Here is a 57,671-nt window from a genome sequence, read left to right on the forward strand (position 1 = left end):
CGGTGACGCGCCCGCCCAGCATCTCGGCCAGGGCTTCGCCGCCGCCGGAGAAGGGGACGTAGTTGAGCTTGCGGACATCGCCGCCGGCGGTCCTGGCCACCAGGCCGGCCAGGATGTGGTCGGCGCCGCCGGCCGATCCGCCCGCCCACACCACCTTCGCGGTGTCGGCCTTCAGGGCGGCGGCCAGGTCCTTGACCGTCTTGTGGGGCGAGCTGGCCGGGACCACGATCACCAGCGGATCGGCGGTCAGGCGCGCGATCGGGGTGACGGACTCCAGGTTGACCGGGGACCGGTTGGTGAGCACGGCGCCCAGCATGGTGATACCCATCGTCATCATCTGCTTGCCGTCGCCCCTGGCGCCGTTGACGAACTGGGCCAGGCCGACGGTGCCGCCGGCGCCGGGCACATTGAGGACCTGGACGCTCCTGGCGGCGCCGGTGGCGACCATGACCTGCTGCAGGGAGCGCGAGGCGCTGTCCCAGCCGCCGCCCGGCGCGGCCGGCGCCAGGATTTTCAGTTCCAGCGGCGCCTGCGCCATCGCGGGGGCGGCGGCGGCCAGGGCGGCGCCCAGAGCAATCGCACGGGCAAGGCTTCCATTGATCTTGTACATAGCAGCGTCTCCTTTGTGGGTTGCACCTGACATCGGTGCAATGTTGTATTGCCATCACTGCCACAGACAGCAGATTCATGGCGGCAAATCGGCGTAGTGGATCGTCAGTTTGCATTTAATTGCAAAATTATGCAATGCATTTTGTCGTTGCCGGTGTTGTTGAAATGTCCCATCCGCGTTTTTCCGCTGGTTGACTTGCTCGATTTCTAACTGCATTATGACGCGACGATATGCAATTTATTGCCGGATACAGAGGCTCTCATGAGCCTTGTGGCAGGCGCAATCGCTGTCGTACGCGCAGGGAGAGCAATGCGCCTTATTAAACTTATAACGGAGGAAGACGATGAATAAACGTGCTCTTGTGGCAGCGATTGCCGCTGCAGCCAGCGGCGCCGCCTGCGCCCAGTCGAATGCACAGGTCTATGGACTGCTGGATGCGGGCATCGAACACGTGACGAATGCCGATGCGTCGGGAGAAGGCACGACACGGGTCTACTCGGGCGGCTCGAACAACTCGCGTCTCGGTTTCCGCGGCACCGAGGACCTGGGAGGGGGACTCAAGGCGGTATTCAATCTCGAAGCAGGACTCCTGATCGATGCCGGCGCCAGCGACGGCCCGCTGTTCCGCCGCCAGGCCAACGTCGGGCTGGAAGGCCGGCTCGGCCGGATCGTGCTCGGCCGCTCGTTCACGACGGTCTACGACTTCGTCAATCCCTTCGACCCGATGGGTTACGCGCCGCGCTATTCGTGGATCCCGGGAGGCGGCGGCACCCTGTCCAGCAAATACGGCATGACGACCGCCTTCGACAATATGGTGAAGTACCAGGGCCAGTTCGGCGGCCTGAAGATCGGCGCATCGTACGGCGCGGGCGAGGTCGCGGGCAGCGAAGCCGATGGCAGGAAGTTCGCCGCCGCCAGCGCCTATGAAATGGGGCCCCTGCGTGTCGTCGTGACGGGCGAACGCGTGAACGGCACGACGAGCGCGGCGGGCATCCGTCCGGTGTCCAGGGTGTATCACGCGGCCACCGCCTACCAGGTCACCGAAGCCGTCAGCCTGAAGCTCGGCCTCAGGAACTACAAGCTGGAGCGGGGTACCGGGAGCGATGTGCGGGCGAATACCTGGTGGACAGGTACGAATGTCCAGGTCACGCCAGCCGTCGACCTGAGCGCGGTGGTCTACTACCAGGATATCAAGGCCGGGGTGACGCCGGGCGATACCGCCGCGGATCCGAAGATGTTCGTCGTCCGCGCCAAGTATGCGCTGTCGAAGCGGACCAGCGTGTACGCCACGGCTGCGCATGCCAGGGCAAGCGGCGGCGTCCCGGTCGGCGTGTCGCGCGATTCGTCCGAGGATGGCGGCGTGACCGGCTTTGCCGACCACCAGACCGCCGTGTTGGTGGGCATCCAGCACCGGTTCTGACGGACGGCGCCGGGCCATCGCGCGCCTGGTGCGCGCCGCGATGGCTGCACATGAGGTAGAACCAGGGTTACGCCGGGTGCTCGAGAAGGCGATCACCAGCGGCGAACCACTGATTCGGAGTTGCCATGAAACAGTACATGGGTTGCCTGGTATGGTGGGCGGCAGCGATGAGCCCTGCCCATGCCCAGGCGGACGCGCCGTCCGCCCCGGCGCTACGGACCGAATTCGTGTTCGGGGCGCGGATCAAGGTCGACAAGCCGCTGGTCATCGGCCAGAGCGCGCACGGCTTGCGGCGCGTGGTGCCGATCGTCGGCGGGACGGTCAGCGGTCCCGCCCTGACGGGCACGGTGGTGCCGGGCGGCGCCGACTGGCAGTTCGTCCGTCCGGACGGGGTGGTCGACGTGCAGGCGAAATACACGCTGAAGGCCGACGACGGCACCCTGGTCATGGTGGATAACCGCGGGGTGCGCCACGCGCCGCCAGCGGTGCTGGAGCGGATGGCGAAAGGGGAGCATGTGCCGGCGAACGCGTATTACTTCCGGACGACAGCGCGGTTCGAGGCGCCGCTCGGCAGCAAGTACGAGTGGCTCAACCGGGCCGTCTTCATCGGCGTGGCGGAGCGCCACCCGGATGCGGCGCTCATACGCTTCTACAGGGTCGACTGAAAGCGCACCAGGCAGCCCTGAACGGAAACGATCGCCATGTCCACTTCAGCCACCACCCTCGACAAGGACGCGCCAGTGATAACAGTGGAACAGGGCATCCAGGCGGCCGGCGTCGGCAGGTTCCAGTACCGCCTGTTTGTGATCTTCGGCCTGGTCTGGGCGGCCGACGCCATGCAGGTGCTGTCGATCGGCTTCAGCGCGCCCTCGATCGCCAGGACCTTCGGGGTGCCGATTCCGCAGGCCCTGCAGACGGGCACCTTCTTCTTCAGCGGGATGCTGGTCGGCGCCTTCGTGTTCGGCCGCCTCGCGGACCGGATCGGGCGGCGCCCGGTGCTGATGATGGCGGTGATCATCGATGCCTGCTGCGGCGTGGCGTCGGCATTCTCCCCCGATCTCGCCTGGCTCCTTGCGCTCCGGTTCTTGACCGGCATCGGCGTGGGCGGCACGCTGCCGGTGGACTACACGATGATGGCGGAATTCCTTCCCAGCGAACGCCGGGGCCGCTGGCTGGTCATGCTCGAATCCTTCTGGGCGATCGGCACCATTTTCCTGGCGGTCCTGGCCCTGGTCGCCGTGCGCTGGGGGGATGACGCCTGGCGGGTGATCTTCTTCGTCACCGGCATCCCCGCCTTGGTCGGTGTCGTACTGCGCTTCTACGTTCCCGAATCGCCGCTGTACCTGGCCCGCAGCGGACAAGCGGAACAGGCGCGCGCGGTCCTGGAGCGCGTGGCCAGGGCCAATGGCCGCACCGTCGAGATCCCGCCCCTGCAGGCGGAGACGCCCATGCACCGCTCGGTGTTTTCCCTGTTTTCCAGCGGCCTGCGCCGCCGCAGCATCTCCCTGTTCATTGCGTGGGGACTGATCTCGATCGCCTACTACGGCGTGTTCGTCTACCTGCCGGTGAAGCTGGGCGCCGAAGGATTCGGCTTCATGCGGGGCCAGGTCTTCCTGATCATCCTGGCGCTGGTCCAGTTGCCCGGCTTCGCCTTGTCGGCCTACGGCGTGGAGCGCTGGGGACGCAAGCCGACCCTGGTGGGCTTCCTGCTGCTGAGCGCCGTGGGCTGCATGGGCTATAGCCTCGGCAGTGCTCCCGCCATGGTCATCGGTTCGACCCTGCTGATGAGCTTTGCGCTGCTGGGCACATGGGGCGCCTTGTACGCCTTCACGCCCGAGGTGTATCCGACCGGCCTGCGCGCCAGCGGGATGGGCGTGGCCGGTGCGGTTGCGCGCTTCGGCGGCCTGTTCGCGCCGGCGATCATTGCGCCGGTGATGGCGACGCACTTCACGCTGTCGCTGGCGATGCTCTCGGGCTTCCTGGTGGCGGGGGCGATCGCGATCCTGTGCGTCGACATGGAGTCGCGCAACCGCGCACTGGATTGAGTGCCGAATCAAGGTTCGGCCGCGCCGGACACGCTTCGCTCGACGGCGAAGTAGGACAGGAACATCGATACCGCCGCGTCGACGACGGGCTCCTGTTCGGCCGGGTCCAGGGGCGGGGCGCCCATGGCCACCTGCGGCCAGAACGCAAACGCCTTGATCTGCCCCTGCAGCAGGGTCGCGGCGAACGTCGGATCGCCGGGCTTGAGCCTGCCGTCGGCCTGCGCCGCGCGGATCCATGCGGTCACGCCTTCCTCGCGTTCGCCCAGGCGGGCGAAGACCGGCAAGGCGCGTTCCGGCGCATGGATCGCCTCGGCCACCGCCACCCGCGCCAGGTCGAGAAAATCCCGCTCGGCCAGGGTACGCATCTTCAGGGTCATCAGTTCGACCAGCTGCTCGCGCAGGCCGCGGTCGCGTCGGTAGGCCAGCTCCACCATGCCGGCGCAGCTCTGGAACAGCTGCACCAGCGTCTCCTCGAACAGTTCTTCCTTGCTGGGAAAGTGGTTGTAGACGGTGCGCTTCGACACCCCGGCAAGCGCGGCGATCCGGTCCATGCTGGTGGCCTCGAAGCCATGCGAGCGGAACTGTTCGGCAGCCGCCGCGACGATGGCGCTGCGTTTGCGGTCGGTAAGGCGGGAGGGTGCGTTCATCCATGAATTTTACACTCACCAGTTTACTTTCACAAAAAGAGAAACTACACTGTGTAGTGTACTTTTAATCCGGAACCGCTTACCGATGCGCCTCCTGTCTATCACTCTCGTCCTGGGGATCCTGTCCATCATGGCTTACTGCAACACCTGGGCTTCAGTCCCCCTGTTTTTCCAGGACTCGCCCCAGTTCCGGGACGGCAAGTTCCACAATCCCGTCCCGATGCACCGGCAGAGCGCCGGCGAGACGGCGCGCCTGTTCTGGACCTTTATGTTCGACAAGCCGGCCGGCACGGCCCCCACGCAAGCGGTTCCCGTCCGCCCCCTCAGCCAGGGCGACCTGCTCGCCGCGCCGGACAATACCCTGTTCCGCCTGGGCCATTCGACCATGCTGATCAAGCTGGCGGGCGAGTTCTACCTGACCGATCCGGTGTTCTCGGAGCGGGCCTCGCCGGTGCAGTGGGCCGGTCCCGCGCGCTTCCATGCGCCGCCGATCGGCATCGACGAGCTGCCGCCGATCAAGGCCGCGATCCTCTCGCATGACCATTACGACCATCTCGACCACGCGGCCATCATGGCGCTCGCCGCCAGGACCACGCATTTCCTGGCGCCGCTGGGCGTGGGCAAGCGCCTGGTCGACTGGGGCGTCGATCCCGCCAAGGTCCGCCAGCTGGACTGGTGGCAGGAAGCCGACCTGGACGGGGTGCGCTTCGTGGCGACGCCGGCGCAGCATTTCTCGGGACGCGGCCTGAACGACGGCAACTCGACCCTGTGGGCGTCCTGGGTGATCCTGCATGACGAGCTGCGCCTGTTCTTCAGCGGCGACACGGGCTACTTCGCCGGCTTCAGGGAAATCGGCGACAGGTACGGTCCCTTCGACGTGGCCATGCTCGAGACGGGGGCGTACGACAAGCAGTGGCCGGACGTCCACATGCAGCCGGAAGAGACCTTGCAGGCCTTCCTCGATTTGAAGGGACGCTGGCTGCTGCCGGTCCACAACGGTACCTTCGACCTGGGCCTGCACCGCTGGCAGGAACCGTTCGACCGTATCGCCGGGCTCGCGGCCCAGCGCGGCGTCGCCTTGACGACGCCGGAAATGGGCGAGCCGCTCGATCTCGGGCAGCCGCATGCCGGCAACCCGTGGTGGCGGGCGCTGAAGTAGCGGGCCGGTCGCCCGCGTCGATCCGCTTCCAATTCGTGCGCTGGTTGACGTATCGTGTGCAGGTCGCCCGCGGCCATGCGCTCGCCCTGTTGCGGCGTGATGATCGCCAGGGGCGACCTGGCCGTCGAATCAACCTCGGGATGTTGAGTCTGGCCCATGCGTTCGCCGCGGCGCCGGGATGAGCCGCCTGTCGTGGTTCAAAGGTGCGCTGCGCGGGGCCCGGGCGCAGTAGGCTACGCGGATAACCCAACCCGATGGAGGGCATCATGCTATCTAACAAGGAAGCAATTGCAACGATCGGTGTGCGCGATGTGGAAGCGGCGAGGAAGTTCTACGGCAATGTGCTTGGATTACAGGAAGACAGCAGCGCGGGGGACAAGTGCGAAGGGGTCGTGTGCTACCTGAGCGGCAAGTCCCGGATCTTCGTCTACGAGTCGAAGTATGCCGGCACCAACCAGGCGACCGTGGTCACCTGGGACGTGGGCGCGGAAATCGGCGAGATCGTCGCCGCCCTGAAAGCGAAAGGCGCCAGCTTCGAGCACTACGAGATGGAAGGAATGCGGCTCGAAGGGGACATCCACGTCGGCGACCAGATGAAAGTGGTGTGGCTCAAAGACCCTGATGGCAACATTCTGAGCATCAACGGCAAATGAAGGGTTCTTCTTCCAGCCGTGCCGCCCAGGGAGGACAACGCGGTCCATCCCCGGGCGGATAGTGATTACTCTACAAATGCCTCCTCCCGTTTCTTGCGCAAGGCCGGCAGCATCACCATCACGAGGGCGATCACCGACATCGACAGCATCGTCGCGCTGATCGGGCTGCTCAGGAACACCATCGGATCGCTGCGCGACAGCAGCAAGGCGCGGCGCAGGTATTCTTCCATCATCGGCCCGATGATAAAGCCGAGCATGAGCGGCGCGGGCTCGCATTCGAGCTTGGCGCAGACATAGCCGAACAGTCCGAACACCGCCATCAGGTAGATATCGACATCGCTGTTGTTCAGGCTGAAGACGCCGATCGCGCAGAACAGCAGGATGGCCGGATACAGCAGGTGGTAGGGCACCATGATCATGCGCACCCACAGGCCGATCATCGGCAGGTTCAGCACCACCAGGAACAAGTTCCCGATCCACATCGAAGCGATGATCCCCCAGAACAGCGCCGGCTGCTCCGTCATCACGGCGGGGCCGGGCTGGATGCCCTGGATGATCATGGCGCCGATCATCAGCGCCATCACGGGGTTCGACGGGATGCCGAGCGTCAGCATCGGAATGAAGGAGGTCTGGGCGCCGGCATTGTTGGCCGCCTCGGGCGCGGCGACGCCCTCGATCGCGCCATGCCCGAACTGCGCCTTGTTCGGCGAGAGCTTCTTCTCGATCGAGTAGGAAGCAAACGACGACAGCATCGCGCCGCCGCCGGGCAGGATGCCGAGTATCGCGCCGAGGCCGGTACCGCGCAGGACCGGCGCCACGATGCGCCGCAGGTCGGCCCTGGTCGGCAGCAGTCCTTCCACCTTCCTGATCGTCATGGTGCGGGTCGACTCATGCTCCAGGTTCTTGATGATCTCTCCAATGCCGAACATCCCCATCGCCACGATGACGAAGTTGATGCCGTCCGCCAGCGGCGGCAGGTCGAAGGTGTAGCGCGTGGCGCCCGAATTGACGTCGGTGCCGACGAGGCCGAGGGCCAGGCCGAGCACCACCATGCCGAGCGCCTTGATCAGGGAGCCGTGGGCCAGCACCACGGATGCCACCAGGCCCAGGGTCATCAGCGAAAAATACTCGGCGGGACCGAACTTCAGCGCGAGCAGCGTGAGCGGCGGCGCGAACCACGCCAGCAGGAAGGTGGCCACGGTGCCGGCGAAGAAGGAGGCAAGGGCGGCGGTTGCCAGCGCGCGTCCGGCCTGGCCATTGCGCGCCATCTTGTAGCCGTCCAGCGCGGTGACCACCGAGGAGGCCTCGCCCGGCAGGTTGACGAGGATGGCGGTGGTGGAACCGCCGTACTGCGCGCCATAGTAGATCCCGGACAGCATGATCAGCGACGATACGGGCGGCAGTCCGAAAGTGATCGGTAACAGCATCGCGATCGTGGCCGTGGGACCGAGACCGGGCAAGACGCCGACGGCGGTCCCGACGAACACGCCGAGCAGGCAGTAAAACAGGTTAGCGAGGGTAAAGGCCGTTTCAAAGCCCAGTCCCAGGTTGGCGAGAATGTCCATGCCGATCTCCTGTCAGGCGCCGAGCCACGGGCCCAGGACGGGCAGGGGCAGGCCGAGCGCTTTCACGAACAGCAGCACGCAGAAGACGGTGGCGCCGATCGCCAGCGCCACGGTGGGGCGCCAGCGGAACTTGGCGCTGCCGAAGGCGCTGATGAGGATGAGGAGCGGGATCGCCACCACCAGTCCGGCGCCGCGCACCAGGAAGCCGAACAGCAGGACGGCGCCCAGGATCAGGGCCATGTCCTTGTAGGCAAAGCGCTCGAGCGGCTCGCCATCCGTCGTGAGCGAACCGAGCAGGGTGACGACAGCGATGGCGGCGAGCACCCATCCCAGCATGGTCGGGAAAAACCCGGGTCCCATTTGCCCCGCGGTGCCCATCGGGTATTCGCGGGCAATGAGCACGATGGCGAGGCTGAAAGCGAGGAACATGATCCCCGACCAGAAATCCTTCGGACTGCGTAGCGTCGATCGCATGACGATGTCTCCTTCTTGTTGGATGTGTGTGAGGCGTGCGACGGCCTGCCCGGCCGCTGCTGGCGGCCGGACGGCGTCTCGTGGTGATGCAGTGGGGGGTGTGGCGTGCGCTTAGTGCGCGCCCTTGAGGTTCGAGGCCTTCGCCACCTCGCGCCACAGCGCGAGTTCGGTGCCCAGCATCGAGCCGAACGCGGCCGGCGTGCCCGAGTAGGATGTGGCGCCTTCGCTGGCCAGGCGCGCCTTCATCGATTCCGAGGCGCTGAGTTCATTGATCACCTTGTTCAGCTTTGCGACGATCGGCGCAGGCGTGTTGGCCGGGGCAAGGACGCCCCACCAGGTGGTGATGTCGTACTTGGGAACGCCCGATTCCGCGATGGTCGGTACGTCAGGAAACAGCGGCGAGCGCTCGCTGCCGGTCACGGCGAGCAGGTCCACGGCGCCTGTCTTGACCTGCTGCGCCATCGCAGGAATGGTCGTGAAGAAGATCTGGGTGCGACCCGCCAGCAAATCCGCCGTCGCCGGACCGCTCCCCTTGTACGCGACGTGCGTCATGTTGGACCCGGTTCGCTGCTTGAACAGTTCTCCGGCCAGATGCAGGACGGTGCCAGGACCCGATGAGGCGAAGTTGATCCCTTCGGCCTTTTTCTTGGACGCCGTAATCAGCTGCGGGACCGTTTTTGCACCTACGCTCTTGTGGGTCACCAGGATCAGCGGGGCACGTCCTATCATGGCGATCGGTGCGTAATCCTTGACCACATCGTAGGAAGGCTTGGTTTCGATGGCGGCGTGGGTGACGAACGACGAGCTGACGAAGAGCAGCGTATAGCCGTCCGGATCCGACTTGGCCACCAGCTTGGAGCCGATGGCCCCGCCGCCGCCGCCGCGATTGTCGACCACGACCGCCTGGCCCAGCTTCTCGGACATGCCTTTGGCGAGGCCGCGGGCGACGTTGTCGGTGCCGCCGCCGGCGGCATAGGGAACGACCAGGGTGATGGCCCGTTTCGGATAGTCCTGCGCCATCGCGGCGGGCGCTACCGAGAGCAGCGTGGCTGCAGCCGTGGCGAGCAGGTAAGGGAAGGTGGTCGGTTTCATGTGTCGTCTCCTGGTTATATTAATGGCTGTCATGGCTGGATCGCAGGGAAAGCTGTAGCGCTGGGCACGAATACAGTCTCTCGCGGCGGGATTGATTTGTATATTGCAAACTTTCTTGGTATTGATGCGCCTGGCGCATTGCTCCAGGCGTCGAATACCTGGGGAAACTAGCCCGTCTTTTTCGCCGCCTGGACCACGGCTTTCCATTTCCCGAGTTCGGACTGCACCAGGCTGCGCAGTTCCCCGGGAGTGCTGGCATGGACCTCGGCGCCATCCTGCTCGATGCGCTGGATGAGTTCGGGGTCGGACAGGACTTTCCTGAGGCTCCGGTTCAACTTGTCGATGACCGCTTGCGGGGTTCCCGCGGGAGCGAACAGCGCATACCACTGGGTCACGTCCACGCCATCGATGCCGGCTTCCGCCAGTGTCGGGACGTCGGGCAGGATCGGCGTCCGCTTCGGACCGGCCACCGCCAGCGCGCGCAGCCTGCCGCTCTTGATCAGGCGCGCGCCCGTGAACAGGCTGGGGAACATGAAGTGCGCCTGTCCCGCCATGGTGGCGTCGACGGCATTCGCCGCGCCGTTGTAGGGCCGGTGCTGCATGTCGGTACCCGAATTCAGGGCGAACAGCGCGCCGGCGAAGTGCGGCGCCGTGCCGATGCCGGCCGACGCATAGCGGTACCGGTTCGGCGCGCTCCTCAGGCGCGCCACCAGGTCGCCGACGCTGTCGACCGCGACGTCCGGGCATGCCACCAGCAGGGTCGGCGAATAGGCCACCAGGCTGACCGGCTCGAAGTCGGCTACCGGGTCGTAGCGCAGTTGCTGCAGCGCCGGGTTCATGGCGTGGGTCGCGATATAGCCGAACATCAGCGTGTGGCCGTCCGGCGCGCTGCCAGCGACATACTCGGCGGCGATGGTCCCGTCGGCGCCGGCCCGGTTGTCGACGATGACGGGCTGCTCCAGGAGCACCGCCAGCGTCTTTGCGATGGCGCGCGCCATCGTGTCGTTGCCGCCGCCGGCCACGGTGGGCACGACGATCCTGATTGGCTTGCTCGGGAAGGCGGGGGCGTCGGGTACGGCGTCCGGTGCATTCCCGGCCAACCGCGGGGCATCCGCTTCGGCCGGTCGCGACAGCACATAGTCCGGGATATGCAGCTCGCCCTGCAGGATCTTGCGGGCGGTCCGCAACAGGGAAGCACGCTTGACCTGTGCCGACGCTCCGTTTCCTTCGACGTCGACTTCGATGTCGATGCGGCCGGAAGGGTGAAGCACCGTGACGTTGCCGACGCCGGCGCATGGTGCGCTGCGGCTGGCCACGGTGCCGGGCAGCGCAAAGGCGCTGGCGACCCCGATGGCGCCGGTGACGGCATGCGATGCGTGGCAGCGGCGCGGCGTGAAATAGCGCGAGGTGATGCTGTCGGCGCCGTCGCCGGCGCTGACAAGAACCGGCTTCGGCACCACGCTGTTCGACACGTCTCCCAGGCCCATCATGTCGCCTGCGACGAGGCGCAAGGCTTCGATCCGGTCGAGCAAGGCCTGGTTCGAATCGAGCTCGACCGGACTTTCGCCGCCATGCAGGCCCAGGTCGGCGGCGCGCACGATCATCAGGGGCATCGCCGCGTCGATGCAGGTCACCTCGATGCCGTCGATCGTGTCGATCCGGCGGCCGGTCGGGAACACGCTGCCGGTGACGGCGCCCCAGGCATCGAGGAAGTTCAGGTGGATCGGGGCCGCGGTCCCGGCGACGCCGTCGATGCGCGCGTCGCCTTCATAGGTGATGCGGCGTCCCGGCGTCTGCACCGTGACGTCGATGCGCGAACCGGTGTTCACGTTGAAGATGCGTGCGGTGGTCGTGCCTTCGGTCGCCTCGATCAACCCCTGTTCGAGCGCGAACGGGACCACGCCCGACAGCATGTTGCCGCAATTCGGCCGGGTGTCGACCGAACGCTGGCCGACGCCGACCTGGGCGAACAGGTAGTCGAGGTCGCAGCCGGGCCGGGTCGAGCGCGACACGATCGCCACCTTGCTGTTGAGGGTGCTGCCGCCGCCCACGCCATCGAGCTGCAGCGGATCCGAGGCCCCGATGGCGCCGATCAGGACCTGGTCGCGGGTCTCGTCGTCGTCGGGCAGCCACTCGCGCAGGAAGAAGGGGCCGCGCGAGGTGCCGGCGCGCATCAGTACACAGGGAAGGATTTTGCTCATGATGGTCGAGTCGCTTAGAAGTTGTGGCGGACGCCGAGGTTGAAGGCCTTGTCGCCGGTGCCGGTGTCGGTGGCGTTGCCGACCTTGAAGGCGGCGCCGTTGCGGTTGTCGATCACGGCGTAGGCGGCGTAGATGTCGGTCCGCTTGGACAGCTGCACGTGGTAGGCGATACCCCACTGGGACGCATCGTTGTTGGCCGCCGTTTCATCGTCATGGCGCACGTGCGAGAGCAGCAGCTTGTTGGCGCCGAACGGGACGGCCACGCCGGCCAGCATGTCCTTGCTGTCCGCCAGCCCTGGGCCCTTGTTGAGTGCATAGGACGCGTAGACCGTGACCGGCTTGAACTTGTAGTGTGCGGATACCAGCGTATTCCTGGTGGTGTCGGTCGCGGTGGCGTTCTCGATCCGGTGATGGGCCAGCTGGATGGTCAAGGGCCCGCCGGCATAGCCGACCGATCCGCCCAGCTGCCGGCTCCTGGTACTGTCGCCGGCGACTTCGCCGGGGGCGTAGGCGAGATCGACACGCACGCCGGCGAGAGCCGGGCTCACGTACTCGACCATGTTGTTGGCGCGGGTATTCGTGGCGAACAGGTTGCCGGAGCGGCCGGCCAGGCTGACCGCGCCGAACGGATCGCCGATGTCGCGCAGGGTCTTGTAGTAGGGCGTGTACTGGCGTCCGAGGGTGACGGCGCCGAACTTGCCGCTCAAGCCCACGAAGGCCTGGCGCCCGAACAGCACGCCGCCCTGGCCGGAGGCGCCGGTATCGGCATTGAAGCCGCTCTCGATCTGGAACACGGCGGCCAGGCCGCCGCCGAGATCCTCCTTGCCCTTGAAGCCCAGGCGCGATCCGGACGCGATGCCGCTGCTGATATTGGTCACGGGGCCGGCCGGGCCGCCGCTTTCCCGCACGACGCCGGCGTCGACGATGCCGTAGACGGACACGTTGGCCTGCGCCAGGGCGCCTGTCGAGAACAGGGCCAGCACTGCCAGCCCGAATGGGGATTTGTTCATGGGATGTCTCCGTTTATCGTTATGAATACCGGGGTGATGCTCGAGGTACGGATGCAAGGGGTCCTTGCACGTGGCGCGCAATGAAATACCTGGGAGAGGTCCGGGCTACTGATGCATCATCGAGCCCGGACCGGCGTGGCTTGTCAGCTCAGGTCGGCGCGCCTGGCGCGGCTGCGCAGGACCCGGTCGACCATCTCGCCCGACAGGCCGAGGTAGTTGGCGGGATCGCACAGGGAGGCCAGCGCCGCCCGGTCCAGGTGCCGGGAGATTTCCGCGTTCTCGACCAGCAGGTCGAGCAGCGGGCGCTCGTCCCTGATCGCGACCCGGCAGATGTCGTACACCAGGTCGTGCGCATATTCGCGCCCGAGGTAGGGGCCGAGCCCCATCATCACGGCCTCGGACACCACCAGGCCATTGGTGAGGTCGAGGTTGGCGCGCATGCGGCCCTGGTCCACTTCCAGGCCTTCCAGGACGAAGCGCGACTGGGCCAGCGCGCCCGCGGCCAGGCAGAACATCTCCGGCAGGACGATCCACTCGATCTCCCATGGCCCGGTCGAGCGTTCGTGGTCGGCGACATTGGCGTCGAGCAGGGCGGCGACGTGCTGGCGCACGACGCTGATGCAGGCGTGGATGTAGCAGGACGAAATCGGGTTGCGCTTCTGCGGCATGGTGCTGCTCGAGCCGCGGCCGTGCGCGAAGGGCTCGTACACTTCGCCGACTTCGGTCTGCATCATCAGCTTGACGTCGGTCGAGAACTTGCCCAGGGTGCCGGTCACCAGGCCGAGGAAGCAGCCGACTTCGGCGATATTGTCGCGAATGGTGTGCCAGGCGATGTCGGGCTGGCCGAGTCCCAGTTCCTGCATCAGGCCGGCCTGGGTCTCGAGTCCACCCTCGGAGAGGGAAGCGAGCGTGCCCGAGGCGCCGGCGAATTCGCCGACCAGCACGCGCGGACGCAGCTGCGCCAGGCGCTCGCGGTGGCGCTCGATGGCGCTCAGCAGGCCGGCGACCTTGTAGCCGAAGGTGATCGGGACCGCCTGCTGCAGGTTGCTGCGCCCGATCATCGGGGTGTCGCGGTGGCGCGCCGCCAGGTCGGCCATCGCGGCCGAGATGGCGGCCAGTTCGCCGTCGACCAGGTCGAGCGCTTCGCGGATCTGCAGCACGGTGGCGGTATCGGTGATGTCCTGGGTCGTGGCGCCCCAGTGGCAGTATTCGCCCAGCTTGTCGCGGCACAGCGCATTGATCTGCGAGACCACGCCCAGGATCGGGTAGCCGATGCGCTGGGTCTGCTCGGCCAGTTTCGCCATATCGATCTTGTCGAGCACGCAGTTCTTGACGATTTCCTCGGCGGCTTCCTGCGGAATGATGCCGAGGCGTCCCTGGACGCGGGCCAGCGCGGCTTCGATGTCCAGGTATTTGCGGGTGCGGTTCTCGTCCGACCAGATCTGGCGCATCGCTGCGGTGCTGAAGATGTTTCCGAAAATAGCTGAGTCGACAATGGTTGCGGGCATGATGGGTCTCCTGATTCGATTAGTAAGGTGTGGCTGGCGGCTGGTTCAGCATGGCGCTGGCCCTGAGCAGGACCGGGCGGTCGACCATCTTTCCGTCGACCTGGACTGCCCCCGAGCCTGACTGTGCGGCGGCGAGGACGCGCCTGGCCCAGTCGATCTGCTGCGGGGTGGGCGCCAGCATCGCGTGGACGGTGTCGATCTGGCGCGGGTGGATGCACATCTTTGCGCCGAAGCCGCAGCTTCTCGCCAGCTCGAAGTCGCTGCGCAGCGCGGCATCGTCATTGAATGCGGGCGTGATGCCGGCGATCGGGGACGGGAGTCCGGCGACCCGCGAGGCGAGGGCGATACGGCTGGCCGGATACAGCAGGCCGCGCGGATCGTCGGTCAAGCCGAGATCGAGCGCATAGTCGAGCGTACCGAAAGCCAGGCGCTGCACGCATGGCGCCTTGGCGATGGCGTCGACTTCGAGCAGGCCGGCAGCCGACTCGATCAAGGCAATCACGCTCGCGGCGGGAAGCAGTGCGGCGATGCGTTCCAGTTGGCTGCCCGATTCGGCCTTGGGCAGCATCACGGCGCAGGGACCGAGGGTGCGCAGCAGCGCCAGGTCGGCGTCGAACCATGCGCTGGCATCGTCATTGATGCGCACGACGAGTTGCGCGCCATGTCCCTGCTCTCCGGCGCCCCAGGCCGCGAGCGCCGTGCGCGCCGCTTCCTTCCGCTCCGGGGCGACCGCGTCTTCGAGATCGATGACGACGGCGTCGGCGCCGGATGCGAAGGCCCTGGCGTAGCGGTCGGGACGGTTGCCCGGGACGAACAGGTAGCTGCGTGCGACCTGTGGGGTGTCGGTGTTCATAGCGCCTTCTCCTCGCGCAGCCGGGCGATGCGGCCGGCCTCGTAGCCGAGTTCGGCCAGGATCGCATCGGTATGCTGCCCCAGCGCCGGCACGGCATCCATGCGCGGCGCCTGCTCTTCCCACGAACCGGGAGGCAGCAGGGCCGGGATGTTACCGACCGGGGAGGCGACTTCGGTCCAGCGGCCGCGCGCCGCCAGCTGCGGGTGCGCCCATACTTCGCTCATCGTGTTGACATTGGCGTTGGCGATCTGCGCCTCATCCAGCCGTGCGACGACGTCGGCTGCCGTCAGCGCGGCAAAGGCGTCGACGATCAGTGCGCGCAATTCAAGCCGGGCGGCGTTGCGTTTCGAGTTGCTGGCAAAGCGCGGATCAGCCGCGAGTTCCGGCGCCCGCAAGACCTTCTCGCAAAAGAGCGCCCACTCGCGTTCGTTCTGCAGGCCCAGCATGACGGTCTTCCCGTCGCCTGCAGGGAAGGGACCGTAGGGATAGATCGTCGCGTGGCTGGCGCCGGTCCGTGGCGGCGGCGGGGCGCCGTCGAAGGCGTAGTACAGCGGGTAGCTGGTCCACTCGACCAGCGATTCGAGCATCGAGATGTCGATGTGCCGGCCGCGGCCGGTCTTGGCGCGCTGGAGCAGGGCGGCCAGGATGTTGGTGTAGGCGTACATGCCGGCCGAAATATCGGCGATCGACGGACCCGCCTTGGCCGGTTCGTCGGCGCTGCCCGTCACCGACACGAATCCCGCTTCGCTCTGGATCAGGAGGTCGTAGGCCTTCTTGTCGCGGTAGGGGCCGTCGCTGCCGTAGCCGGAAATGTCGCACACGATCAGCCCGGGCTTGGCCTCGGACAGGGCCGCATACGACAGGCCCAGGCGCGCCGCGGCGCCCGGCGCCAGGTTCTGCACCACGACGTCGGCCTGTTCCATGATCAGGCGCCGCAGGATGACTTGCGCTTCGGGATGCTTGACGTCCAGCGTGAGGCTTTCCTTGGAACGGTTGGTCCAGACGAAGTGCGACGCCATGCCGCGCACCCGTTCGTCGTAGCCGCGCGCAAAGTCGCCCACGCCGGGACGTTCGACCTTGATGACGCGGGCGCCGAGATCGGCCAGCTGGCGGGTCGCGAACGGGGCGGCGATCGCATGTTCGAGCGTGACGACGGTGATCCCTTCGAGCGGCCTCATGCTGCACTCCCGGCCGCGGCCTGCAGGGTGGCGCGGGCATCCATCGTCAGCCAGCCCTGGTGGTCCCTGGCCCACAGGTGAACGCTGCCATCGGCGAGCTGCTCTGCGCAGACGAAGAAATGGTGGATGTCGAACACCGGGCGCAGCGCACGGAACTCGAAGCTGGCCACGACGGAATCGGGCAGGTGTTCGCGCAGCAGGTCGAGCAGCAGGGTGGCGACCAGCGGGCCATGCACGATCAGGCCCGGATAGCCTTCGACCTCGGTCACGTAGCGGCGGTCGTAATGGATGCGGTGGCCGTTGAAGGTCAGGGCGGAGTAGCGGAACAGCAGCACGTCGTCGGGCACCACCTTGCGTTCCCACTGGGCGTCGAGCGGTGCTGCGGTGGGTGCCGGTTCGGCTGCGCCCGGCTGGACGGCATCGCGGTAGACGATGTCATGGAATTCGGTCAGCGCGACCTGGTCCTCGCCGCGGCGGCGGATCTCGTGCTTCACCTTGACGAATACCAGCTTGCCGGTCCGGCCTTCCTTGTCGGTGACATTGTCGATGGTCGAGGTGCGGGTGACCTCGTCGCCGATATGCAAGGGCGCGTGGAAGCTGAACTGGCTGCCCGCCCACATGCGGCGCGGCAGGGTGACCGGCGGCAGGAAGGCGCCGCGCTTCGCGTGCCCGTCCGCACCGACCTCGGACTGCCGGTACAGGGGCAGGAAGTACAGCCAGTGCCACAGCGCCGGCAGCGCGGTGCCGGGTTGCGGCCGTTCCGCCGGGCGGTCGAGCGTCGCCGCCAGCGCGGCATAGGGCGTCGCGGTCAAGGTGTCGGTCACGGTTTCGCTGGTGCCGATCCATTCTTTCAGGTCCATCGTCGTCTCCCTGTGGTGTTCGTGCGGCGTGTTCGCCTGCTTGCAATGGAGTCAGTTTCGCGCTACCGTATTGATTTGTATATTGCAAATTTCCTTGGGATTGATGCGTCATGAACATGAATTTCGATCTCGCCGACCTGCGCGCGTTCGTGGCGGTGGCTGAACTGAACAGTTTCCGGGCGGCGGCGGATTCGATCCACCTGTCGCAGCCGGCGCTCAGCCGCCGGATCGAGAAGCTCGAGCTGGCGCTCGGGGTCCGGCTGTTCGAGCGCACCACGCGCAGCGTCAACCTGACCGCGGTGGGACGGGATTTTTCGCACAAGGCGCGCAGCCTGCTGGACGACCTGGAGAATTCCCTGCTGAGCATGCAGGCGGTGGCGGCGTCGCAGCTGGGCGAGGTGGTCATCGCCTGCGTGCCGTCGGCGGTGTATTACTTCCTGCCCAAGGTGCTGCGCCATTTCCACGAGCAGTATCCGCGCATCCGGGTCCGGATCATCGACGACAGCGCCAACGCCGTGCTGGAGAGCGTGGCGCGGGGAGAGGCGGATTTCGGGATCAACTTCATCGGCACCCAGGAGCCCGAGATCGCCTTCCAGGTCATCCTGAAGGAACCCTTTGTCGTGGCATGCCACCGCGACCACCCGCTGGCCAGCCGGCAGCAGGTCACCTGGGCGGAACTGGCGAAGTACGACTTCATGACGGTCGACAAGAGCAGCGGCAACCGGCTGGTGGTCGACCTGGCGCTGGCCAACTCCAACGTCCGGCCAAGCTGGTGCTTCGAGGCGAAGCACGTCTCGACCCTGCTGGGCCTGGTGGAAGCGGGGCTGGGGGTCGCGGTCGTGCCGCGCCTGTCCATGCCGCAGGGCGAGCATGCGACCCTGGCGAAGGTGGAGCTGGTCGAGCCGACGGTGGACCGGAATGTGGGCCTGATTCGCCGGCACGGACGGGAACTGTCCCCGTCCGCGCGCAAGCTGTACGATCTGATCGAAACGACCTGGCCGCTCGCCAGCGGCCAGCCCGAGTAGGGGATTACTTCGCGGGCAAGACGGCCTCGTAGGCCTGTTCCCGCTCTTCCTGGCTCAGTACCCGCGGCGCCGCCACGGGCCTGGTGCTGCCGGGCTGGAAGAACGGGCTCTTCTTCCAGCTCCCGTTCAGGCGCGCCCACACGACCGAACCGATGATGCGCCAGATGGCGAACAGCGCGCTCGCCGAGCTGGCGTCGCGCTTGGGCTTCCTGGCATCCTTCTTGTTCACCACGACGCGATTCGTTCCGAACTCCTTGTCCAGGTCGGCGGCCGGCATGCCCATGCAGGTGTGCACGAGCCCGATATACGACAGCCTGGGATCGCGCGCCGTGTTGCCGATCGGCGTATTGCAGCAGCTGGCGTACCAGCGCAGGACGCCCTGCCTGGACAGCATCAGGCAGGCGAGCGAGTCCGCGCCTTTCGTGAAGCGCAGGCGATGCTGCAGCGTGGCGATGACGTCCGTGCCGCCCAGTTCATCGAGTACCTGCCCGGGATTGCCCAGCGCATGCGCATAGGCTTGGCAGTCCCGGCAGTAACAGGCGAGGTGCATCGCGCCCACGGTGGACGTCAGTTCGCCTTCGAGCTGGCCGCAGCGGCATTGAATCTTGTGGGGTGTTTGTCCCATGTGTTCGTCTCTCTAAAAAATGACCATCCTGCGCATTGTGAGGCATGCCGTGCGTGGTGAACAGTATTCGTACCAGACATCGGATTTGTGGATACCTGATGTCGAAAATGTAGGTTAGACAAGCATGCTTGTTGAAGCTAGGATGCCTGCACTTGTACATGCGCCCGTGACAGGGCTGGACCTTCGTCGCGCGTGTATCAGCTTACTGAAAATAACAGACAGGCGATCGCCTGCCGGAGGAGATCCAATGGAATTGTTTTGCCTGCGTCCCCGCACCATCGCCCTGGCGGTGGCCTGTGCCGCACTGCCGGTACTGAGCGGCTGCGCCGCCCGCGGCCCCGTCCAGCAACTCGAGCAGCCAGCCATCGGGGTGCGCAGCAAGACCGTCCTGGACGTGGGCGGCTACCGCTTTCGCGACGCCAACGGCAACGGCCGCCTCGATGCCTATGAGGACTGGCGCCTCCCGGCCGAGCAGCGCGTGGCCGACCTGCTGCCGCGCATGACGAAGGAGCAGAAGGCCGGCATGATGCTGATCGACACCCTGAACGCGGGCTGCGCCGGCGACCTGGCGTCGACCGAGGCCGGCAAGTTCGTCCAGACCCAGAAGATGACGCGCTTCATCCTGCGCAACGTCGCCAGCGCCAGGCCGGATGCCTGCGACGGCAGCGTCAAGGCGGGACGCGGCGGCTTCACCGTCACCCCGCGCCAGTTTGCCGAATTCCAGAACGGGGTGCAGGGCCTGGCGGAGGCGGAATCCCTGGGCATCCCCGTGCTGTTCAAGGACAACCAGCGCAACCACTACAACAACGATCCGCGCTTCGGCATCTCGGGAGGCGCCGGCGCCTTCACCGAATTCCCCCGCGAGGCGGGCATGGCGGCGGCGGCCCTGGGCACCGGCGACATGTCGCCGATCCGCGCCCTGACCGAGGTGATGGGGACGGAGTTCCGTTCGGTCGGCCTGCGCGGCGTGTACGGCTACATGGCCGATCTCGCCACCGAGCCGCGCTGGTACCGGATCTCGGAAGCGTTCACCGAGAATGCCGACCTGAATGCGGACATCATGCGCGCACTGGTGGGCGGGCTGCAGGGCGGGCCCCTGAATCCGCGGTCCTCGGTCGCCCTGACCATGAAGCACTTCCCGGGCGGCGGCCCGCAGGAACAGGGACTGGATCCGCACTACTCCTTCGGCAAGCAGCAGGTGTACCCGGGCGGGAACTTCGGCTACCACCTCAAGCCGTTCAAGGCGGCGATCGACGCCGGCGTCGAGGCGATCATGCCTTACTACGGCGTGCCGATCAACGTGACCTACGAGGGTGTGACCTACGACCAGATCGGTTTCGCGTTCAGCAGGCAAATCGTCACCGACCTGCTGCGCGACAAGCTCGGTTACAAGGGCTACGTGAATTCCGATACCGGCATCATCAACGAGCGCGCCTGGGGGCTGGAAGGCAAGACGGTCGCCGAACGGGCGGCCACGGCCGTCAACGCGGGCGTCGATGTGCTGTCCGGATTCAATGACAACCAGGTCGTCACCGGCCTCGTCGAACGCGGACTGGTCAGGCAGGAACGCGTGGACGAAGCCGCCCGCCGCCTGCTGCTGGCGCAGTTCAGGCTCGGACTGTTCGAGAATCCCTACGTGGACGCCGACCAGGTCGACAGCGTGGTCGGCAATGCCGGGCACCGCGCCGCCGGGCTGCAGGTGCAGAAGCAGTCCATCGTGCTGCTGCAGAACCGCGAACAGAGCCCGAGCCGCCTGCTGCCGCTGGCGCCGGGCAAGCGCGTCTATACGATGGGGATGGGCAAGGCCGACGTCGAAGCCTACGGCTACCAGGTCACCGACGGCAACTACACCGCGCCGGGATCGCGCGCCAGCGCGGCCGGGCATGACGCGGCCATCATCCGGGTCCAGGTGACCAACCCGATGAAGTCCACGCTTGCTTACCGCACCAGGCAGATGGGAGCGGACACGGCCAGGCTGAACCCGCGCACCGGCAAGCCCTGGGGCTTTGAAGATCCATGCAACAGCTTCCCGGAGCAGAATCCGAAGTGCGTCGACGATCTCGGGCTGCTGTTCGGCGGACCCTTCCCGTGGGAAGTCAGCAACCTGTCCTTCACCACCATGGCGGCCTCCCAGTCCTGGCAGATCTCGCCGTCGCTGGCGGATATCCAGGCGGTGATGCGTGAAGTGGGCGCGGAGCGTACTGTCCTGGCGATCTATTTCCGCCAGCCCTATGTGCTGGACGAGGCCAGCGGCTTCCGGAATGCGGGCGCCTTGCTGGGCACCTTCGGTGTCAGCGACGTCGCCTTGCTCGAAGTCGTCAGCGGCAAATTCAAGCCCCAGGGCAAGCTGCCGTTCGCGCTGGCGAAGAATCTCGAGGCCATCGTCAACAAGCAGTCGGACGTGCCTGGCTATCCCGCGGCGGACACCCTGTTCCCCTATGGCTTCGGCCTGAGCTATTGAGAAGCCGAGCCCATATGGTTGACCGAAGAAAATTCCTTTGCGCCTCGGGACAGGCCGCCCTGCTGGGCGCCCTCGGGGCGCTGGCCTTCGCACAGGCGCACAAGGCCGGCCCTGCGGGCCACGGGTTCGGACTCCAGCTGTTCACGCTGTTCGACGTGCTCGATGCGGACGTGCAAGGCACGCTGCGGAAGGTCGCGCAGCTCGGCTATCGCGATCTTCAATCCTCGTACAGCAAGCAGGCGGGGATGTACGGCATGACGCCGCGCGCGTTTGCCGCGATGGTGGGCGAGCTCGGCATGACCTGGTCGTCGCATCACGTTCCGGGTGAGCCGCGCAGGATCGATCCGGCGGCCAAGCCGTTCCTCGACGCCAGCGGCAAGCCCAGGGTATTCGCCAGGGCCCTCAACCTCCGCGATAACATGCAGGAGATCATCGACTACGTCGCCGATGGCGGTCCGCGCTACCTGGTGTGCGCCGGTGTGCCGACCGCGACGCTCAAGGAGGTCGACGCGTCCATCGCGTTGTTGAACCGGGCCGGCGAGGCCTGCAAGAAGGCGGGCCTCATGCTCTCGCTGCATAACCACGAGACCGAGTTCAGGCCGCTGGGCGGTACGACGCCGTACGAGATGATCCTGAAGGGAACCAGTCCCGATCACCTCACCATGGAGCTGGACATCGCCTGGGCCGTCAAGGCCGGAGTCGATCCGGTCGTCCTGTTCCAGCGATACCCGGGCCGCTTCGGCCTGTGGCACGTCAAGGATATCGACGACAAGCGGCTCGCTCCTTTGCCGCTGGGGCAGGGCATCATCGATTTCCGCTCCATCTTCGATCACGCGAAGACCGCCGGCATGGCGCACTACTACGTCGAGCATGATTTCCCCGCCGATCCCATGGCCAGTATCGCTACCAGCCTGCACTACCTGCAGCGGATTCTCGGTCAACCCTGACCGGCATATATACCCAGGAAAATATAGATGAGTGTTCAAGGCTTGGTTCATCTGGTCGCCGCGTCGCTGGCGGCCGTCATGCTGCTTGGCGCCGGCGCCCATGCGTCCCCTGCGGCCGGCAGCGGACGCACCGAGACCTCGCTGGACAAGGACTGGCGCTTCGCATTCGGCGACGGGCACACCGAGCACTCCGACGACCGCCACTGGCAGGTCGTGACTCTTCCGCACACCTGGAACAGGATCGGCGGCCATGCGACGAAGACGCCTGACGCCAACGACCGCCGGGGGAAGGGATGGTATCGCCTGAGGTTCCGTGCCGACGCCTGGACGGCGAAGCCGCGCCGGACCTGGCTGCAGTTCGACGGCGCCAGCATCGTCAGCGATGTCTGGCTCAACGGCGTCCTGCTGGGACGCCACTCCGGCGGTGTGTCGGGATTCCGCTTCGACGTCAGCGATGCGATCCGCCCCGGCGACAACCTGCTGGTCGTGCGTACCGATAACACGGCGCCGGAGACCAGGGGCTCCGTCACCGCCGAGACGCTGCCGATGGGCGGCGACTGGTTCATGTATGGCGGCCTGTATCGCAAGGTATCGCTGGTGACGACCGCCCCCGTGCACATCGACCTGGCCGACCATGGCGGGCCGGGGGTGTATGCGCGCACCGTGGCGCTGGACGCCGCCCGCGCCCGCGTGGAGGTGGTGGCGAAGGTGCGCAACGACGCCGGCGCCGCGCAGTCGGTGAGGATCCGCACCTCGCTGGTCGATGCCAAGGGGACGGTCGTCGCCTCGACAACCCGGCCGCTCTCGCTGGCGGTGGCGGCGCAGCGCGACGTCCAGACCATCCTCGACGTGGCCAGGCCGCGCCTGTGGAACGGCGTGGCCGACCCCTACCTGTACAGGCTGCAGGTGGAGGTGCTGTCCGGCGCCGGCGCGCTGGACACGGTCGCCCAGAATATCGGCATCCGCACGATGCGCTTCGATCCCGACAAGGGCTTTTTCCTGAACGGCAAGCCGCTGGTGCTGCGTGGCGTCAACCGTCACCAGGAGACCGGCGCCAATGGATGGGCTGCCACGCAGGAGGAACTGGAGCGCGATTACGCCATCATCAAGGACATCGGCGCCAATACCGTGCGGCTGGCGCATTACCAGCACGCCCAGGCGGACTACGACCTGGCCGACCGGATGGGACTGGTGGTCTGGGCGGAAGTGCCCCTGGTCCTGTTGTCGGCGCCCTATGGCGAACCGGCCGCGACGCCAGGCTTCATCGCGAATGCGGAACAGCACCTGCGCGAACTGATCCGCCAGAACTTCAATCATCCGTCGGTCGCCGTCTGGTCGATCGCGAACGAACCGAACATCGGCAACGTCTGGATGAATCCCAAGCCGCCGACCGTGCCCCTGCTCGAGAGGCTGGCCAGGCTGTCGCGCGAAGAAGATCCTTCGCGGCCTCCGGTACTGGCGAGCTGCTGCGGAACGCTGCCGGGCTCCCTGATGCCGACCACGCCGGGGAAGGGCCTCGATTCACCTCCGCAGGCGGTCGACGTCTTCGGCGTCAACGTGTACTTCGGCTGGTATTACGCGAAGGTGTCGGACCTGGGCGCCTATCTCGACGAGGTGCATGCGTTCTACCCGGACAAGGCGATCAGCGTCACCGAGTACGGCGCCGGCGGGGCCCTGTCCCAGCATACCGACAATCCCCTTGGCGGCCCGGTCATCGCGGGCGGGCGTCCCCACCCGGAAGGCTTCCAGTCGTACATCCACGAACAGACCTGGCTCCAGCTGCGCGACAAGCCTTATTTGTGGGGGAGCTGGCTGTGGAACATGTTCGATTTCGGCACCGCGATCCGCATGGAAGGGGACCTGGTCGACACCAACGACAAGGGCATCGTCAGCTTCGACCGCAGCGTGAAGAAGGAATCCTTCTATTTCTACAAGGCCCACTGGAACCCGGAACCGATGATCTACCTGGCCGGACACCGCTACCTCGACCGGGCCAGCCCGGTGGCCGATGTCAAGGCCTACAGCAATGCCCCGAAGGCGCGCCTGTCCGTCAATGGCCGGGACCTGGGCAGCGTCGACTGCGTCGAGCGGATCTGCCTGTGGCCCAAGGTCGTGCTGGCCCAGGGCGACAACGAGATGGTCGTGCAGGCATCGCTGGACGGCCGGCAGCTGCGCGACCGCGCGGTATGGCGGCGCGCGGACGGACCGGGCGTCTACCGGGTCCTTGCGGGCCAGCTGGGGGTGACGGACACTAGCGCCGGGCTCTACGGTTCGGACAATTTCTTCAGCGGCGGCGAGGGCAGGCTGCTGAACGAGCCGGTGCGCCGCAATCCGCCGCCGCCGAAAGTGGTGGCCGGCGCCGCCGACCAGAAGATGTACCTGGCCTACCGCAGCGGCCGCTTCGCCTACGAGCTGCCGCTGCCCAATGGCGAGTATGTCCTGACCCTGCGCTTCGTCGAGCCGGTCGACGGGCAGCCGCTGGGCAAGCGGGTGTTCGACGTCCTGGTCCAGGGCAGCGTCGCGCTGGCGGATCTGGACCTCGCAGCGGTCGCCGGCAGCCTGAAGGCGGTCGAGCGCAGCGTTTCCTTGCGCGTCACCGACGGCAAGGGCAAATTCGCATTCGTTCCGAAAGCAGGCGAGGCGATCCTGTCCTCGTTCAGCGTGCATCCGCGCTGACGCATGACCCGGGAAGCCGGCAAGCCTGTTGCCGGCTCCTCCGCACACCCCTCCATCGCTGGACGGTCGCCGGCACCGTCCACATGCGTTCAATAGCTGTTGCTATTTCGCACGATTCCCCGTTTGCTGCGGAAACTAGAGCTCCGCTCACCAAGGTCCGTCGGCACTTGCGGTACCGCTACCACCATGCTCCTGCTGCCGGCGCGGGCGCCCTGGCGCTGGACGCATTGCTACCCGCGGCTTACAACAGAAACCCGGCAGCCATGTATCTGATTCTCCAATCCTCCGAATCCGATTTATCGATTGGACACATGCTTGCCCAGGGGAATAGCATCTCTTCAATCCGGTGATGGTACCGGTACCGCCGAAATCGTGAAGTCGATCCCGCTCACTGGATTTCCTCGTACCGACTGCGCGCGCTGATACACCCAGCTCCGCACACCAAAGAATTTAAAACAGCAGTGCTATTGGAGGAGAAAACATGCAAGGTCATTCGTCCCGCCCGGCAGTGAAGTGTTCCGTCATCGCCATCCATTCCGCCCTGGCGGCGCTCGGCATGCTGGCGCTGGCCGCGCCGGTTCATGCGCAAACGGACAACGCCGTCCCGGCGGCGCCAGTCGAGGCCCCGGCCGACGGCGCCGCATCCGCGGCACCGGCGCCGGCACTGACGCCGGCCGAGAGTGCAGCCCCGGCCCCTGTGCCGATGCAGTCCGTGGTCGTTTCCGCATCGCGTATCGATCGCGCCGGCTATGCGGCGCCCACCCCGACCACGACCGTGGGCGCGGCGACCCTGGAGCAGCGCGCCACCGTCAATATCGGCGACCTCCTCAATGAGATGCCGGCCTTCCGCGCTTCCAACACGCCTTCATCCGGCGGTATCGGCAACAACGGTTCGATCCTGGCCAACCTGCGCGGCCTCACGCCGGTGCGCACCATGGTGCTGCTGAACCGCGCGCGCCTGCCCAAGACCATCTTCCCGGATTCGAGGACCAGCGGCACGACCGACCTGAGCATCGTCCCGACCGGTATCCTGCGGAATGTCGACGTGGTCACCGGCGGCGCATCGGCAGCCTACGGCTCGGACGCGGTCGCCGGCGTGGTCAACATGGTGATCGACGACGCGATGGAGGGCGTCAAGGCGACCGTGCAGGGCGGCCAGACCCGCTACCACGATGCGCGCGACAAGTTCGTCAGTGTGACCGGCGGCACCTCGTTCGCCGGTGGCCGGGGCCATATCGTGGCCGGCGCGGAATACAACGACAATGACGGCACCGACATCTTCAACACCAAGCGTGCCTGGGGCGCGAACAGCTGGGAGGTGCTGGCGGTGCCAAATCCACGCCCGGCCGGTGTGGCGGCCAACGTGATCCGGCCGAATGCGAGGTTCGCGAATATCGCGCCGGGTGGATTGATCAGCCAGTCGAACAGCAATCCCGCCGCACTGCGCGGGCTGACCTTCGTGCCGAACGCCAATGGCTCCACCACCACTGCGCCCTTCGACTACGGCCAGTTCCCGGGTGTGTCGTTCATGGCGGGCGGCACCAACGCCTTGAACTACCAGCAATTGCGTGCGGCTATCGAGCGCGCTAACTTCCTCAGCCATGTCACCTACAAGCTGAGCGATAACGTGACGGCCTATGTCGAGCCGCTGTACGCAAGGCTGCACTCGACGAATATCGGTCCGCAACGGCGCGATGGCGGCGGCATGGGGCCGGCCTTGACGTTCAGGCGAGATAACTATTACCTGAACAACGCACTGACCGATGCGCAGCGCGCGCTGCTCACCGACAGCGGCCTGGCGATCGGTTACATGGGCAATGATTTCGGCCCTTCCGTGATCGATACCCGCGCCACCACGTCCCGCCTGCTCGCCGGTGTGCGCGGCAACGCCGGCGGCAGCTGGAAGTGGGATGCCTATGTCCAGAGCGGCAAGAGCGTCGTCGATTACGACATCAGCAAGGTCCACAACAATCCCAATTTCATGCGTGCCATCGACGCCGTGCAGGTGACGGCCGCCAACGTGGGCACGTCGGGACTGCCGCTGGGCTCGGTCGTCTGCCGCTCCACGCTGACGACGCCGGGCAATGGCTGCTCCCCGGTCAACATCCTGGGCCGGGCCAGCGGCTCCGAGGCTGCCTATGCCTACATCTTCGGCACTGCCAGCTCGCAGACGATCAGCAAGCTGCACGAAGCATCGTTCAGCCTGCAGGGTGAACCGCTCTCGACCTGGGCTGGCCCGGTCTCGGTCGGTACCGGCCTGGACTTCCGCAAGGAGGAACTCGAAACGACCGTGGATCCGATCTCCCAGGCAGGCGGCTGGTCGGCGCGCGCGCCTGTGGCACAGCCGCACGCGAGCTACAACGTGAAGGAAGCCTATCTGGAAACCATCGTCCCGCTGGCCAGGCATCTGATGCTGGCCAAGTCGCTGGACTTCAATGCCGCGGTGCGCCGCACCGATTACAGCACCTCGGGTGGGGTGACCACGTGGAAAGGCGGCCTGAGCTGGGAACCGATGGCGGATTTCCGCCTGCGCGGCACCCGTTCGCGCGATATCCGGGCGCCTAACCTCGGTGAGCTGTACACCCCGACCACGCCGGCGGTCCCGCTGCCAACCGTGCGCGACCCGCGTGCGGCCTTCAACAACAGCTATAACACGCAGGGCACCGCAGGCGGCAACGCCGACCTGAAGCCGGAAATCTCCAACACCACCACGTTCGGCGTGGTCTTCCAGCCCAGCTCGCTGAAGCGCCTGAGCATGTCGGCGGATTACTACCGCATCCGCATCAACGACGCGATCGGCACCAGTGCGGCCCAGGCCGTGGTCGACAGCTGCCTGGCCGGCGGCGTGCTGAACCCGTCCTCGCCGTACTGCTCGCAGATCACCTTCGCCAACAACGATCCGGTACGCGGCGCGATCACCCGTGTCGCCAGCAACTCCGCCAACGTGGCCAGCTTCCGCACCGACGGCGTCGACCTGCAGGCGTCCTATACCCAGCCGATGAAGGAACTGAACGGGAACCTGGCGGGCACCCTGAACCTGAACCTGCAGGCCACCCGGACGTTCGAATACTGGACCTCGACCGATATCTCGGCCTTGTTCCCGGAGGGGATCAATCGTGCGGGGCAGACTGGTGCAGGCTTTGGCGGTCCGGCCGGGCTGCCGAAATGGACGGCCAACGCCTCGCTCAGCTACCGCCTGAAGCGCCTGATGGCCAACGTCCAGGTGCGCCATATCAGCCGCAGCCACCAGAACAACGGCTTCATCGGACCTGACGATCCTGCCTACAGCCCGACCCTGGGCAACAGCATCGACAACAACATGATCCCGTCGATGACCTACGTGAACCTGGGCGCCAGCTACGACTTCGGCACCAATGGCCGGCGCGAGCTGTTCTTCACGGTCGATAACGCCTTCGACCGCGATCCGCCCAATCCCGCCAACAACAATGCCTACTACGACCTGATGGGACGCACCTACAAGCTGGGCCTGCGCGTCAGCTTCGACTAAGGGCAGGGAAGGAAAGTACCTGCGGCGGCCGGCGTGGAAACGCCGGCCGCCGCTGAAGCATGTCAGCACACATACAAGGAACAGGCCCGACCATGACACGCAATGCTATCGGCAACTACAGGTGGACCATCTGCGCCCTCCTGTTCTTCGCAACCACCATCAACTACCTCGACCGGCAAGTCCTCAGCCTGCTGGCCCCGATGCTGTCGCAGGAATTCGGCTGGTCGAACACCGACTACGCCAACATCGCGGCCGCCTTCCAGTTCATCTACGCCATCTCGATGCTGTTCGCCGGACGCGTCGTGGACCGCCTCGGCACCAGGCATTCCTACCAGCTGGCGATCCTGGTCTGGTCGCTCGGCGCGGTCGCGCATGCCTATGCGATCACGCTCGGCGAAGCCGTCAACAGCGTGTTCGCCACCATCGGCCTGGCCGCGGTGCCGGTCTCGGTCGCCGGCTTCATCGTGGCGCGCGCCATCCTGGCGATCGGGGAAGCGGGCAACTTCCCGGCGGCGATCAAGGCCACCGCCGAGTATTTCCCGAAGTCCGAGCGCTCCTTCGCGACCGGCATTTTCAATTCCGGCGCCAACATCGGCGCGATCCTGGCGCCGCTCACGGTGCCGATCATGGCCGTCCTGTGGGGCTGGCAATCCGCCTTCATCTGGATCGGCGCCATCGGCCTGGTCTGGATGGTGTTCTGGGGCGTGCTGTTCGACGAGCCCGCGCGCCAGCGGCGCCTGGGCAAGGCCGAGCTCGCGTACATCCAGGGCGACGCCGGCGAGGAGCCGCAAGCCACGCCGGCGCCCGCACGCAAGGCCTCCTGGTCCGAGCTGCTGCGCCAGCGCCAGACCTGGGCCTTCACGGCCGGGAAGTTCCTGACCGACGGCGTCTGGTGGTTCTTCCTGTTCTGGCTGCCGAAATACCTGTCCAGCACCTACCACATCAGCGCCACCGAGATGGTCCTGCCGCTGACGGTGGTGTACAGCATGACCATGGTCGGCAGCATCGCCGGCGGCTGGTGGCCCTCGGTCTTCATCAGGCGCGGCGACCGCCCGTTCGACGCCCGCATGAAAGCGATGCTGCGCATTGCCCTGATCCCGCTGGTGGTGCTGCTGGCCCAGCCGCTGGGCGCCATCAGCTACTGGCTGCCGGTGATCCTGATCGGCATCGGCGCCTCGGCCCACCAGGCCTGGTCCTGCAACCTGTTCACCACGACCTCGGACCTGTTCCCGAAGCACAGCGTGGCCTCGGTGGTCGGCGTCGGCGGCCTGGCGGGCGGCATCGGCGCGGTCCTGATGACCAAGCTGGGCGGCGCACTGTTCGACCACTACGGCGCGCTGGGCCGGATCCAGACCGGCTACATGATCATGTTCAGCATCTGCGCGACGGCCTACCTGGTGGCCTGGGGCGCGATCAAGCTGCTGGTCCCGGCCCAGGAGGCCCCAACCCTGCCCACGGAGCTGGCAAATGCAGGCTGAGATCGAACGTATCGGCGCACTCAACTGCGCGGTGGGCGAAAGCCCGGTGTGGAACGCACTGGAGAGCGCGTGGTATTGGGTCGACATCACGGCCCGCCGGATCTGGCGCCTGGATGGCGTCAGCGGGGCGCTGCGCTGCTGGAGTACGCCGGAGATGGTCGCCTGCATCGCCGTCGCCAGCGGCGGCGGCTTCATCGCCGGCATGGAAAGCGGCGTGTTCAGGCTGGAACTGGGCGCGGACGATGCGGTGGCGGCGCAGCTGCTCGCCGCGCCGGCGGAACTGGGACCGGGCATGCGCTTCAACGACGGTCGCTGCGACCGCCAGGGACGCTTCTGGGCCGGCACCATGGTCATGGACATGTCCCTGGCGCGCGCCGACGGCCGGCTGTACCGCTACGACGCCGCCGAAGGATTGTCGGCGCCGGTCGTGTCGGAACTGGTCACGCAGAACGGCCTGGCCTGGTCGCCGGATGGCCGCACCATGTACCTGTCCGATTCGCATCCTTCGCGCCAGCTGGTCTGGGCCTTCGACTACGATGTGGATGCCGGCATGCCGCATGGCCGCCGCCCGTTCGTCGACATGAACGGGTATCCCGGCCGGCCGGACGGGGCAGCGATCGACAGCGACAGCTGCTACTGGACCGCCGCCAACGACGCCGGCCTGCTGTTGCGCTTTACCCCGGAAGGCGTGCTCGATCGCGAGATTGCGCTGCCCATGGCCAAGCCATCGATGTGCAGCTTCGGTGGCCCGGATCTCGACACGCTGCTGGTCACCTCGATCAATCCCGCAAGCCCGGCCGGCCCGAAGGATGCCGCCGGCTTCCCGGGCGCCGTGCTGCTGGTGCGGCCGGGAGTGAGCGGCCTGGCGGAAACCCCGTTCGCCGCCTGAGCGCGACCGGCCTGCAGTATCATTATTTTTATTATTGTGACATTCGACCGATGACGAAACCATTCAAACGCATCCTGTTCACCGGCGCCGCGGGCAATCTCGGCCAGCGCCTGCGCGAACGCCTCCATGAATTCGCCGACATCGTGCGCCTGGCCGACATGGCGGACATCGGACCCGCCGGCCCCGGCGAAGAAGTGGTCCGGTGCGACCTCTCGAATCGCGACCAGGTCTTCCGGATGTGCGAAGGGGTGGAAGCCATCCTGCACTTCGGCGGCGTCTCGACCGAGCAGGCCTTCGAGCCCATCATGCAGGGCAACATCCTGGGGATGGTCAACCTGTACGAGGCGGTGCACAAGCTGGGCATCCGGCGCGTGGTGTTTGCCAGCACCAACCACACGATGGGCATGTACAAGACCACCGACAGCGTCGACGCCACGATGCCGACCCGGCCCGACGGCTACTACGGCGTATCGAAGGTCTTCGGCGAACAGCTGTCGCGCTATTACTGGGACCGGTTCGGCATCGAGACGGTATGCCTGCGCATCGGCTACTGCTTCCCGGAGCCGACCACCTATCGCCAGATGCTCACCTGGCTCGGGCTCGACGACCTGGTGCAGCTGCTGCGCCGCTCGCTGGTGACGCCGCGCGTGGGCCACACCATCGCCTTCGGCGTCTCGGACAATCCGGGCCGCTGGTGGGACGACCGCCACTCGCGCCACCTGGCCTACCGGCCGACCCAGGGCTCGAGCGAGTTCGCGCACCTGATTCCGGAGACGCCCGATTGGTCGGATCCCGAGGACATCACGCTCACGCACCAGGGCGGGGCATTCCTGATGAACGGGCCCAAGTACCCATCCTGAGCATTCCCATGAGCGAGAATCCAAGTGCTACCGCAGCGCCGCAGGAGACCGTGCGGCGCCGCCGCCGGCACGGCGGCCTAACCTTGCGCGACGTGGCCAAGCTGGCCGGGGTGGCCCCGATCACGGCCTCGCGCGCGCTGAACACCCCGGACGCGGTGTCGCCGGAGATCCTGGCGCGCGTGCGCGACGCGGTCGAGCGCACGGGCTATGTGCCGAACATCCTGGCCGGCGGCCTGGCGTCGCGCCAGACCCGGCTGGTGGCGGCGGTGGTTCCCACCATTTCCAGTCCGGTGTTCCCGGAGATGATCGAGGCCCTGACCAACGCGCTCGCCGCCGCCGGCTACCAGCTGATGCTGGGGCAGAGCGGCTATGCGGATTCGCGCGAGGACGAGCTGCTGGAAGCGATCATCGGGCGCCGTGCCGATGGGGTGGTGCTGACCGGCGTGTCGCGCTCCCCGCTGGCAAGGCGGCGGCTGATCGCAAGCGGCATCCCGGTCGTGGAGACCTGGGACTACACGCCGACGCCGATCGACATGCTGGTGGGTTTTTCGCACACCAAGCTCGGCAGCGCGGTCGCCGCCTACCTGCATGGGCGGGGACGGCGCCGGGTGGCCGTCATCGGCGCCGGCGACGAACGCGCGCGCCAGCGCACGAATGCATTCATCCAGACTGCCCAGGCGCTGAAGATGGCCGGGCCGGGCGGCCAGGTGCCGACCTTCCATGTGCCGGCGCCGACCACCGTGGGACTGGGACGAAGCGGGTTGCGGGCGCTGCTGGCCGAGCATCCCGATATCGACGCCGTGTTCTGCAGCTCGGACATGCTCGCCATGGGCGTGCTCCACGAGGCGCAGGCCCAGGGCATTGCGATTCCGGACCGGCTGGGCGTGATCGGGATGGGCGACCAGGGATTCTCGCGCGACGTGCATCCGGCGCTGACCACGGTGCGCATCGACGGCAACGTGATCGGGGAGACCGCCGCGCACTTCATCCTGGAGCGGATCGCCGGACGCCAGGTTGCCGATCCGGTGCGCGATATCGGCTTCACGATCGTCGAGCGGGCGACCATCTGACCCGCTTTCCGTGTCAGGCGCAGGCCGCCAGGCGCGGGCGCGCGCGTTCCCGGGACGCGGCGAGCGGCGGGGCGCCGGATGCGGCGCCGGCCGGCTCCGCGCTGGCCACCTCGACCAGCAGGGCGCGCAGCCACAGGTGCGCCGGATCCTGGTCGAGGAAGCGGTTCCATTGCATGCACATGTCCACGGTCGGGATGGGCAATGGCGGCGCGACCAGGCGGATCGGGTAATAGCGGGCCAGCGCATGCGCCAGGCGGGTGTGCATCGTCGCGATCCGGTTGGTGCCGATCACGAAGTGCGGGATGCTCGTAAAGTTGGTGGTCGTGACCTCGATGCGCCGGTCGTAGCCGCTCTCTTTCAGGAAGCACTGCTCGAAGCTGGCGATCGCATTGCCGAAGCGGGAAGACACGTGGCCCAGGCCCATGTACTGGTCCAGCGGCAGGGTCTCGCCCACGACGTCGTTGCCGCTCCAGACGATGCACGTATAGGTGTCTTCGAACAGCAGTTCGGTCGGTTGCAAGTCGGACGTGAATTTCCTGGGCAGGATCACCAGGTCGACTTCGCCGCGCTCGAGCTGCTCCATCGCGTTCGGCGTGGTGGGCAGAATGTCGAGCATGATGCCGGGCGCGATCGCGCCGACGCGGCGGCCCAGTTCCCCCAGCACGACGGTCGAGACATAGTCGGAAGCGAGGATGCGGAATGCGCGTTGCGCGGTCTGCGGATCGAACACGGGCTTGATTTCAATGGTCGCCTGGATCTGGAGCAGTACGCTCCGGACCGGTTCGCTCAGGCTGACGGCCAGCGGTGTGAGGGTGAGATTGCGGCCGACCGATACCAGCAGTTCGTCCTTGAAATAGTCGCGCAGCCGGGCCAGGACGCCACTGGTTGCGGACTGGCTCAGGTTGAGGCGCTTCGCACTGCGGGTGATGCTCTTTTCGCTGAGCAGCACGTCGAGGGCCACGAGCAGGTTGAGGTCAAGGCGGTTGAAACGCATGGGGGTCTCCTGGTGTCTTTCCTGGATATATGACAGCGCTGACATTTCCAGGTGATGCAAAAGATACCCACGGATGTCAGCGCTGTCAACGAATTATGAGAAAATGTTGCGTGCCGGCCCTGCGGCGCCTCGCGGGAATCCACCCAGGCTGCGCCAGCCTTTGCGGGGACGCTGTCGATGGAGGAGTGACGGTCAATATGGATGAGAATTGCTGTGCCAGATAGCCTTGAAGATCAAGTGCCCCTCGAAGGGCCCGCAAGCAGGAAGTCGCGCCAGGCCGGTCGTGGTTCGGTCACGATCGAGGACGTCGCCGCCTTGGCCGGCGTGTCGACCAAGACGGTATCGCGCGTGGTGAATGCGGAGCCAAACGTCAGGGTGGAAACCACGCGCGCCGTCCAGCAAGCGATACTGGAATTGAACTACCGTCCCAATCTCTCCGCCCGCAACCTGGCTGGAAGCCGGGCCTATCTGATCGCATTGTTGTACGACAATCCCAGCGACAGCTACCTCGTCAGTTTGCAGGAGGGGGCGCTGTATGCATGCGAGCAACTGGGCTACAGCTTGATACTGTTTCCGGCCAAGCTGGACAGCAGCCGCATGGTCGAGGATGTGGTGGCGTTCGTCAAGGAACGGCGCTTGAGCGGCGTCGTCATCGCACCGCCTTTGAGCGACCTGGCGCCCTTGCTCGATGCGCTCGAGCTGACCGAGGTCGACTACGCCAGGATTTCGCCGCGCGATACCTCGCGGCCGGGCCCCGTGGTGACGATGGACCATCGGCGGGCGAGCCGCGAGCTGACGGACTTCCTGATCGCGCAGGGCCATCGACGCATCGCTTTCATCAAGGGACCCGAGGCGCACGGGGCCGCCAGCCTGCGGTTCGAAGGCTTTCTCGATGCGCACCGCGAGCACGGCTTGCCGGTCGAGCAGGGCCTGATCGTCCAGGGCGCATTCACCTTCGAGACCGGCCAGGAATGCGGCAGGCTCCTGCTGGCGCGGCCGGATCGACCGACCGCCATCTTTGCGAGTAATGACGACATGGCCGCCGGTGTCCTGCACACTGCGCATGAGCTTGGAGTACGCGTTCCCGGGGAACTATCGGTAGCCGGCTTCGATGATTCGAGCCTGTCGCGGCAAGTGTGGCCTGGCTTGACCACGATACGCCAGCCGGTCCGGGCGATGTCGGAAGCTGCCGTACGCATGCTCGTGACGGCCGTACGGAATCGCCACCAGGCCAGTTCCGATGTTTCCAATGTCAATGTACTGCCGCACGAACTGATCGTACGGAACTCGACCGCTCAATGTGACTGATGAAATCTCTCCCAACAATACTATCCGACACGACTGTATCCCGCGCCGAGGTGACGGAACTGCTCGCCCAGGCTTCCGGCGCCCTGGTCTTCGATGGCTGCGACTTCGACGGCGCCGACCTGTCGCGCCTGGACCTGCAGGACGTGGAGTTCCGCAACTGCTCGCTGGTGGAAACGTCCTTGTACGCGGCGAAGCTGGCGCGCAGCAGGTGGCAGCGCTGCCGCGGCGGCCGGGCCGACTTCGACAGCGCGGATGCGGTCGACGCCCGCTTCGACGGCTGCGACCTGAACAACAGCAGCTGGCGCCGCGCCAGGGTGGCGTCGGCCACCTTCGCGGGATGCAAGCTGACGGGCGCGAATTTCGAAGAGGCGGGCCACCTGGGCCTGTCGTTCGAGCATTCGCGCCTGGCCGGCGCCGACCTGCGCCGCCTGTCGTTCCGCAAGGCGCGCCTGGTGGGACTGGATTTCCAGGAGGCCGACCTGTCCGGCTGCGACTTCCGCGAGGCCATCTTCGAGGAGTGCAGCATCCGGCACGCGCACCTGAAGGATACGCGCTTCGACGGCGCCGACCTGCGCGGCGCGGACATCGCCGGCGTCAGGCTGAGCAACGCCGGCATGTTCAAGGGAGCGATCATCTCGACCCGCCAGGCGGCCGAGCTGATGCGCGAGCTGGGCCTGCTGGTGGCCTGACGCAAGGCGGCCGGGGCGACGCCGGCCGCGCGGATCAGGTCATGGCGCGCCCGTACCGCCGGGATTGGCGGCGTCCAGGTAGTGCACGTCCTCGGATACCGCGCGCAACTGGGCGGCCGCCTGTTCCGGCGTCAGGTCGCGCTGGGGCTCGGCCAGCATCTCGAACCCGACCATGAACTTGCGCACCGAGGCCGAGCGCAGCAAAGGCGGGTAGAAATGGGCGTGCAGCTGCCACGGGGCGGCGTCGTCCGGCAAATACGGCGCGCCGTGCCAGCCCATTGAATACGGGAACGAGGTCTGGAACAGGTTGTCGTAACGGGTGGTCAGGCGCTTGAGCGCGAGCGCCAGGTCGGCGCGCTGGGCGTCGTCCAGGTCTTCCAGGCGCCGCACCGGGAAGCGGGGCAGCAGCAGCGTCTCGAAGGGCCAGGCGGCCCAGTAGGGCACCACGGCGAGCCAGTGCTCCGTGCTGACCACCACGCGTTCCTGCGCCGCGGCCTCGCGCTCGACGACGTCGAGCAGCAACGGCCGTCCTTGCTCGGCGAAATAGGCGCGCTGCTGCCGGTCTTCGGTGGCCGGCAGGTCCGGCAGGAAGCTGGTGGCCCAGATCTGCCCGTGCGGATGGGGGTTCGAGCAGCCCATCACCGCGCCCTTGTTCTCGAACACCTGGACCCAGCGATAGGTCGCGCCCAGTTCGGTGGTTTGCGCGCACCAGGTGTCGATCACTTCCCGGATCGCCGGCAGCGCGAGCTGCGGCAGCGACTTGCCGTGATCGGGCGAGAAGCAGATGACACGGCTGGTGCCGCGTGCGCTCATGTTCTGGAACAGCGGATCGCTGCCGGGTGCCGCCTCGGGCGTGTCCGGCGTCAGGGCCGCGAAGTCGTTCGAGAACACGTAGGTGCCCCGGTAGTCCGGGTTGCGTTCGCCATTCACGCGCGTATTGCCGGCGCACAGGTAGCAGGTCGGATCGTGGGCCGGCTTGGGCTCGCGATCGACGGCTTCCTGCTGGCCCTGCCAGGGGCGCTTGGCGCGGTGCGGCGATACCAGCACCCAGTCGCCCATCAGCGGATTATGGCGGCGGTGGGGATGATCCGAGGGATTGAACATGGGGTTCCTCTTCTGATGTCGATTCAAGAGATTACTGCATCGAAAGCAAGCGCGGCGCGTGCAAGCGGCTGGCCGCAGGCCTGCGCTGTGTCGGGACGGCCAAGCTTAGCGTGCTCCGGCCAAAAAGGCCAATCCGCACGGCACAAGCGACAAGGCAGCCGCCAGGGCTGCCTGTCCGGCCGCGCTACGCGATCGGTGCTACCACCAGGTCCCGTAGATGGCGGCGAGCAGGACGCAGATCACCGCCGAGCCGAGCGCGAAGCCGCCGTCGACCCGGAACAGCTGGCGGTCGATGTGCATGCGCTTCAGGGCGCCGTCGCGCTGGCCCATGGTGCTGATCAGGGCCATGCCGGCGACCACCACCAGGAACACGATCAGCATCCGGTCCAGGAAGGGAATTTCATACACACCGCTGCCATTGTCGACCGCGAAGCCGATCGGCGCCAGGAAGCCCAGGTCCATCATGAAGGGCAGGAATTTCAGGATGACCGAGAACACCAGCCCGCCGATGGTCGCGAACATCGCGGCGTCCGCGCTGGTCTTGCGCCAGAAGAAGCCCAGCAGGAACATGGCCAGGATGCCCGGCGAGACGAAGCCGGTGTATTCCTGGATGTACTGGAAGCCGCCTTTCTTGTCGATCCCCAGCAGCGGCGCGATCAGCACGGCGATGGCCATGGCCGCGACCACGGTCACGCGGCCGATCCATACCATCCGCTTCTCGCTGGCGTCGCGGTTGACATGCTTGTTGTAGATGTCGAGCGTGAAGATGGTGGCGATGCTGTTCGCCTTGCCGGCCAGCGAAGCGACCACCGCCGCGGTCAGGGCCGCGAAGGCGATGCCCTTCAGGCCCGAGGGGAGCAGGGCCAGCAGGGTCGGGTAGGCGCGGTCGGGATTCAGTTCGCCGCCCTGGCGCATGGCGTCGCCCAGCGCGCCGGATTTATCCAGGGCATAGGCGGCGATGCCCGGCAAGACCACGATCACCGGCATCAGGAGCTTCAGGAAGGCGGCGAACAGCAGGCCCTTGCGCGCGGTCGGCAGGTCGGCGCCGAGGGCGCGCTGGGTGATGTACTGGTTGCAGCCCCAGTAGTTCAGGTTGACGATCCACATGCCGCCGATGATGGTCGACAGGCCCGGCAAGTCCATGTAGTTGGGGTTGTCGCGCGCCAGCACCATGTCGAAATGCTCGCCCGCGCGCAGGAACAGTTCGCTGGCGCCGCGCATGGCGCCCTGGCCGCCGCCCAGGGCCGCCACCAGGTCGAGGGCGATCCAGGTCGTGACCAGGCCGCCGACCACCAGGCACAGCACCTGGATCACGTCGGTGTAGCCGATGACCTTCATGCCGCCCAGGGTGATGACGGTGGCGAATACGGCCAGGAACAGCATGCAGGCGAACACGTTCAGGCCGGCGATGCTGCTGATCGCCAGGGCGCCGAGGTAGAGGATCGAGGTCAGGTTGACCACCACGTACAGGCCGAGCCAGAACAGGGCCATGGTCGTGGCCACGGTCTTGCCGTAGCGCTGCTCGAGGAACTGGGGCATGGTGTAGATGCGGTTCTTCAGGTACACCGGCATGAAGAACACCGCCACGATGACCAGGGTGGCGGCCGCCATCAGTTCGTACACGGCGATCGCCATGCCGATCCGGTAGCCCGAGCCGCTCATGCCGATGAACTGTTCGGCCGAGATGTTGGAAGCGATCAGCGAGGCGCCGATGGCCCACCAGGTGAGCGAACCCTCGGCCAGGAAGTAGTCGTGGGAGGCTTTGCCGGAGCTGCTCTTCTTGCGCCGGTACACCCACACGCCATAGCCGGAGACGAGCAGGAAGTAGACGAGGAAGACGAAGGTGTCGAGGCTGGTGAATGGGGTCATGATGATGTTCTTGATGTCTCTGTGCGGCCGGGTACGGCGTCCCGGCCTGCTGGTTGTCTGGTCGTCGGCGAGGTTTCCTCGTGACCGGCTATGGCTTGCCTGCGCGGCACCCGGTCGCGCCGAGCCCCGCGGCCCATCCGATTCCCTGTTTCAGCAAGCGTCCTGCGGAAGGGTGGACATGGCTTTCCGGTAGATGGCCGATCGCGGTATAGAAGGACCTGCCGGCGCCGACGCAGCGCGTCCATGCGATCGGGTGGTCGCCCATGTGGAGGTCGCCGGTGAAACCGACGGGCTGGTAGCTGCGCTCGTCGAGCGTCACCAGGACCCGCGCTCCGGATTCCCGCGGGCTTGTGTGGAACGAATACCATTCTTCCGACATGGTCCAGCCGCGGTCCAGGCCGGCGACGATCTCGCTGCCGGTATCGTCCACGACCAGGCGTCCTTCCTGGAACTGCGGTTGCATCGGATGTCCCTTGAAGCGGGCCCCGACCAGCGTGTCGGCGTACCAGTCCCAGAACGTCACCGGATCGCCACTGCTGCCATGGATGCCGACGAAGCCGCCGCCGCCTTCGATGTAGGCCTTGAACGCAGCGCGCTGGCCGAGCGACAGCACGTCTCCGCTGACGTTGTTCCAGATGACGGCGTCGAAGCGCGCCAGGTCGCGGCTGTTGAAGCTGGCCGGGCGATCGGTGAACACCAGCTGCCAGCCATTCTCGCGCGCCATCGAACGGATCGCGGCGGCGGCCGCGTCGATGGCGGCCGGCAGCGGCGGCGGCGGCGCACCGTCGTAGCGGGCGCAGCGCATCCTGTCGTCGTCCGCGCCGAGGGGAAGGGCGCGCAAGGCCTGGTCGATCGCGGCAAGCGTCGCCTCGTCCGCGTTCCTCAACACGAAACGCGCGGGAAGGATGGCGGACAGCGATGGCAGGGTGGCGCCGGCGATGGCGGGAGGCAGGGCGGCGAGGACGCCCGGCGCCAGGCGCTCGACCGCCGCCCTGGCCTTCGGATTCGCCAGGATGTCGAACACCGGCGTGTGGACCGACAGGCGCTGGCCGGCGAGCGGGCAGTCGGACAAGGGGATCGCTTCGGTTTGCGCGATGGCTGCGGTCGAGGCAAGCAGCAGGGATAGAAGCCCGTAGCAGAGCGCCGGCTTGGTCATGTCTTCTCCGTTTCGCCAAGATTGTTGATGGGTGGGGGACATCGGTCGCTAGCCGTTCGCGCCATTCAGGCGCATCTGCGCGATGAAGTCGGAGAAATTCAGGCGCACGTCGATGGAGTGGTAGACCCGCACCTGGCGGCCGGCGAGCTGCTCGCCATAGCGCGAATCGTCGAGGATGCGTCGGACCGGCAGGGTGGTGAACGGCGTCAGCTCGGGGGCCAGCGCGGTCAGCGAGACCATCGGGCTGTCGCCGAAGGTGACCGACCCGCCGAGCTGGACGAACGGCGGCAGCTGCTGGTACAGGTCATACAGCCATTGTGCGGCCGGCGAAATGGGACGGAGAGAGCTGCTCAGCTCGGCAACGGAAATCTGGAAGCGCTTGTACTCGGCTTCCTGGATCTGCCATACCGGCAGCGCGGTCTCTTCCAGGACGAAGCGCGCCGCCTCGATATCCGTCGACAGGTTGTATTCGACACCGCCGTCGGGCGCGGAGGAGCCGCCGATCCAGACGAGTGTCATGCGGCCGGCAATCGCGGGATTGAGACGGAGAGCGGCAGCGACATTGGTCAAGGGCCCCCCGCAGGTCAGCACCAGGGGCAGAGGGTCGTCGCGCATGGCCTCGCTGACGATGGCCCGTGCCGCAGCATTAGGGCGTGCTTCGCCACCGGCGAACCCTTCCGCTCCCGTGACGACGGGCGGGGCGTTCCGCAATCCCAGCTGCTTCAGGATCTCGCGCGCCACGCGCGCGCCGGATGCCGCCGTCCTGGCGGGGTCGATACCCGCGAAGCCCGCCAGCTTCGGGTCCAGCGGCGACGCGGTAATCAGGACGGTGCGGGTCTTTGGAGACAGCAGCTGGTGCGCGAGCGCGATCAGGCCGTCCGGATCGCCGGCGAAATCATTGTCGATGATGACGCGGCTCGAGGCGCGCTGAAGAATATACTTCGGCGCCCGGGCGAACGCCGTCAGTACCGGAACAGCCGCGATACAGCCTAGGAGTGCCCGTCGTTTCATCGTGTTCCACAGTAGAGCCTATAGTGGCGTCAGCATAACGGGCGGCATCCGGCATCCATACGCTTTTTTGGAGATACCTGCTATCAGTGCGCGTCCGGCTGGCCCTTCCTGCCGCCAGGCTCCGCCAGCACCTCGCTGGCCCGGGCCTGGGCGAGCAGCCTGGCCGCGTCGTCGTCACGCAGGAGGCCGGCGGCGCCCTGCGCGGCCACCGCCTGCCGCACGCGCTCGACGAAGCCTTCATGCGTGCCGTAGCGCTCTTCCAGCGACAGCCGCGGATCGTTGCGCGCGATGCGCTCGGCGCGCGTGCGGGCGAACGGAATGAAGCCGCCGGCAAAGCCGCATCCACGTCCGCGGTCGTAGCCCTCGGCGTCTTCGTTCCACCCGGTGTAGGTGCCCAGCGGGACTTGCAACTGTACCGAGGGCAGCCCGGCCGTTTCGTTGCCGTCCTCGTTCACGCGCGGGACCAGCGACGGCATCACGCGCCGCAGCACGGGCGGTTGCGCGGCGACCCCGCTCACATCCCGGTACCGGAAGGACCTGCCGAAATCGTAGTCGACGAAGGTGTTGATCTTGCCGTCCGGCGCCGGCGAACCTGGAATCGCGGGCCAGCCCATGGCCTGCGCCGTCGGCGCCACCAGCTCGCCGCCTGCCAGGGTAGGGTAGCGGCTGGGCGGAGGTTCGGCGCCGGCCACGACCCACTGCACGAGGGCATCGCGCAGCGCCCGCAGGGTTTCGCGCGAGGGATTCGGATTGCCCTGCATCGTGCACGCGGGCTGCCCCGGATAGGCCTTTTCGGGTTCAGTGGGGAAGCCGCCTACCCAGGATCCGCCGTGCGTCACGCTCGGGAAGTAGTAGCGCCGCACATTGGCAGGCAAGGCGATATCCTCCCCGGCGGCCGTGCCCACCAGGTTGGGCGACATGCGCAGGCCCCAGAACTCGGCCGATCCGAAGGTTTCGACGATCTTCGGGCAGGTGCCGCCGGCCAGGCAGCGGTCGAGCAGGCTGGCCTTGCCGCGGCCCCGCACCCGGTCATCGTAAGGAGCCCACCATAAGGGCCCTTCGCTGCCGGCTTCATACTCGTTCGACGCGCCGCCCGGCACGCCGAAGCGCATGTTCAAGGGGACGTGGCGTCCGGCGATATGCGGATTGATACCGTCGAACACGATCCTGCCCTGTTCATCGGCGTTGAAACCTAGATGGAGAAAGCTGCGCAGGAAGTTACCCGATTGCGAGGTGCCGGTGGCGATCGTGGCGCGGATGGATCCGGCCAGCGGGTTGGCTGCCTGCGCATCGTCCGCCGGCGCGTGACGCAGGAAGGCGTTCAGGTCGCGCGTGGCGGCGAAGCCCAGGCCGAGCACCAGCGGATCCTTGCCCTCGTAGACCAGGGTATAGGCCCTGGCGGGATCGAAGCCCTTGCGCAGGCAGATTCTGGTCGGGTCCGGCGTGCCGGGAAAGGGCCGGATGGCGCAATCGGCAAAGGCCCAGTCGCCGGAAGGCAGCGTCGTGCGCCGATCGCTGTCGCGCGTCTGGTAGAACAGGCGCGCCCTGGCGGTCGACATCGACACCGGGAGAGGACGCCTGTTCTGGCCCATCAGGCCCGCCACCAGCGGCAGGGTCGTCGCGCCGGCCGGCATATCGACGAAGCGCGCCAGCGCCGGCCCGGTGACCGGCTTGCCGTTGCGTTGCCGTGCAACCGGGACGGCGGCGCTCTGGCGGCCCGGCGCGGGTTCCAGGTCGCCTTGCCAGCCACTGATGACCTGGACATGGCCGTCGGCGTCCGCGGCGACCTCGCCACGTCCCCGGTTGGGTACGTCGTACACCAGGACGCCGCTTGCGTCCTGCAAGGACACCGGCTTGGCGATGGCAAAGGTGGCGCTGTACTCGACGCGACCGCGCGCATTGCGCGGCGCCAGCGCCAGGTCGGTGATGAGCGCATTGTGCGCGGCGTCCGGATCGACTTCGCCGACGAAGTGGCCGCGCAGCAGTTCGTAGGCCGGGCCCTTGCCGGCGGACGGTATCGGCGTGCGGCTTTCGATGACAAAGCGGGTGACGTGGGCCTGGCTCCAGCCGGAGGCCATCAGTGCGCCGGCAAACAGCAGGCGGAAAGCGGTGGATATCGACATCGTGGTGGCTCCGGCAGTGCGCGTGACAGGAACGGTGCGCACGGCCATCACTCACGTTGCCGTTATTTGCGCCCCTCAGGAATATAAGGAGCGGGGGAGCCGGCGAATACTCGTATCTTGTGATACCAGGCATCGTCGAAGCGGATACCTGCGTGGGCGCGCCTTATGCGGGTGGGTCGACGATCAGCCGCGGGTCGAGCGCCCGTATCCGCGCTTCGACATAATAGCCGCCGGCCTCGACATACCTGAGGCAGCAGCGTCCGCATACCGTGCACTGCGAGACCGTACAACGGTTGGCGGGGTAGTGGCGCAGGGCGATCGGCGCGTCCGCCGACCAGTAATGCGTTCCAGCCGGATGAAATTCGGCGAAGGTGGGCTCCGCATAGGGATCGTCCATCAGGGTACCGATCACCTTCATCTGCTGTTCGGGAAACGACACCGGAACACGCGACCATTCCAGGTACGAGCCGATCGCGCACGCGCATTCCTGCGTGACTGCCGCCGATGCCAGCGCCAGTTCCATCAATTCATCGAGCTGCATTCTCGTATCCGGTCCCATGTCCTCGTCCTTTGCCGCGCTGCGTGATTTTTCCGGGGCGGCGCTAGCAGGGTAACCGAATTCGCGATGGCTTGCCGACGGCGCATTGGAGCGGAATCGGCGCGAGGCCGCACAGGGCATCGGCAACCCTGTTGCGATGCTGCCTCGACGACCACGCAGGCTAGTGCATGAGTCGCCGGGCTTTCATCCACTGCACAAAGTGCTCGCCCCAGTGATCGGCGCTGGTTCCCACCTTGCGCATGCTGAAGCCGTGTTCTCCCGCCGCGTAGACGTGCAGTTCGGCCGATTTGCCGGCTGCGCGCCAGTCTTCGAAGATGGGCACGCTCGCGTGGGCCAGCACGCCGTCGTCGGCGGCCACGGCGACGAACACCGGGGGCGCGTCCTTCGGCACCGCGCGGGCGGGCGAGGCGCCGTAGATCACGCCGACGAAATCAGGACGGCTGGCCGCATCGTAGGCGGTCGCCACATTCATGGCCGTCATGCCGCCCGCCGAGAAGCCCATGATGCCGATGCGGGCGGGATCGATGCCATAGTCGCCGGCATGCGCGCGCACCCAGCGGATCGCGGCCAGGCCGTCTTCCTGCGCCAGCAGGATCGCCTTGCTCTCGGTGGGATCGATATGGGTCCTGCGCGGATTCCCCTTGCGCATGCGCGCGCCCACGACTTTCAGGAATTCCGCGTTGTCCCCGGGGGTGGGGTCGAGCCGGTAGGTCAGGACGAAACTGGTCACGCCCTGTGCGGCCAGGTACTTCGCCACCAGCATGCCTTCGGTGTCGAACGCCAGGCTGAGGAAGGCGCCGCCGGGCGCAATGACGACGGCGGCGCCGTTTGCCTTGCCGGCGGCCGGCCTGACCGGATAGAGGGCCGCCTGGGTGACATTGCGCACCACACGGTGGCCGAACATGTTGACCCAGACCTCGCTGTCCGCCGATCCGCCATCGCGCAGCCGGATCGAGGTCTCGGGGGCAGGGCTGATCGGCTTGGGCGGATTCGCGGCCAGGTAGGCGGTCATGTCCTGCATCGTCATCGGCCTGGCCTGGCCGGCGTCCTGGGCGAAGGCCGATCCGCCGATCATCAAGGCGCCGGCGAAGACGGCGATGGTGCTGCGTGCCTGCATGGGATGTCTCCTGTTGTTGGATTATTTCCAAACAAGCATAAGGACATCCGGAGGGCGGCGGCACGCCTAAATCGCGATAGCAGGTATCGCCAGCCGCCTCCATCCCGCTGATTCGCGGCGGCTGCCGGCATGCATCCCCGATGCCTCGGATTTTCCGATAGCTGGTATCGGGAAAAACCACTGTTCTCCGGCTGGGGTGCGGACTACCCTGACTCTTGTGTAAATGCAGACAACATAAGCAAAAAAATTACACGTTCTTGGAGACAGACATGGCTATCGTCAAATACCTCGTTGGCACCTGCATCCTGCTGCTGGCGGCAGCCGGCGCCGGCAGCATCCTCGCCGAATCCCATCCCGGCCAGGCCGGCCCGCTGGCCCAGGCGACCGGCGGCTATCCTCCCACCGTCGACATGAGTCGCTTCCAGCAGGCATTCCCCAACTGAGTGCCGGAATGAGTCTGTTGTAAGGACGCCACGAACGTCCTGAAGGTCCACCGATCGCCATCGGTGGACCGTGTTCGCCGTTGCCTGGCGGCGCGACTACGCGCGCCGGTCCCTCCCGCGCAGGGCTTCCCACGATCCTGGATGCGGGGAGGTGACACCCGTCCTGGTATTCCTCCGTCAAACTCCCCGTGGCGAATTTACCATGCGCACCGTCCTACATGAAGGCGCGCGAACCCCCGACATTGTGCAGTGCAGCATTTTGGCATAATAGCCAAAAACCTGGAGACTTCATTGACATTACTTAGGAGTCGAAGATGCTGCATACAATGTTAGACACTTGGACCTCACTGGCCTTTGGCGGTTTCGGCGCTGCGCCCCTGCTGCCCGGAAGCCTGCCCGCGTCGGAGCGCGGGGCCGGCCAATTTACCAGTGGCCTGTTCGAGAGCGACGCCGGCTCACTGCACTACAAGCTGTTTGTACCAAGCACTTACGACGGAACGCCGCTGCCGCTCGTGGTCATGCTGCACGGCTGCGGCCAGAACGCCGACGATTTCGCGCTCGGCACCGGAATGAACGAACTCGCGGAACAATTCGGGTGCCTGGTCGTCTACCCCGAGCAGTCGCGCGGCGCCAACTGGCAAGGGTGCTGGAACTGGTTCGAGAAGGCGCATCATGAACGCGACCAGGGAGAGCCGGCCCTGATTGCCGGGATCACGCAAAAGATCATTGCCGACTATGCGGTCGACCGGACGCGGGTCGGGATCGCCGGGCTGTCGGCGGGTGGCTCGATGGCGGTCATCCTCGGACGGACCTACCCGGACCTCTATACCGCGGTCGGCTGTCACTCGGGCCTGGCGCATGGCAGCGCCACGGACAGCTTTGGCGCGATGCAGGCCATGCGTCATGGCGCCGACGTGTGCCCCTTGGTGGACACCGACTCGACGATCGATGTGCCGGTGATCGTGTTCCATGGCGACATGGACGACACGGTCCATCTGAGTAACAGCATGGGCGTGGTCCGGCAATCGATCGAGGCGTCCTCGGCACGCGTGACCGACGACGACGCCGAGGTGCTGACGGAAGACGCCGGCGCCGCCACGCGCGCCTTCACCCGCAGCGTCCATCGCGGGCAGGCAGGGGAGGTCCTCGCCGAACACTGGACAGTCCACGGCGCCGGCCATGCCTGGTCGGGCGGCAGCCGGCGCGGCACGTACACCGATGCGCATGGCCCTGACGCCAGCAAGGAAATGCTGCGCTTCTTCATCGGCGCGACCTGACCCGCCGCGCCGGAAGCGCCGAAGGGCCGCTCTGCGGCCCTTCGGGTCAGGATGGCGCGAGCCTCAGAAGCTGTAGTCGAGGGTCATGCCGACGCGGCGGAAGGAGTTCTCGCCCAGGCTGTAGGCGAAGCCCGAGCCGGCGCCCTTGCCCGGCAGCGGGTAGATGATGGCGTTCGGCACCCGCTTGTCGCTCAGGTTGCGCGCATACAGCTGGGCGCTCCATTTGCTGTCGGGCGAACGCAGGGTCAGGCGCAGCGAGGAGACATTGTGGCCGCCGAAGCCGCAATTCGGGTCGAGCGAATTGCACAGGCGCACGCGGCTCTTGTACACGATATCGCCGCCGAGCTTGAGTTCGTAGTCGCCCGGCAGGTCCCAGCTGTAGTCGCCCGAGAGCGTCGCCTTGCTCTTCGGCGAATACAGCAGGCGCTCGCCGCCGACGTTGTTGTTGTCGAAGGTGAAGCCTTCCGGGTACTCGGTATCCAGGATCACGGCCACGCTCATGCCCAGCTGCAGCTGCGGCAGCGGACGGGCACGGATGTCGGCCTCGAAGCCCTTGGTGATCACCTTCGGCACGTTCAGCGGCACGCAGCTCAGTGCGCCGACCGCGGTCAGGGTGCAGTTCTGTTCCTGGAAGTCCTTGATCCGCGTATGGAAAGCGGCCAGGTCGACGTCGAGCCTGCGATCGAGCAGGGTCAGCTTGGTGCCCACTTCGACGCTGGTCGGCAGTTCGGGCTTGACCAGGTTGCCGCTGTAATTGCCCGCCGTGGCGCCGACGGCCGATTCGTTGTCGATCTGCGGCCCCTTGTAGCCGCGGCTGACCGTGGCATAGATGTTCGCAGTCTTCGAGATCACGTGCTGCAGGCCGAGCTTGCCGGAGACATTGGTCTCGCGGGCGTTGCCGCTTGCCGTCTTGACGGTCGGCGGCAGTGCGAAGCCTGCGAAGCTCACCCGGCTGGACTGGTCGTAATCGCTGGAGACGGTATCGCGTGTATACCGCAGGCCCGCGATCATGCTGGTCGCATCGGTCAGGCGGAAGGTGGCCTGGCCGAACAGCGCCTTGGTGGTCAGGTCGGCGTTTTCGGTGGTGCCGGTCACGATCGAGCGCGGCACCGGCGGCGACGGCAGGACCGGGTTCGGCAGGATAGTGGTGATGGTGCGCTTGTCGTTCGACGAATCGGCGTAGAACAGGCCGGCCACGTACTCGAAACGCTGTCCGGTCGGCGAAGCGATGCGCAGCTCCTGCGAGACCTGCCTGGAATCCTGGTACGGGGTTACATTGCGGATCTTGTCGTAGCCGAGCGACATGTCGATGGCGACGTCGTTCGGGCCGACCTTGCGCGTGCGGTAGGCGGTGATCGAGGTCAGGGTGTTGCCGCCGCCCAGCGTCCAGTCGAGCTGGCCGGACACGCCGCGCACCTTGCTGCGCGTGAGTTCGGCGGCATCCGAGCAGACCTGGTTGTTGGTCGGGGAGACGGTCACGCCGCAGGCCGCGAATTCGGCCAGCGGGCGGTGGTTGCCGGCGGTGTTGACGGCATTCGCGACCATCGGTGCAAAGAATGTCGCGTGCTCGCTCTTGGAATTGGACGCTTCGGCGATCAGGTTGACGCTGACATCGCTGTTCGGCTTGAGCAGGTAGCGCACGCGCAGGCCGCCGTTGTCGGTGACGCTGTCCTCGTCCTTGAAGACGTTCTCGTAGACGCCCTTGTTGCGCTCGGCGAGGCCGGAAACGCGCAGGGCCGAGATATCGTTGATCGGCAGGTTGGCCGTGGCGCGCACGGCGGTGCCATGCGAACCCTTGAGCTCGAGCTGCACGTTGCCGCCGGACTCGCCGATCATCGGCGCCTGGGTCGACATGTTCAGCACGCCGGCCGAGGCGTTCTTGCCGAACAGGGTGCCTTGCGGACCGCGCAGCACCTCGACCCGCGCCAGGTCCAGCATCAGGCCGCTGGCCGTCGCGCCCTGCGGCACGCCGTCGACCACGACGCCCACCGAGCTTTCGGCCGAAATCGTGAACACGGCCGTGCCGATGCCGCGGATCGACGCGCTGCCGCCGGCGCCGCCGGCCTGCTGGTCGCCGAATTCGAGCGAGGCGGCGGTGCGGGACAGGTCGCCGATGTCTTTCACGCCGGCGTTGGCCAGCTGGGCCGCGTTCACGACGGTGATCGCGACCGGCACTTCCTTGATGTTCTGGCTGCGCTTCTGTGCGGTCACGACCACGGTCTCGATCGCCGTATCGGCCTTCCTGTCCGGCGCCGGCGCGGCGTCGGCGGCGCTTTGCGCCTGGGCCGGGCTCCAGATCGCGGCGAGGCTCATGCTCAGGATGGTCAGCGAACCGAGCGCTGAAGGGGAACGCGTAAAGGACATCTTGTCTCCTGTTATTTACCGGGCCGGTCGGCCGGCTTCTGTCTTGTGCTTCCTTGAACCCTGGACCTCCGCGATCCAGGATGTGAACCGAGTATAGGACCGGTTCTCTTCGGTTCTGAAGTTGTAATGCGTGATACCACCTATCATCAAATGTCGGGAGATAGGAAAGCCCGGACGCAGTAATCGGGAACGCTGATACGTCGTATCGCAACTCAGGCGTCCGGGTTCGCTCCCGCGCTGCTATCGTTGCCGCACAACGACAATGGAGACAGCCATGCAAACCAATCCCCCGGGCTGCGCCCCGGACAGCGGGCGCGGACGCGCCATCCTGATGCTGTGCCACTTCGTCGGCATGGTCGACCTGGTGGCCCTGCCGGTCTGGGTCGGCGCCCTGGTGAAGCATTACGGCTTCGACCTCGAACATGCCGTCATGATCGTCACCGCCTTCCTGGCCGGCGCGGTCGCGGCCAGCCTCGTCGCCGCGCCGCTGTTCAACCGCCTGCCGCGCACCGCCTGCGTGGTCGCCGGATACGGCGTCGCCGCGCTGGCATTCTTCGGCGCCTCCCAGGCCACCGGTTTCGGCGTCCTGGTCCCGCTGCACCTGCTGGCCGGCGCCGCCGCCGGCATGGCGCTGTCGGTCACCCACGGCACCATCGGCCGCAGCGCCAATCCGCACAAGCTGTTCGCCATCGTCGGCACCGCGCTCGGGGTCAGCGCGGTGCTGTTCTATGCGACGGTGCCGCCGGCGATCGCCCTTCACGGCGGCAGCATCCTGTTCAAGGTGTTCGCCGGCCTGATGGCGCTGGCCGCCGTGGCCGCGCTGGGCTTCCCCCGGGTCGCCAGCCGCGCCGAGCAGGCGGGAGGAAGCGGTCCGCTGCCGCGCGCCGCATGGTGGGCGATCTTCGGCGTGAGCAGCATGGCCCTCAACCAGGCGCTGACCTACAGCATGCTGGACCGGGTCGGCATCATGCGCGGTTTCAGCCAGGAGCAGGTCAATGGGCTGCTGGTGGTGTGCGGCCTGGTCAACCTGCTGCCGGCCGCGATCGCGGGCCTGCTCCAGAATCGGTTGAACCCGGTGCGCGTCGCGCTGGTGGCGGCGCCGCTGCAGGCCGCATTGGCGGTCACGATCACGCAGTCGGCTTCCTTTACCCAGTACGCCCTGGCGGCGAGCGTGTATTCGGCGGTCCTGATCTTCATGCACACCTTCCTGTTCGGCCTGATCGCCCGGCTCGATCCGAGCGGCCGCGCACTGGCCTCGACCCCGGCCATGATGATGACCGGCTCGGCGATCGGTCCGGCGCTGGCGGGCGCCGTGGCGATGCGCGCAGGTTTCGATGGCCTGGCCGTGCTGGCGGCGGTGGTGGGCGTTGCCGCCACCCTGTTCTTTTCACTGGTGGCGCGCCGCACCGGGCGCGTGGCAGCGGTACCGACAATTTAATCGATGAATGTGGAGCAGACAATGAGTGATAGCATGGGATTGAACCTCGAGCAGGCCAACCGGATCCTGACTGTCGCCCTGGCGGCGGCGCGCACGGCGGCCATGCAGCCGGTGGCGGTGGTGGTGCTGGATGCCGCCGGCCACCCGGTGGCGCTGCAGCGCGAAGACGGGGCCAGCATGCTGCGCGTCGATATCGCGCTGGGCAAGGCCTGGGCCGCCGCCGGCATGGGCGTGTCCAGCCGCGTGCTGCACGGGCGGGCGCAGGGCAATCCCGCCTTCTTCAATGCGTTGTCGGCCAACAACAACGGCAGGTTCATTCCCCAGACCGGCGCGGTGGTGATCAAGCGCGCCGACGGCGTGGTGATCGGTGCGGTCGGCGCCAGCGGCGGCAGCGGCGACGAGGACGAAGCGATCTGCATCGCCGGCGTCGCCGCCATCGGATTGAGCGCGGCATGAGCGGCGGCTACCCTCACGCGCCCGGTTGCGCCTGCGGCATCGACGTGCACGCGCACGTGATCCCGCACGATTTCCCGCGCTACCTCGGCAACGCCATTCCCGCCGACTGGCCCTCGATGGTGCCGGCGCACGCCTGCCACCGCCATGTCATGGTGTCCGGGAAGGTGTACCGCACCGTGTCCGATCGCACCTGGGACGCCAGCCGCCGCATCGAGGACATGGAGCCGATGGGCCTGTCGCACCAGGCGATCTCGCCGATGCCGGAACTGCTGTCCTACTGGATGGCCCCTGGCGCGGCGGCCCAGTTGCTGCGCTATGTGAACGAACAGATCGCGCAGATGGCCGCGCTGTCGGGTGGGCGCCTGGTCGGCATGGGCGCGGTGCCGCTGCAGGATATCGACCTGGCGCTGGCGGAACTGGATTACATCGTCGACAAGCTGGGCTTTCGCGCCATCGAAATCGGCAGCAACGTCAACGGCAAGCCGCCCGGCGCGCCCGAGTTCGCGCCCTTCTTCGCAGCCTGCGAAGAGAAGGGAGTCGCCGTGTTCGTGCACGCGCTCAAGCCGGCCGGCACGGAGCGCCTGGTCGGCCCGGCCAAGCTGCTGCCGGCGCTGGCCTATCCGACCGACGTCGGCCTGGCCGCCGCCTCGGTGCTCACGGCGAACCTGATGGCGCGCCACCCGAAGCTGCGGATCGCGTTCAGCCACGGCGGCGGCACCCTGGCCATGCTGCTGCCGCGGCTGGAACAGGCGCGCAAGGTGTTCCCCGAGCTGCATGACGCCATGCCCGCCAGCCCGTCCGAGCAGGCGCGCCAGCTCTACTACGACACCCTGGTGTTCGACCCAGGCACCCTGAACCTGCTGGTGGAGCGCTTCGGCGCCAGCCAGCTGATGATCGGCACCGATTACCCGTTCGCCTTCCACGACGCGCGCCCGGTCGAGAGCATCGCCACCGCGATTGCCGACCCGGCGGTGCGCGCCCAACTGACCACCCATAACGCGGCGCGCTTCCTCGCGCTCGACCTCAACGCATAAGGAGTTCCCATGCCAGCATCCCCAGCCGGCCAACTGCGCAGCATCGCCATCGGCGTCACCGACCTCGATGCCGCCGAACGCTTCTATACCGGCACCTGGAACCTGGAAAGCGTGGCGCGCACCGGTGACGCGGTCTACCTGCGCGGATCCGGAAGCTTCCATCACATCCTCTCCCTGCACCGGGGCGACAAGCCGGACGTGCGCAACGTGACCTTCAGCGTCGCCAGTGCCGAAGACCTGGACGCCATCGCCGCACGCACCCAGGCCAATGGCGGCAAACTGGTCGCCGGCCCGCAGCCGGTCGAGGAGCCGGGCGGCGGCACGGCCGTCACCATCGCCGACCCGCAGGGCAGGGTCCTGCGCTTCGTGCACGGCGATGAGCGCCTCGACGCGGCCGCGGACGACAGCCGCCGCCGCGACGCGCCCGAACGCATCACCCATGTGGTGTTCAACAGTTCCGACGTGGCCGTGGCCCAGCGCTTCTTCGAACAGGCGCTCGGCTTCTGCCTGTCGGACCGCACGAAGATCATGGCCTTCATGCGCTGCAACAGCGACCACCACAGCATCGCGCTGGCCGATTCCGATGCCGACACCCTGAACCACATCGCCTTCGTGATGCCGGATCTCGATGCGGTGATGCGCGGCGCCGGTCGCATGAGCGACGCCGGCTGGCCGATCGAGTGGGGCGTGGGCCGCCACGGCCCGGGCAACAACGTGTTCTCGTACTTCATCGGCCCGGACGATTTCGTCATCGAGTACACCGCCGACGTGCTGCAGGTCGACGACAGCTACAAGACCGGCGGCCCGTCCGACTGGACCTGGCCGGCGGGACGCTTCGACCAGTGGGGCGTGTCGAAACCGCCCTCGGACCGGATCAAGCAGGCCCAGAAAAAAATCCGCTTCATTGAATAATAAGCAATACTGACAGGAGAAGACCTTGAAATTCGTAAGCTACCGTGATGGCAACACCGCCCGCCTGGCTGTTCTCGACGGGAACAGCGTGATCGACCTGAACCGCCTGGTGCCGGAAGTGCCGTTTGACGCCCGCGCCGCGCTGCTGTCCGGCGTCGACCTGCTGGCCGCCGCGCGCCGCGCCATCGAACTGGCCGGCCCGAACGAGCGCCAGCCGCTGGACGGCCTGGCGCTGGCCCCGGTGGTGCCGGAACCCGGCAAGACCGTGTGCCTGGGCCTGAACTACTACGACCACGCCGCCGAGAGCGGCCGCGAGAAGCCGGTCTATCCGTGGTTCTTCCTGCGCGCCACCACCTCGCTGCTGGGCCATGGCGAAGCGTCGCCGCTGCCGCTGGTCTCGGAACGCTTCGACTACGAGGCCGAGCTGGCGGTGGTGATCGGCAAGCGCGCCCGCCACGTCAAGCGCGAGGATGCGCTGGACTATGTGTTCGGCTATTCGGTCTTCAACGACATCTCGGTGCGCGACTACCAGAAGCGCACCCCGCAATGGACGATCGGCAAGAACTTCGACCGTACCGGCGCCTTCGGCCCGGCCCTGGTCAGCGCCGACGAGCTGCCGGCCGGCGGCGCCGGCCTGCGCATCCAGTCGCGCCTGAACGGCCAGGTGATGCAGGACGCCAACACGACCGACATGATCTGGGACGTGGCCGAGACCATCGCGCTGCTGTCCGAATGCCTGACCCTGGAGCCGGGCGACGTGATCGCGATGGGCACCCCGGCCGGCGTGGGCCAGTCGCGCGTGCCGCCGGTGTGGATGAAGGATGGCGACACGATCGAAGTCGAGATCGAAGGCGTCGGCCTGCTGGTCAACAAGATCGTTAGCGAAGTCCAGCCATGAGCAGCCTGCGCGACCAGTCCAGCTACGACGTGGTGGTGGTCGGCTTCGGCCCGTCGGGCGCGGTGGCCGCCGCGCTGCTCGGGCAGGCGGGCGTGCGCACCCTGGTGGTGGACCGCAGCGACGAGGTCTATCCCAAGCCGCGCGCGATCGCCCTCGACCACGAGATCATGCGGGTGTTCCAGAACCTCGGCCTGCAGGATGCGGTCGCGCCGTTCTGCGAGCCCTTCACGCCGTCGGAATACTATGGCGTGGATGGCCAGCTGATCAAGCGCCTGGCCACCGTCGAACCGCCATACCCGCTCGGGCATACGCCGTCGATGGTGTTCACCCAGCCGCCGGTCGAACGCGCCTTGCGCGAGCACGTGCAGGCGCATCCCCTGGTCGACGTCGTGCTGGGCCAGCGCTTCACCGGCCTCGAGCAAACCGACAGGGAAGTCGCCGTGCGCTTCGAAGGCGCCGATGGCAGACAGGCCAGCGTGCAGGCGCGCTACGTGATCGGCTGCGACGGCGCCTCGAGCTCGGTGCGCGAGGCGGTCGGTATCGAGCTCGAGGACCTGCAGTTCGACGAACCGTGGCTGGTGGTCGACGTCCAGGTCAACGAGCAGGGCCTGGCCAAGCTGCCCAGGACCAGCGTGCAGTACTGCGAACCGGAGCGTCCCTGCACCTATGTGATCGGTCCGGGCAATCACCGGCGCTGGGAGATCTCGCTGCTGCCCGGCGAGGATCCGGCGTATATGGCGACCGAGGAGGGCGCCTGGAGCGTGCTGCGGCGCTGGATCGGCCCCGAGGACGCGAGCCTGTGGCGCCAGGCCAGCTACCGCTTCCACGCCCTGGTGGCGCGCGACTGGCGCAAGGGCCGGGTGTTCATCGCCGGCGACGCCGCGCACCAGCAGCCGCCCTTCCTGGGGCAGGGCATGTGCCAGGGCGTGCGCGACGTCGCCAACCTGGCGTGGAAGCTGCACGCGGTCCTCACCGGTGCGGCGCGCGACGCGGTGCTCGATACCTATGCCGAGGAGCGCCGCGAACATGTGCGCCGGCTGACCACGCGCATCAAGGAGATCGGCGCCGTCATCTGCGAACGCGACGTGGCGGCCGCAAGGAGCCGCGACGCCGGCCTGATCGCGGCCGCCGGCGGCACGATCAGGACGGTGCCGCGCCAGGACATCATCCCGCCGCTGAGCGGCGGCCTGCTGGACGAGGACCGCAGCAGCGGCGCCGGCCTGCTGTTCCCGCAGCCGCGCGTGAGCGGTCCCGAGGGACCGGTCCTGCTCGACCAGCTGACCGGCGCCGGCTGGCGCATCGTCACGACCCTGCGTCCCGACCAGCTCCCTCCCGGGCTGCTGCCGCTGGCGCTGTCGCTTGGCGCGCTGGTCTGCATCGCGCCGGGCGCACGGGAGTGTTCGATCGCGCCGCAATACCTGCAGGCCGGTGAGCTGGACGGCGTGCTGGCGGCCTGGTTCGAGCGCCACCACTGCTGCGCGGCGGTCGTGCGTCCGGATCACTACGTGTACGGTGCGACGGACAGCGGCGACGCGCTGCTGCACATGGTGGCCGAACTGCTGCACCGATTGAAGTAAAGCGGAACCCTTCACATAACAATAGACGAGACAAGCATGGCACAATCGAACGAGAACCACACCAATTCCGGGCGTCGCAAACTGCTGGGCATGGGCACGGCGCTGGCCGGCGCCGCGCTGCTCCCCGGCGCCGTGAGCGCCGCGGCCAAGGCCGGCCGCGGCTTCCCGAAAGGCTTCCTGTGGGGCGCGGCCATCGCGGGCCACCAGGCCGAAGGCGACAACGTCAACAGCGACGCCTGGTTCCTCGAGAATCTCCAGCCCACCGAGTTCAAGGAGCCGTCCGGTTCCGCGGTCGACCACTATCGCCTGTTCGACCAGGATATCGCCATGCTGGCCTCCGTCGGCCTGAACACCTTCCGCTTTTCCATCGAATGGGCCCGCGTCGAGCCGGTGGAAGGCATGTTCTCGGTGGCCGCGCTGGAGCATTACCGCGACGTCCTGCAAGCCTGCCGCAAGCGCGGGATCAAGACCGCGGTCAGCTTCAACCACTTCATCAACCCGCGCTGGTTCGCGGCCAGGGGCGGCTGGGAGGCGGAAGGTGCGCCACAGCTGTTTGCGCGCTACTGCGACAAGGTGGCGCGCCACCTCGGCCATCTGATGGACGTTGCCACCACCTTCAATGAGCCGAACCTGCCGCGCCTGCTGTTCGGGATCCCGGGTCCGCTGGCCGGGATGGCCGACAACCCGCGTATGCGCGAGATGCTGGGAAAGGCGGGCCAGCTGAGCGGCACCGGCAAATTCTCGGCATGGATCTTCGGCGACTTCGCGAAAATCGAAGCCGGCCTGCTGCAGGGGCATGAACTGGGCTACAAGGCGATCAAGGCGGTGCATCCGAAGCTGCCGGTCGGTCTCTCGATCGCGATCGCGGACGACCAGGCCGTGGACGGCGGGGAAGCGATGCGCGATCGCAAGCGCGCCATCGCCTACGAGCCCTGGTTCAAGGCGGTCACGCAACACGGCGACTTCATCGGCGTGCAGACCTATACGCGCGAACTGATCGGACCGGAAGGCGTGCGACCGCCGCCGAAGGGCGCCGAAATCACCTCGGGCCACATGGAGTACTACCCGCAGGCGCTGGAGGCGACCATCCGCTACACGGCGCAGAACGTGAAGCTGCCGATCTACGTGACCGAGAACGGCATCTCGACCGAAGACGACACCCGCCGCGTGGCCTACATCGGCACCGCGGTGCAAAGCGTGGCGAAGTGCCTGAAGGACGGCATCGACGTGCGCGGCTACATCCACTGGTCGCTGGTGGACAACTTCGAGTGGATCTTCGGCTACGGGCCGCGCTTCGGCCTGATCAGCGTCGACCGCAGCACGATGAAGCGCACCATCAAGCCGAGCGCCTGGGTGCTCGGGAAAATCGCCAGGGCCAACGGGATCTGATCGCCATGGGACGCGCCGGGATCGCGCCGCGCCTGCTGCTGCAGGAAGTCCGCCGACGATAGCAGGTATCGCCAAATTAGGCTTTGGCTGCCGTGGCGGCGCCGCTAAGCTGAAGCCTTCATTCGATGCAAACAACAGGAGACAACAACGTGGGCGGGATTATTTTTGACAACGTACGCATCTTCGACGGAGCGCAGATGCGCCCGGGCTGCGGCGCCGTGCGCGTGGAAGGCAACAGCATTACCGAGGTCGCCAGCGGCAGCATTGCGCCCCAGCCGGGCGACCGCGTGATCGACGGCCGCGGCGCCACCCTGATGCCGGGCCTGGTCGAGGCCCATGCCCACCTCTCGTGGCCAAGCTCGGTCGAGCGCTTCGTGCCCGGCATGGCGCTGCCGCCCGAAGACCTGGTGCTGACCACCGCACGCAACGCCCGCATCCTGCTCGACCATGGCTTCACCAGCGCGTATTCGGCGGGCGCCCTGAGCAAGTCGGTCGAAGTGGTGCTGAACAGTTTCATCACCAGCGGCGGGATGCCGGGGCCGCGCCTGATCGCCTCCTCGATCGAACGCTCGCCGCCGCAGGAAGGCGAGGAGCTCGATCCGGGCCAGGTGGCCGGCGGCAGCGGTCCGGAAGCGATGCGCGCCTTCGTGCGCGAGTGCGCCACGCTCGGCGCCAAGTCGGTCAAGTTCCTGCTGTCGGGCGAGGATGCGCTGATGCCGGGCGCCTCGCAGCAGTTGCTGTACACCCAGGAAGAAGCCAGCGCGGCCGGCGAGCAGGCGCGCGAATCCGGCGTCTGGCTGGCATGCCATGCGCAGGCGTCGGAAGCGGTCAAGATGGCGCTGCGCGCCAACTTCCGCGTGCTCTACCATTGCACCTATGCCGACCAGGAAGCGCTCGACATGCTCGAAGCCAAGCGCGACGAGATCTACATCGCCCCGGCGATCGGCATCATCCAGGCGACCCTGGACGCGGCGCCGCCGCCGCACTTCGACATGAGCCACATGAAGCGCAGCGCCGCCGAGGTGCTGGAACTGCAGAAGAAACTGGTGCCGGAACTGAGGCGGCGCGGCCTGAAGGTCCTGCCGGGCGGGGACTACGGCTTCCCGTTCAATCCGAACGGCCGCAATGCGCGCGACCTG

General features: G+C 66.9%; 47 protein-coding genes (1 of these 47 running past the window's edge). 26 read left to right on the forward strand and 21 right to left on the reverse strand.

Features of this window, described 5'->3' with window-relative positions; all coding sequences use genetic code 11:
- Nucleotides 1-610: tripartite tricarboxylate transporter substrate-binding protein (locus H162_RS0116975; protein ID WP_020654683.1), on the reverse strand; the 610-nt coding region annotated here is incomplete at its 3' end.
- A 343-nt stretch (nt 611-953) separates the two neighbouring features.
- Between H162_RS0116975 and H162_RS0116980 the strand changes: the two genes are divergently transcribed.
- From H162_RS0116980 to H162_RS0116990, 3 genes are all read left to right on the forward strand, one after another.
- Entirely contained in the window at nt 954-2,030 is a 1,077-nt protein-coding gene (locus tag H162_RS0116980; protein WP_026354758.1) for a porin, read from the forward strand.
- A 125-nt stretch (nt 2,031-2,155) separates the two neighbouring features.
- Nucleotides 2,156-2,695: a DUF3237 domain-containing protein gene (locus tag H162_RS0116985; RefSeq protein WP_211223713.1), complete on the forward strand. Its 540-nt coding sequence runs from the start codon at nt 2,156-2,158 to the stop codon at nt 2,693-2,695.
- A 36-nt stretch (nt 2,696-2,731) separates the two neighbouring features.
- On the forward strand, nt 2,732-4,075 hold the full coding sequence (locus tag H162_RS0116990; RefSeq protein ID WP_051109948.1) for an MFS transporter: 1,344 nt from the start codon (nt 2,732-2,734) through the stop codon (nt 4,073-4,075).
- Nucleotides 4,076-4,083: 8 nt separating this feature from the next.
- On the opposite strand, the gene H162_RS0116995 is transcribed toward H162_RS0116990, so the two are convergent.
- The gene (locus tag H162_RS0116995; protein WP_020654687.1) at nt 4,084-4,722 is read right to left on the reverse strand and encodes a TetR/AcrR family transcriptional regulator; all 639 of its coding nucleotides are present in this window, start codon (nt 4,720-4,722) and stop codon (nt 4,084-4,086) included.
- Between the two features lie 85 nt (nt 4,723-4,807).
- Between H162_RS0116995 and H162_RS0117000 the strand changes: the two genes are divergently transcribed.
- Nucleotides 4,808-5,881: an MBL fold metallo-hydrolase gene (locus H162_RS0117000; RefSeq protein WP_020654688.1), complete on the forward strand. Its 1,074-nt coding sequence runs from the start codon at nt 4,808-4,810 to the stop codon at nt 5,879-5,881.
- 266 nt (nt 5,882-6,147) lie between these two features.
- Entirely contained in the window at nt 6,148-6,534 is a 387-nt protein-coding gene (locus H162_RS0117005; protein ID WP_026354759.1) for a VOC family protein, read from the forward strand.
- 65 nt (nt 6,535-6,599) lie between these two features.
- Here the strand turns inward: H162_RS0117005 and H162_RS0117010 are convergent, their stop codons facing one another.
- The 9 genes from H162_RS0117010 to H162_RS0117050 form a co-directional block, all read right to left on the reverse strand.
- Nucleotides 6,600-8,099, reverse strand: a complete 1,500-nt coding sequence (locus H162_RS0117010; RefSeq protein WP_020654690.1) for a tripartite tricarboxylate transporter permease — start codon at nt 8,097-8,099, stop codon at nt 6,600-6,602.
- 12 nt (nt 8,100-8,111) lie between these two features.
- The gene (locus tag H162_RS0117015; protein WP_020654691.1) at nt 8,112-8,573 is read right to left on the reverse strand and encodes a tripartite tricarboxylate transporter TctB family protein; all 462 of its coding nucleotides are present in this window, start codon (nt 8,571-8,573) and stop codon (nt 8,112-8,114) included.
- 111 nt (nt 8,574-8,684) lie between these two features.
- Complete coding sequence (locus H162_RS0117020; RefSeq protein WP_020654692.1) at nt 8,685-9,665, reverse strand: tripartite tricarboxylate transporter substrate binding protein; 981 nt, start codon at nt 9,663-9,665, stop codon at nt 8,685-8,687.
- A 167-nt stretch (nt 9,666-9,832) separates the two neighbouring features.
- Nucleotides 9,833-11,866, reverse strand: a complete 2,034-nt coding sequence (locus H162_RS0117025) for a 4-oxalomesaconate tautomerase (RefSeq protein ID WP_026354761.1) — start codon at nt 11,864-11,866, stop codon at nt 9,833-9,835.
- A 14-nt stretch (nt 11,867-11,880) separates the two neighbouring features.
- A complete protein-coding gene (locus H162_RS0117030; protein WP_020654694.1) occupies nt 11,881-12,876 on the reverse strand; it encodes a porin in 996 nt (331 codons plus the stop codon).
- Between the two features lie 143 nt (nt 12,877-13,019).
- Nucleotides 13,020-14,384: a 3-carboxy-cis,cis-muconate cycloisomerase gene (pcaB, locus tag H162_RS0117035; protein ID WP_040787629.1), complete on the reverse strand. Its 1,365-nt coding sequence runs from the start codon at nt 14,382-14,384 to the stop codon at nt 13,020-13,022.
- 19 nt (nt 14,385-14,403) lie between these two features.
- Nucleotides 14,404-15,237, reverse strand: a complete 834-nt coding sequence (locus H162_RS0117040; protein ID WP_020654696.1) for an HpcH/HpaI aldolase/citrate lyase family protein — start codon at nt 15,235-15,237, stop codon at nt 14,404-14,406.
- Nucleotides 15,234-16,415 (reverse strand): CaiB/BaiF CoA transferase family protein, encoded by a 1,182-nt coding sequence (locus H162_RS0117045; RefSeq protein ID WP_020654697.1) that lies wholly within the window; start codon nt 16,413-16,415, stop codon nt 15,234-15,236. The genes H162_RS0117040 and H162_RS0117045 overlap by 4 nt, the downstream gene beginning before the upstream one ends.
- A complete protein-coding gene (locus H162_RS0117050) occupies nt 16,412-17,275 on the reverse strand; it encodes an HTD2 family dehydratase (RefSeq protein ID WP_020654698.1) in 864 nt (287 codons plus the stop codon). Before H162_RS0117050 ends, H162_RS0117045 begins: the two co-directional genes overlap by 4 nt.
- A 110-nt stretch (nt 17,276-17,385) precedes the next feature.
- Here H162_RS0117050 and H162_RS0117055 point away from each other — a divergent pair, with 110 nt between their 5' ends.
- Nucleotides 17,386-18,300 carry a LysR family transcriptional regulator gene (locus H162_RS0117055; RefSeq protein WP_020654699.1) on the forward strand — a complete coding sequence of 305 codons (915 nt, stop codon included), beginning with the start codon at nt 17,386-17,388 and terminating at the stop codon, nt 18,298-18,300.
- Nucleotides 18,301-18,304: 4 nt separating this feature from the next.
- On the opposite strand, the gene H162_RS0117060 is transcribed toward H162_RS0117055, so the two are convergent.
- Nucleotides 18,305-18,925, reverse strand: a complete 621-nt coding sequence (locus tag H162_RS0117060; protein WP_040787630.1) for a DUF6151 family protein — start codon at nt 18,923-18,925, stop codon at nt 18,305-18,307.
- 247 nt (nt 18,926-19,172) lie between these two features.
- On the opposite strand from H162_RS0117060, the gene H162_RS0117065 reads away from it, so the two are divergent.
- The 8 genes from H162_RS0117065 (at nt 19,173) to H162_RS0117100 (ending at nt 32,814) form a co-directional block, all read left to right on the forward strand.
- Complete coding sequence (locus H162_RS0117065) at nt 19,173-21,386, forward strand: glycoside hydrolase family 3 protein (protein ID WP_020654701.1); 2,214 nt, start codon at nt 19,173-19,175, stop codon at nt 21,384-21,386.
- 14 nt (nt 21,387-21,400) lie between these two features.
- Nucleotides 21,401-22,333, forward strand: a complete 933-nt coding sequence (locus tag H162_RS0117070; protein ID WP_020654702.1) for a sugar phosphate isomerase/epimerase family protein — start codon at nt 21,401-21,403, stop codon at nt 22,331-22,333.
- Nucleotides 22,334-22,360: 27 nt separating this feature from the next.
- Nucleotides 22,361-25,009 carry a glycoside hydrolase family 2 gene (locus tag H162_RS0117075; protein ID WP_026354763.1) on the forward strand — a complete coding sequence of 883 codons (2,649 nt, stop codon included), beginning with the start codon at nt 22,361-22,363 and terminating at the stop codon, nt 25,007-25,009.
- A gap of 481 nt (nt 25,010-25,490) precedes the next feature.
- Complete coding sequence (locus H162_RS0117080; RefSeq protein ID WP_084677040.1) at nt 25,491-28,517, forward strand: TonB-dependent receptor domain-containing protein; 3,027 nt, start codon at nt 25,491-25,493, stop codon at nt 28,515-28,517.
- A 92-nt stretch (nt 28,518-28,609) separates the two neighbouring features.
- Nucleotides 28,610-29,995, forward strand: a complete 1,386-nt coding sequence (locus tag H162_RS31125) for an MFS transporter (protein ID WP_020654705.1) — start codon at nt 28,610-28,612, stop codon at nt 29,993-29,995.
- A complete protein-coding gene (locus H162_RS0117090; protein ID WP_020654706.1) occupies nt 29,985-30,884 on the forward strand; it encodes an SMP-30/gluconolactonase/LRE family protein in 900 nt (299 codons plus the stop codon). The genes H162_RS31125 and H162_RS0117090 overlap by 11 nt, the downstream gene beginning before the upstream one ends.
- Nucleotides 30,885-30,934: 50 nt before the next feature.
- Nucleotides 30,935-31,744, forward strand: a complete 810-nt coding sequence (locus H162_RS0117095) for an NAD-dependent epimerase/dehydratase family protein (protein WP_020654707.1) — start codon at nt 30,935-30,937, stop codon at nt 31,742-31,744.
- 8 nt (nt 31,745-31,752) lie between these two features.
- Nucleotides 31,753-32,814 (forward strand): LacI family DNA-binding transcriptional regulator, encoded by a 1,062-nt coding sequence (locus H162_RS0117100; protein WP_026354765.1) that lies wholly within the window; start codon nt 31,753-31,755, stop codon nt 32,812-32,814.
- Nucleotides 32,815-32,827: 13 nt separating this feature from the next.
- Here the strand turns inward: H162_RS0117100 and H162_RS0117105 are convergent, their stop codons facing one another.
- Nucleotides 32,828-33,808: a LysR family transcriptional regulator gene (locus tag H162_RS0117105; RefSeq protein WP_020654709.1), complete on the reverse strand. Its 981-nt coding sequence runs from the start codon at nt 33,806-33,808 to the stop codon at nt 32,828-32,830.
- Between the two features lie 213 nt (nt 33,809-34,021).
- On the opposite strand from H162_RS0117105, the gene H162_RS0117110 reads away from it, so the two are divergent.
- Nucleotides 34,022-35,116, forward strand: coding sequence for a LacI family DNA-binding transcriptional regulator (locus H162_RS0117110; RefSeq protein ID WP_229452117.1), 1,095 nt, complete (start codon nt 34,022-34,024; stop codon nt 35,114-35,116).
- 50 nt (nt 35,117-35,166) lie between these two features.
- On the forward strand, nt 35,167-35,805 hold the full coding sequence (locus tag H162_RS0117115) for a pentapeptide repeat-containing protein (protein WP_020654711.1): 639 nt from the start codon (nt 35,167-35,169) through the stop codon (nt 35,803-35,805).
- Nucleotides 35,806-35,844: 39 nt separating this feature from the next.
- Here the strand turns inward: H162_RS0117115 and H162_RS0117120 are convergent, their stop codons facing one another.
- The 7 genes from H162_RS0117120 to H162_RS0117150 all read right to left on the reverse strand — a co-directional run bounded on the left by H162_RS0117120 (nt 35,845) and on the right by H162_RS0117150 (nt 44,744).
- Nucleotides 35,845-36,909, reverse strand: a complete 1,065-nt coding sequence (locus H162_RS0117120) for a UDP-glucose--hexose-1-phosphate uridylyltransferase (protein ID WP_020654712.1) — start codon at nt 36,907-36,909, stop codon at nt 35,845-35,847.
- A gap of 198 nt (nt 36,910-37,107) precedes the next feature.
- A complete protein-coding gene (locus tag H162_RS0117125; RefSeq protein WP_020654713.1) occupies nt 37,108-38,778 on the reverse strand; it encodes a sodium:solute symporter family transporter in 1,671 nt (556 codons plus the stop codon).
- Between the two features lie 88 nt (nt 38,779-38,866).
- Nucleotides 38,867-39,934, reverse strand: a complete 1,068-nt coding sequence (locus H162_RS31130) for a ThuA domain-containing protein (RefSeq protein ID WP_020654714.1) — start codon at nt 39,932-39,934, stop codon at nt 38,867-38,869.
- Nucleotides 39,935-39,982: 48 nt separating this feature from the next.
- Nucleotides 39,983-40,945 (reverse strand): nucleoside hydrolase, encoded by a 963-nt coding sequence (locus tag H162_RS0117135; RefSeq protein WP_020654715.1) that lies wholly within the window; start codon nt 40,943-40,945, stop codon nt 39,983-39,985.
- Nucleotides 40,946-41,028: 83 nt separating this feature from the next.
- Nucleotides 41,029-43,068, reverse strand: a complete 2,040-nt coding sequence (locus H162_RS31135) for an alpha/beta hydrolase domain-containing protein (RefSeq protein WP_156885664.1) — start codon at nt 43,066-43,068, stop codon at nt 41,029-41,031.
- A gap of 163 nt (nt 43,069-43,231) precedes the next feature.
- Nucleotides 43,232-43,609 carry a hypothetical protein gene (locus tag H162_RS0117145; RefSeq protein ID WP_020654717.1) on the reverse strand — a complete coding sequence of 126 codons (378 nt, stop codon included), beginning with the start codon at nt 43,607-43,609 and terminating at the stop codon, nt 43,232-43,234.
- Between the two features lie 178 nt (nt 43,610-43,787).
- A complete protein-coding gene (locus H162_RS0117150) occupies nt 43,788-44,744 on the reverse strand; it encodes an alpha/beta hydrolase (RefSeq protein WP_020654718.1) in 957 nt (318 codons plus the stop codon).
- Nucleotides 44,745-45,013: 269 nt separating this feature from the next.
- On the opposite strand from H162_RS0117150, the gene H162_RS34130 reads away from it, so the two are divergent.
- Together H162_RS34130 and H162_RS0117160 are read left to right on the forward strand one after the other, a co-directional pair.
- On the forward strand, nt 45,014-45,187 hold the full coding sequence (locus tag H162_RS34130) for a hypothetical protein (protein ID WP_020654719.1): 174 nt from the start codon (nt 45,014-45,016) through the stop codon (nt 45,185-45,187).
- Between the two features lie 314 nt (nt 45,188-45,501).
- Nucleotides 45,502-46,464, forward strand: coding sequence for an extracellular catalytic domain type 1 short-chain-length polyhydroxyalkanoate depolymerase (locus H162_RS0117160; protein WP_020654720.1), 963 nt, complete (start codon nt 45,502-45,504; stop codon nt 46,462-46,464).
- A 63-nt stretch (nt 46,465-46,527) separates the two neighbouring features.
- On the opposite strand, the gene H162_RS0117165 is transcribed toward H162_RS0117160, so the two are convergent.
- Nucleotides 46,528-48,828: a TonB-dependent receptor gene (locus H162_RS0117165; protein ID WP_020654721.1), complete on the reverse strand. Its 2,301-nt coding sequence runs from the start codon at nt 48,826-48,828 to the stop codon at nt 46,528-46,530.
- A 274-nt stretch (nt 48,829-49,102) separates the two neighbouring features.
- Here H162_RS0117165 and H162_RS0117175 point away from each other — a divergent pair, with 274 nt between their 5' ends.
- The 8 genes from H162_RS0117175 to H162_RS0117210 all read left to right on the forward strand — a co-directional run.
- Nucleotides 49,103-50,266 carry an MFS transporter gene (locus tag H162_RS0117175; protein WP_020654722.1) on the forward strand — a complete coding sequence of 388 codons (1,164 nt, stop codon included), beginning with the start codon at nt 49,103-49,105 and terminating at the stop codon, nt 50,264-50,266.
- A gap of 21 nt (nt 50,267-50,287) precedes the next feature.
- On the forward strand, nt 50,288-50,722 hold the full coding sequence (locus tag H162_RS0117180) for a GlcG/HbpS family heme-binding protein (protein WP_229452119.1): 435 nt from the start codon (nt 50,288-50,290) through the stop codon (nt 50,720-50,722).
- On the forward strand, nt 50,719-51,756 hold the full coding sequence (locus tag H162_RS0117185; protein WP_020654724.1) for an amidohydrolase family protein: 1,038 nt from the start codon (nt 50,719-50,721) through the stop codon (nt 51,754-51,756). Before H162_RS0117180 ends, H162_RS0117185 begins: the two co-directional genes overlap by 4 nt.
- A 9-nt stretch (nt 51,757-51,765) precedes the next feature.
- Nucleotides 51,766-52,668, forward strand: a complete 903-nt coding sequence (locus H162_RS0117190; protein WP_020654725.1) for a VOC family protein — start codon at nt 51,766-51,768, stop codon at nt 52,666-52,668.
- Between the two features lie 25 nt (nt 52,669-52,693).
- A complete protein-coding gene (locus tag H162_RS0117195) occupies nt 52,694-53,566 on the forward strand; it encodes a fumarylacetoacetate hydrolase family protein (RefSeq protein ID WP_020654726.1) in 873 nt (290 codons plus the stop codon).
- Nucleotides 53,563-55,143: a bifunctional 3-(3-hydroxy-phenyl)propionate/3-hydroxycinnamic acid hydroxylase gene (locus H162_RS0117200; protein ID WP_020654727.1), complete on the forward strand. Its 1,581-nt coding sequence runs from the start codon at nt 53,563-53,565 to the stop codon at nt 55,141-55,143. The genes H162_RS0117195 and H162_RS0117200 overlap by 4 nt, the downstream gene beginning before the upstream one ends.
- Nucleotides 55,144-55,179: 36 nt before the next feature.
- Nucleotides 55,180-56,532, forward strand: a complete 1,353-nt coding sequence (locus H162_RS0117205; protein WP_020654728.1) for a glycoside hydrolase family 1 protein — start codon at nt 55,180-55,182, stop codon at nt 56,530-56,532.
- Nucleotides 56,533-56,657: 125 nt separating this feature from the next.
- On the forward strand, nt 56,658-57,671 hold the 5' portion of the coding sequence (locus H162_RS0117210) for an amidohydrolase family protein (protein ID WP_040787632.1). It continues 246 nt past the right edge of the window; 1,014 of the gene's 1,260 nt are visible here — the first part of the coding sequence; its start codon is at nt 56,658-56,660; the stop codon falls past the right edge of the window.

Origin of the sequence: Massilia niastensis DSM 21313, assembly GCF_000382345.1 — a bacterium.
In the GTDB taxonomy this organism is placed as follows: domain Bacteria; phylum Pseudomonadota; class Gammaproteobacteria; order Burkholderiales; family Burkholderiaceae_D; genus Telluria; species Telluria niastensis.

Bases quoted from the DNA above. Each gene is read 5' to 3' on its own strand.
- H162_RS0117025 (WP_026354761.1), bottom strand. From the start codon at position 11,866: ATGAGCAAAATCCTTCCCTGTGTACTGATGCGCGCCGGCACCTCGCGC.
- H162_RS0117065 (WP_020654701.1), top strand. From the start codon at position 19,173: ATGGAATTGTTTTGCCTGCGTCCCCGCACCATCGCCCTGGCGGTGGCC.
- H162_RS0116980 (WP_026354758.1), top strand. From the start codon at position 954: ATGAATAAACGTGCTCTTGTGGCAGCGATTGCCGCTGCAGCCAGCGGC.
- H162_RS0116990 (WP_051109948.1), top strand. From the start codon at position 2,732: ATGTCCACTTCAGCCACCACCCTCGACAAGGACGCGCCAGTGATAACA.
- H162_RS0117040 (WP_020654696.1), bottom strand. From the start codon at position 15,237: ATGAACACCGACACCCCACAGGTCGCACGCAGCTACCTGTTCGTCCCG.
- H162_RS0116985 (WP_211223713.1), top strand. From the start codon at position 2,156: ATGAAACAGTACATGGGTTGCCTGGTATGGTGGGCGGCAGCGATGAGC.
- H162_RS0117070 (WP_020654702.1), top strand. From the start codon at position 21,401: ATGGTTGACCGAAGAAAATTCCTTTGCGCCTCGGGACAGGCCGCCCTG.
- H162_RS0117150 (WP_020654718.1), bottom strand. From the start codon at position 44,744: ATGCAGGCACGCAGCACCATCGCCGTCTTCGCCGGCGCCTTGATGATC.
- H162_RS0117180 (WP_229452119.1), top strand. From the start codon at position 50,288: ATGAGTGATAGCATGGGATTGAACCTCGAGCAGGCCAACCGGATCCTG.
- H162_RS0117000 (WP_020654688.1), top strand. From the start codon at position 4,808: ATGCGCCTCCTGTCTATCACTCTCGTCCTGGGGATCCTGTCCATCATG.
- H162_RS0117185 (WP_020654724.1), top strand. From the start codon at position 50,719: ATGAGCGGCGGCTACCCTCACGCGCCCGGTTGCGCCTGCGGCATCGAC.
- H162_RS0117075 (WP_026354763.1), top strand. From the start codon at position 22,361: ATGAGTGTTCAAGGCTTGGTTCATCTGGTCGCCGCGTCGCTGGCGGCC.
- H162_RS0117190 (WP_020654725.1), top strand. From the start codon at position 51,766: ATGCCAGCATCCCCAGCCGGCCAACTGCGCAGCATCGCCATCGGCGTC.
- H162_RS0117120 (WP_020654712.1), bottom strand. From the start codon at position 36,909: ATGTTCAATCCCTCGGATCATCCCCACCGCCGCCATAATCCGCTGATG.
- H162_RS0117105 (WP_020654709.1), bottom strand. From the start codon at position 33,808: ATGCGTTTCAACCGCCTTGACCTCAACCTGCTCGTGGCCCTCGACGTG.
- H162_RS0117055 (WP_020654699.1), top strand. From the start codon at position 17,386: ATGAACATGAATTTCGATCTCGCCGACCTGCGCGCGTTCGTGGCGGTG.
- H162_RS0116995 (WP_020654687.1), bottom strand. From the start codon at position 4,722: ATGAACGCACCCTCCCGCCTTACCGACCGCAAACGCAGCGCCATCGTC.
- H162_RS0117090 (WP_020654706.1), top strand. From the start codon at position 29,985: ATGCAGGCTGAGATCGAACGTATCGGCGCACTCAACTGCGCGGTGGGC.
- H162_RS0117050 (WP_020654698.1), bottom strand. From the start codon at position 17,275: ATGGACCTGAAAGAATGGATCGGCACCAGCGAAACCGTGACCGACACC.
- H162_RS0117095 (WP_020654707.1), top strand. From the start codon at position 30,935: ATGACGAAACCATTCAAACGCATCCTGTTCACCGGCGCCGCGGGCAAT.
- H162_RS34130 (WP_020654719.1), top strand. From the start codon at position 45,014: ATGGCTATCGTCAAATACCTCGTTGGCACCTGCATCCTGCTGCTGGCG.
- H162_RS31130 (WP_020654714.1), bottom strand. From the start codon at position 39,934: ATGACCAAGCCGGCGCTCTGCTACGGGCTTCTATCCCTGCTGCTTGCC.
- H162_RS31135 (WP_156885664.1), bottom strand. From the start codon at position 43,068: ATGTCGATATCCACCGCTTTCCGCCTGCTGTTTGCCGGCGCACTGATG.
- H162_RS0117175 (WP_020654722.1), top strand. From the start codon at position 49,103: ATGCAAACCAATCCCCCGGGCTGCGCCCCGGACAGCGGGCGCGGACGC.
- H162_RS0117125 (WP_020654713.1), bottom strand. From the start codon at position 38,778: ATGACCCCATTCACCAGCCTCGACACCTTCGTCTTCCTCGTCTACTTC.
- H162_RS0117165 (WP_020654721.1), bottom strand. From the start codon at position 48,828: ATGTCCTTTACGCGTTCCCCTTCAGCGCTCGGTTCGCTGACCATCCTG.
- H162_RS0117060 (WP_040787630.1), bottom strand. From the start codon at position 18,925: ATGGGACAAACACCCCACAAGATTCAATGCCGCTGCGGCCAGCTCGAA.
- H162_RS31125 (WP_020654705.1), top strand. From the start codon at position 28,610: ATGACACGCAATGCTATCGGCAACTACAGGTGGACCATCTGCGCCCTC.
- H162_RS0117100 (WP_026354765.1), top strand. From the start codon at position 31,753: ATGAGCGAGAATCCAAGTGCTACCGCAGCGCCGCAGGAGACCGTGCGG.
- H162_RS0117205 (WP_020654728.1), top strand. From the start codon at position 55,180: ATGGCACAATCGAACGAGAACCACACCAATTCCGGGCGTCGCAAACTG.
- H162_RS0117005 (WP_026354759.1), top strand. From the start codon at position 6,148: ATGCTATCTAACAAGGAAGCAATTGCAACGATCGGTGTGCGCGATGTG.
- H162_RS0117015 (WP_020654691.1), bottom strand. From the start codon at position 8,573: ATGCGATCGACGCTACGCAGTCCGAAGGATTTCTGGTCGGGGATCATG.
- pcaB (WP_040787629.1), bottom strand. From the start codon at position 14,384: ATGCCCGCAACCATTGTCGACTCAGCTATTTTCGGAAACATCTTCAGC.
- H162_RS0117080 (WP_084677040.1), top strand. From the start codon at position 25,491: ATGCAAGGTCATTCGTCCCGCCCGGCAGTGAAGTGTTCCGTCATCGCC.
- H162_RS0117030 (WP_020654694.1), bottom strand. From the start codon at position 12,876: ATGAACAAATCCCCATTCGGGCTGGCAGTGCTGGCCCTGTTCTCGACA.
- H162_RS0117200 (WP_020654727.1), top strand. From the start codon at position 53,563: ATGAGCAGCCTGCGCGACCAGTCCAGCTACGACGTGGTGGTGGTCGGC.
- H162_RS0117145 (WP_020654717.1), bottom strand. From the start codon at position 43,609: ATGCAGCTCGATGAATTGATGGAACTGGCGCTGGCATCGGCGGCAGTC.
- H162_RS0117010 (WP_020654690.1), bottom strand. From the start codon at position 8,099: ATGGACATTCTCGCCAACCTGGGACTGGGCTTTGAAACGGCCTTTACC.
- H162_RS0117160 (WP_020654720.1), top strand. From the start codon at position 45,502: ATGCTGCATACAATGTTAGACACTTGGACCTCACTGGCCTTTGGCGGT.
- H162_RS0117135 (WP_020654715.1), bottom strand. From the start codon at position 40,945: ATGAAACGACGGGCACTCCTAGGCTGTATCGCGGCTGTTCCGGTACTG.
- H162_RS0117020 (WP_020654692.1), bottom strand. From the start codon at position 9,665: ATGAAACCGACCACCTTCCCTTACCTGCTCGCCACGGCTGCAGCCACG.
- H162_RS0117045 (WP_020654697.1), bottom strand. From the start codon at position 16,415: ATGAGGCCGCTCGAAGGGATCACCGTCGTCACGCTCGAACATGCGATC.